The organism is Shewanella sp. DNRA4 (assembly GCF_012843185.1).
Lineage (GTDB): Bacteria > Pseudomonadota > Gammaproteobacteria > Enterobacterales > Shewanellaceae > Shewanella > Shewanella xiamenensis.
Genome location: NZ_JABAIP010000002.1, coordinates 230,685 through 288,355, shown reverse-complemented (window position 1 = coordinate 288,355; position 57,671 = coordinate 230,685). Strand labels below are relative to the sequence as shown.

General features: G+C 45.0%; 49 protein-coding genes and 1 pseudogene (2 of these 50 cut by a window edge). 28 read left to right on the top strand and 22 right to left on the bottom strand.

Translation table 11 applies throughout. The features are described 5' to 3' along the window. The 3 genes in view from HG547_RS03235 to HG547_RS03225 are tightly spaced (at most 19 nt apart) and all read right to left on the bottom strand, a layout consistent with a single transcriptional unit that may run on beyond the window. On the bottom strand, positions 1–247 hold the beginning of the coding sequence (locus HG547_RS03235) for a DMSO/selenate family reductase complex A subunit (RefSeq protein WP_169546989.1). The gene continues 2,264 nt to the left of window position 1, outside the view; 247 of the gene's 2,511 nt are visible here — the first part of the coding sequence; its start codon is at positions 245–247; its stop codon lies off the left edge, out of view. A gap of 19 nt (positions 248–266) precedes the next feature. Continuing rightward, positions 267–2,255, bottom strand: a complete 1,989-nt coding sequence (locus HG547_RS03230) for an MtrB/PioB family decaheme-associated outer membrane protein (protein WP_169546988.1) — start codon at positions 2,253–2,255, stop codon at positions 267–269. 14 nt (positions 2,256–2,269) lie between these two features. Further along, a complete protein-coding gene (locus HG547_RS03225) occupies positions 2,270–3,226 on the bottom strand; it encodes a DmsE family decaheme c-type cytochrome (RefSeq protein WP_169546987.1) in 957 nt (318 codons plus the stop codon). Between the two features lie 701 nt (positions 3,227–3,927). On the opposite strand from HG547_RS03225, the gene HG547_RS03220 reads away from it, so the two are divergent. Beyond that, the gene (locus tag HG547_RS03220; RefSeq protein ID WP_037415799.1) at positions 3,928–5,565 is read left to right on the top strand and encodes a lactate permease LctP family transporter; all 1,638 of its coding nucleotides are present in this window, start codon (positions 3,928–3,930) and stop codon (positions 5,563–5,565) included. A gap of 153 nt (positions 5,566–5,718) precedes the next feature. On the opposite strand, the gene HG547_RS03215 is transcribed toward HG547_RS03220, so the two are convergent. Further along, positions 5,719–6,156, bottom strand: coding sequence for a DUF417 family protein (locus HG547_RS03215; protein ID WP_055647320.1), 438 nt, complete (start codon positions 6,154–6,156; stop codon positions 5,719–5,721). Between the two features lie 13 nt (positions 6,157–6,169). Continuing rightward, the gene (locus HG547_RS03210) at positions 6,170–6,703 is read right to left on the bottom strand and encodes a carboxymuconolactone decarboxylase family protein (protein ID WP_169546986.1); all 534 of its coding nucleotides are present in this window, start codon (positions 6,701–6,703) and stop codon (positions 6,170–6,172) included. 104 nt (positions 6,704–6,807) lie between these two features. On the opposite strand from HG547_RS03210, the gene HG547_RS03205 reads away from it, so the two are divergent. After that, a complete protein-coding gene (locus tag HG547_RS03205) occupies positions 6,808–7,629 on the top strand; it encodes an AraC family transcriptional regulator (protein ID WP_037415791.1) in 822 nt (273 codons plus the stop codon). A gap of 87 nt (positions 7,630–7,716) precedes the next feature. Here HG547_RS03205 and HG547_RS03200 read toward each other — a convergent pair whose 3' ends face one another. The 4 genes from HG547_RS03200 to HG547_RS03185 all read right to left on the bottom strand — a co-directional run bounded on the left by HG547_RS03200 (position 7,717) and on the right by HG547_RS03185 (position 14,435). Then, entirely contained in the window at positions 7,717–9,414 is a 1,698-nt protein-coding gene (locus HG547_RS03200) for a toxin-antitoxin system YwqK family antitoxin (RefSeq protein WP_169546985.1), read from the bottom strand. A gap of 10 nt (positions 9,415–9,424) precedes the next feature. Further along, entirely contained in the window at positions 9,425–11,662 is a 2,238-nt protein-coding gene (locus tag HG547_RS03195) for a hypothetical protein (protein ID WP_169546984.1), read from the bottom strand. Positions 11,663–12,026: 364 nt separating this feature from the next. Beyond that, the gene (locus HG547_RS03190) at positions 12,027–13,067 is read right to left on the bottom strand and encodes a porin (RefSeq protein WP_321163451.1); all 1,041 of its coding nucleotides are present in this window, start codon (positions 13,065–13,067) and stop codon (positions 12,027–12,029) included. Positions 13,068–13,082: 15 nt separating this feature from the next. Beyond that, positions 13,083–14,435 (bottom strand): FMN-binding protein, encoded by a 1,353-nt coding sequence (locus tag HG547_RS03185; RefSeq protein ID WP_080612436.1) that lies wholly within the window; start codon positions 14,433–14,435, stop codon positions 13,083–13,085. A 186-nt stretch (positions 14,436–14,621) separates the two neighbouring features. Here HG547_RS03185 and HG547_RS03180 point away from each other — a divergent pair, with 186 nt between their 5' ends. From HG547_RS03180 to HG547_RS03170, 3 genes are all read left to right on the top strand, one after another. Then, positions 14,622–15,749: an FAD:protein FMN transferase gene (locus tag HG547_RS03180; RefSeq protein ID WP_169546983.1), complete on the top strand. Its 1,128-nt coding sequence runs from the start codon at positions 14,622–14,624 to the stop codon at positions 15,747–15,749. A 162-nt stretch (positions 15,750–15,911) separates the two neighbouring features. After that, a complete protein-coding gene (locus HG547_RS03175; RefSeq protein WP_169546982.1) occupies positions 15,912–17,681 on the top strand; it encodes a PhnD/SsuA/transferrin family substrate-binding protein in 1,770 nt (589 codons plus the stop codon). A gap of 10 nt (positions 17,682–17,691) precedes the next feature. After that, complete coding sequence (locus tag HG547_RS03170) at positions 17,692–18,291, top strand: response regulator (RefSeq protein ID WP_037425499.1); 600 nt, start codon at positions 17,692–17,694, stop codon at positions 18,289–18,291. 94 nt (positions 18,292–18,385) lie between these two features. Here HG547_RS03170 and HG547_RS03165 read toward each other — a convergent pair whose 3' ends face one another. Then, positions 18,386–19,168, bottom strand: a complete 783-nt coding sequence (locus HG547_RS03165; protein WP_047539632.1) for a TetR/AcrR family transcriptional regulator — start codon at positions 19,166–19,168, stop codon at positions 18,386–18,388. A gap of 337 nt (positions 19,169–19,505) precedes the next feature. On the opposite strand from HG547_RS03165, the gene HG547_RS03160 reads away from it, so the two are divergent. The 5 genes from HG547_RS03160 to HG547_RS03140 all read left to right on the top strand — a co-directional run bounded on the left by HG547_RS03160 (position 19,506) and on the right by HG547_RS03140 (position 24,679). After that, the gene (locus HG547_RS03160) at positions 19,506–21,026 is read left to right on the top strand and encodes a flavocytochrome c (RefSeq protein ID WP_088585876.1); all 1,521 of its coding nucleotides are present in this window, start codon (positions 19,506–19,508) and stop codon (positions 21,024–21,026) included. Between the two features lie 3 nt (positions 21,027–21,029). Then, a complete protein-coding gene (locus tag HG547_RS03155; protein WP_088585877.1) occupies positions 21,030–21,401 on the top strand; it encodes a cytochrome c3 family protein in 372 nt (123 codons plus the stop codon). A gap of 38 nt (positions 21,402–21,439) precedes the next feature. Then, positions 21,440–22,573, top strand: coding sequence for a membrane protein (locus HG547_RS03150; protein ID WP_037425559.1), 1,134 nt, complete (start codon positions 21,440–21,442; stop codon positions 22,571–22,573). A 109-nt stretch (positions 22,574–22,682) separates the two neighbouring features. Then, entirely contained in the window at positions 22,683–23,765 is a 1,083-nt protein-coding gene (locus tag HG547_RS03145) for a hypothetical protein (protein WP_088585878.1), read from the top strand. A gap of 170 nt (positions 23,766–23,935) precedes the next feature. Then, complete coding sequence (locus tag HG547_RS03140; protein WP_037425485.1) at positions 23,936–24,679, top strand: cupin; 744 nt, start codon at positions 23,936–23,938, stop codon at positions 24,677–24,679. Between the two features lie 451 nt (positions 24,680–25,130). Here the strand turns inward: HG547_RS03140 and HG547_RS03135 are convergent, their stop codons facing one another. The 3 genes from HG547_RS03135 to HG547_RS03125 are packed head-to-tail and all read right to left on the bottom strand — an operon-like array spanning position 25,131 to position 26,930. Beyond that, complete coding sequence (locus HG547_RS03135; protein WP_051714064.1) at positions 25,131–25,463, bottom strand: heavy metal-associated domain-containing protein; 333 nt, start codon at positions 25,461–25,463, stop codon at positions 25,131–25,133. Further along, a complete protein-coding gene (locus tag HG547_RS03130; RefSeq protein WP_047540796.1) occupies positions 25,460–25,777 on the bottom strand; it encodes a mercuric transporter MerT family protein in 318 nt (105 codons plus the stop codon). The genes HG547_RS03135 and HG547_RS03130 overlap by 4 nt, the downstream gene beginning before the upstream one ends. Before the next feature lie 16 nt (positions 25,778–25,793). Further along, positions 25,794–26,930 (bottom strand): transglutaminase domain-containing protein, encoded by a 1,137-nt coding sequence (locus HG547_RS03125; RefSeq protein ID WP_169546981.1) that lies wholly within the window; start codon positions 26,928–26,930, stop codon positions 25,794–25,796. Between the two features lie 458 nt (positions 26,931–27,388). Between HG547_RS03125 and HG547_RS03120 the strand changes: the two genes are divergently transcribed. The 6 genes from HG547_RS03120 (at position 27,389) to HG547_RS03095 (ending at position 33,585) form a co-directional block, all read left to right on the top strand. Beyond that, positions 27,389–28,465 carry a porin gene (locus HG547_RS03120; protein ID WP_169546980.1) on the top strand — a complete coding sequence of 359 codons (1,077 nt, stop codon included), beginning with the start codon at positions 27,389–27,391 and terminating at the stop codon, positions 28,463–28,465. Positions 28,466–28,474: 9 nt separating this feature from the next. Then, complete coding sequence (locus tag HG547_RS03115; protein WP_037425478.1) at positions 28,475–28,885, top strand: phosphate ABC transporter substrate-binding protein; 411 nt, start codon at positions 28,475–28,477, stop codon at positions 28,883–28,885. A gap of 44 nt (positions 28,886–28,929) precedes the next feature. Beyond that, complete coding sequence (locus HG547_RS03110) at positions 28,930–30,549, top strand: HAMP domain-containing methyl-accepting chemotaxis protein (RefSeq protein WP_037415762.1); 1,620 nt, start codon at positions 28,930–28,932, stop codon at positions 30,547–30,549. A gap of 632 nt (positions 30,550–31,181) precedes the next feature. Beyond that, positions 31,182–31,565 (top strand): RidA family protein, encoded by a 384-nt coding sequence (locus HG547_RS03105; protein WP_037416092.1) that lies wholly within the window; start codon positions 31,182–31,184, stop codon positions 31,563–31,565. Between the two features lie 22 nt (positions 31,566–31,587). Continuing rightward, on the top strand, positions 31,588–32,862 hold the full coding sequence (locus HG547_RS03100; protein ID WP_169546979.1) for an L-serine ammonia-lyase, iron-sulfur-dependent, subunit alpha: 1,275 nt from the start codon (positions 31,588–31,590) through the stop codon (positions 32,860–32,862). A gap of 42 nt (positions 32,863–32,904) precedes the next feature. Continuing rightward, entirely contained in the window at positions 32,905–33,585 is a 681-nt protein-coding gene (locus HG547_RS03095; protein WP_169546978.1) for a PAS domain-containing protein, read from the top strand. 56 nt (positions 33,586–33,641) lie between these two features. Here HG547_RS03095 and HG547_RS03090 read toward each other — a convergent pair whose 3' ends face one another. Further along, a complete protein-coding gene (locus HG547_RS03090; RefSeq protein WP_169546977.1) occupies positions 33,642–35,216 on the bottom strand; it encodes a hypothetical protein in 1,575 nt (524 codons plus the stop codon). A gap of 204 nt (positions 35,217–35,420) precedes the next feature. Continuing rightward, the gene (locus tag HG547_RS03085; RefSeq protein WP_037415751.1) at positions 35,421–36,335 is read right to left on the bottom strand and encodes a DUF368 domain-containing protein; all 915 of its coding nucleotides are present in this window, start codon (positions 36,333–36,335) and stop codon (positions 35,421–35,423) included. A 237-nt stretch (positions 36,336–36,572) separates the two neighbouring features. Here HG547_RS03085 and HG547_RS03080 point away from each other — a divergent pair, with 237 nt between their 5' ends. From HG547_RS03080 to HG547_RS03065, 4 genes are all read left to right on the top strand, one after another. Then, positions 36,573–37,064, top strand: a complete 492-nt coding sequence (locus HG547_RS03080) for a hotdog fold domain-containing protein (protein WP_037415749.1) — start codon at positions 36,573–36,575, stop codon at positions 37,062–37,064. Between the two features lie 111 nt (positions 37,065–37,175). Continuing rightward, positions 37,176–37,613 (top strand): nucleoside deaminase, encoded by a 438-nt coding sequence (locus tag HG547_RS03075; RefSeq protein WP_088585881.1) that lies wholly within the window; start codon positions 37,176–37,178, stop codon positions 37,611–37,613. Positions 37,614–38,176: 563 nt separating this feature from the next. Then, entirely contained in the window at positions 38,177–39,310 is a 1,134-nt protein-coding gene (locus HG547_RS03070; protein ID WP_248278686.1) for a DUF418 domain-containing protein, read from the top strand. Positions 39,311–39,321: 11 nt separating this feature from the next. Beyond that, positions 39,322–39,750 (top strand): DUF1294 domain-containing protein, encoded by a 429-nt coding sequence (locus HG547_RS03065; RefSeq protein ID WP_169546975.1) that lies wholly within the window; start codon positions 39,322–39,324, stop codon positions 39,748–39,750. Between the two features lie 221 nt (positions 39,751–39,971). On the opposite strand, the gene HG547_RS03060 is transcribed toward HG547_RS03065, so the two are convergent. Further along, positions 39,972–41,303, bottom strand: coding sequence for a short-chain fatty acid transporter (locus tag HG547_RS03060; RefSeq protein ID WP_169546974.1), 1,332 nt, complete (start codon positions 41,301–41,303; stop codon positions 39,972–39,974). A 221-nt stretch (positions 41,304–41,524) separates the two neighbouring features. On the opposite strand from HG547_RS03060, the gene HG547_RS03055 reads away from it, so the two are divergent. Then, positions 41,525–41,995: an FKBP-type peptidyl-prolyl cis-trans isomerase gene (locus tag HG547_RS03055; RefSeq protein WP_099457712.1), complete on the top strand. Its 471-nt coding sequence runs from the start codon at positions 41,525–41,527 to the stop codon at positions 41,993–41,995. Between the two features lie 59 nt (positions 41,996–42,054). On the opposite strand, the gene HG547_RS03050 is transcribed toward HG547_RS03055, so the two are convergent. Next, positions 42,055–42,849, bottom strand: coding sequence for an ROK family protein (locus tag HG547_RS03050; RefSeq protein WP_037415724.1), 795 nt, complete (start codon positions 42,847–42,849; stop codon positions 42,055–42,057). 361 nt (positions 42,850–43,210) lie between these two features. On the opposite strand from HG547_RS03050, the gene HG547_RS03045 reads away from it, so the two are divergent. Next, positions 43,211–45,028 carry an aminopeptidase P family protein gene (locus HG547_RS03045; RefSeq protein WP_169546973.1) on the top strand — a complete coding sequence of 606 codons (1,818 nt, stop codon included), beginning with the start codon at positions 43,211–43,213 and terminating at the stop codon, positions 45,026–45,028. 71 nt (positions 45,029–45,099) lie between these two features. Here HG547_RS03045 and HG547_RS03040 read toward each other — a convergent pair whose 3' ends face one another. Further along, positions 45,100–46,347: an HD domain-containing phosphohydrolase gene (locus HG547_RS03040; protein ID WP_169546972.1), complete on the bottom strand. Its 1,248-nt coding sequence runs from the start codon at positions 46,345–46,347 to the stop codon at positions 45,100–45,102. Positions 46,348–47,108: 761 nt separating this feature from the next. On the opposite strand from HG547_RS03040, the gene HG547_RS03035 reads away from it, so the two are divergent. From HG547_RS03035 to HG547_RS03015, 5 genes are all read left to right on the top strand, one after another. Continuing rightward, a complete protein-coding gene (locus HG547_RS03035; protein ID WP_169546971.1) occupies positions 47,109–48,671 on the top strand; it encodes a PAS domain-containing methyl-accepting chemotaxis protein in 1,563 nt (520 codons plus the stop codon). Positions 48,672–48,981: 310 nt separating this feature from the next. Further along, positions 48,982–50,283, top strand: a complete 1,302-nt coding sequence (locus HG547_RS03030; protein ID WP_169546970.1) for a DEAD/DEAH box helicase — start codon at positions 48,982–48,984, stop codon at positions 50,281–50,283. A 346-nt stretch (positions 50,284–50,629) separates the two neighbouring features. Continuing rightward, positions 50,630–51,274 (top strand): peroxiredoxin-like family protein, encoded by a 645-nt coding sequence (locus tag HG547_RS03025; protein WP_169546969.1) that lies wholly within the window; start codon positions 50,630–50,632, stop codon positions 51,272–51,274. A gap of 134 nt (positions 51,275–51,408) precedes the next feature. After that, positions 51,409–52,044, top strand: a complete 636-nt coding sequence (locus HG547_RS03020) for a DUF2913 family protein (protein WP_037425436.1) — start codon at positions 51,409–51,411, stop codon at positions 52,042–52,044. A gap of 118 nt (positions 52,045–52,162) precedes the next feature. Beyond that, positions 52,163–52,912 carry a transporter substrate-binding domain-containing protein gene (locus HG547_RS03015; protein ID WP_037415702.1) on the top strand — a complete coding sequence of 250 codons (750 nt, stop codon included), beginning with the start codon at positions 52,163–52,165 and terminating at the stop codon, positions 52,910–52,912. 109 nt (positions 52,913–53,021) lie between these two features. Here HG547_RS03015 and HG547_RS03010 read toward each other — a convergent pair whose 3' ends face one another. The 4 genes and pseudogenes from HG547_RS03010 to HG547_RS02995 all read right to left on the bottom strand — a co-directional run bounded on the left by HG547_RS03010 (position 53,022) and on the right by HG547_RS02995 (position 56,626). Beyond that, positions 53,022–53,330: a ribbon-helix-helix domain-containing protein gene (locus HG547_RS03010; RefSeq protein ID WP_037416089.1), complete on the bottom strand. Its 309-nt coding sequence runs from the start codon at positions 53,328–53,330 to the stop codon at positions 53,022–53,024. A gap of 127 nt (positions 53,331–53,457) precedes the next feature. Next, complete coding sequence (locus tag HG547_RS03005; protein ID WP_037415686.1) at positions 53,458–54,018, bottom strand: DJ-1/PfpI family protein; 561 nt, start codon at positions 54,016–54,018, stop codon at positions 53,458–53,460. 160 nt (positions 54,019–54,178) lie between these two features. Further along, positions 54,179–55,957 (bottom strand): annotated as a pseudogene (locus HG547_RS03000) (flotillin domain-containing protein). 33 nt (positions 55,958–55,990) lie between these two features. Further along, positions 55,991–56,626, bottom strand: a complete 636-nt coding sequence (locus tag HG547_RS02995) for a YqiJ family protein (protein ID WP_037425429.1) — start codon at positions 56,624–56,626, stop codon at positions 55,991–55,993. A 280-nt stretch (positions 56,627–56,906) separates the two neighbouring features. Between HG547_RS02995 and HG547_RS02990 the strand changes: the two genes are divergently transcribed. After that, a protein-coding gene (locus HG547_RS02990) for a carboxypeptidase M32 (RefSeq protein WP_169546968.1) crosses the window boundary here: on the top strand, positions 56,907–57,671 show its 5' portion. It continues 741 nt past the right edge of the window; only the first 765 of its 1,506 coding nucleotides appear in the window; its start codon is at positions 56,907–56,909; the stop codon falls past the right edge of the window.

Below are 57,671 nucleotides of genomic sequence, written 5' to 3'. Positions count from 1 at the left end.
GGTTGCCGTATTCATCGCTAGTTTCATGATCAGCTTCAATACGGGTAATGATGCCATCACGACTAAATACTTTGATGGGGCAATTTGAACCACAGTTAACCAAACAAGATGACCAAGTTTGTACTTCATCACCTACTGGCGGCTTAGGTGGCACCACATTCACATCACTAGAACCTGAATTACAGCCAGTGACCGTTGCTGCACAGCCCATGGCTGCACTCATTTTTAGAAAACTTCTGCGTTCCATTGTCTTTACCTCTTATCAATCAAGGCAGCAGGTAGCTGAAGGTGAACATCAGCAAGTGCGCGTTGTAGTTATGGTTTAAGTCGCCTAGGGTGATTAACCCAGGAATGCTATTGACTGCGGATTGGCTATAGTCGGTGTCGTAATAACGCTCATACTGATAACTTAGCTTGAGCCCCATACGCTCACTCAAGGCGTAGCGCCCATAGAGCTCGACACTGTGGTTATAGGAGTAGTAATCACCGTATGGCTGGATCTCGTTATAGGTGATTAAGGTATCGCTTGCGGAGTTGGAGAATTGATAATTCCCACCAAGTGTCAGCCTGTCATCGAATAAACCACTATAGGTAAATCCCGCACCTAAATTGATAAATTCATCAGCAACATCGTTATACCAGTCTGGTGAGGAAAACGATTGGCTACCGGCGATGGCGGAGTCTATCCATTGTTGGCTTGCAGAGGCATAGAGGTGCAATTGCTCAGAGAGTTGCATCCCCAATTGCAGGTCATAACCATAATCGGTCGATTCTGTTAGGCCTATAATGGTTTTAGCGTAATCATCCTTGGCATAATATCCATTTAAATCAATAGTCAACCACGAAAGTGGTACATAATTCACCTTCAGATCAACCGCCTGACGCTCACGGTCTGCGAGATAAAACTTACGCAATAGTGGATTTTCTTCAATCGAGGTATTTTCGACAGCGTTGTAGACCGAGCCGCTGCGGTTCTCGTAACGTCCACCAAAATCAATCACAGTGTTTGCCAAGGATCTGATATTCAGCTTGGCCCAAAATGCGTCATCATGGGTTTGTTCCCGCTCAAGGTAACTGCGTTCTACCTCTTTACGGTCGTAGCCTCCCATGAGGCGATACTCACTGTTAAAACGGTAACTGCTGTGGAGTTTGTATGTCAGCCTTTCGATGTCCATGGGGACATTTTGCTTAAATGCACCACTGACATTATCAAACTCTAATTGCGCAAACTCCCATACCGAACTTTTATTATCGCGTTCGCTATAGTCAACCTGACCGTTAACACGCCATCGCGGGCTTAACATATTGCTAAAGCCGATCCGCGCATCTAAGGTATCAACCTGACCATCCCAGCTCTGTAACGGATTACCACTGACTTGGATTAAATCGCCATCTTGAAGCATCCGTCCAGCGGCGACACGGCCATTGACGTTGCCACGTCCAAGCATGTATTGCCCAGATAACGAGACTTGATGGGCATCATTATCAGGCGTAGCAGCATAAACATCGGGCAAATAAGGTAAGCTTAAGTTATTAATATTATTTCGGTAAAAACTGCCATGGTAAGCCAGTTCGCTTAACCAATTTTCACCCGAAATATTAAGGCCCGCATTGAGGTTTTCAGTGTTAGCATCAACAGGCAGTGCAAAGTTAACAGGGCGAGGAGTTACTAAACTACTGCGACGATTACCCGTTTTTTGTTCGTGGTCGTAGTTAATAAACGCCTGCATGACGCCATATTGCGCGGCTAATCCCAAGCCCACCTTTTCGCGTTCCAGCTGTAAATCGACATCTCGAGTCGCAGTGTCTGGCAAAAGTAGGCCATTGTTGTGCCACAACTGCGTTTGCGCTCGGCTGTCGTATCGAGTTAATAATTGATAATCAAGGTTCAGGGCATACTGTCCAGACCGACCCGCATCAAGGTGGGCATAGCTGTTCTCTAGTCCCAATTGATATGCTTGAACATTAGCTTCATAACCCGCATTGCGATAACCTACGTCCGCATCCATAGCCGCGCGCAATCCATCGCTGGCATCGCCAAAGGCATTCCCCGCATGAATATCATCATTCTCGGCCCAGCCTGCACTTAACTGCAGCTCAGCTTGATAACGCTTCTCTCCTATGCAGCTTTTACACTGATAAGCATCCAACTTTAGCCCTTGCAGATTAGCTTTGTGCACAGAAAAGTCTGCAGCACTCACACCACTGGTAGCAGCAAGCAATCCCAAGGTAATGATATTAAGTTTAAAAGACATGGCAGACTCCTTAATCAACGGGCAAAATTGCTGCCGCTAGGGTGGTTGGAGCCATGGATTTGGCTATGACAATTGAGGCATCCCATACCAGCACCAAACGCGTCAGAACCTGGTTGAGTGACCACCCGACTAGCATGTCCATCATCGGCATGACATTGTTGGCATAGTTGAGGGACGCGTTGCTTGACGAGCGCGTCATTCACACTGCCGTGGGGGTTATGGCAAGTGGAGCAGTTTTCGGTCACAGGAGCATGTTCCCACAGGAAAGGACCGCGTTTTTCCGCATGGCAGCTATAGCAAGTGTCATTAACTGAGGTCTTTTTTAAGGCACTCTCATTAAATGAACCGTGGGGGTTATGACAATCGATGCAGGTCATGTCATTCCACTTTAATGGATGAGATGAACGCTTATTCATATCGGATTTCTGCCGAGTATGACAAGAAGTGCACACTTGGCTCACCTGTTGCTTTTGCAGTACCGGATCTTTAGCTGCATGGACTTTATGGCAATCCGCACAGGCTATTTCTTCCATGTTATGTAAGCTGCTATGCCAGCCACTTTGCTCAGTTTTTTGATGGCAACCTAAACAAACGGTATTTTGGCTCGGTGCTGACAATGGACTGTCAGAACCAAAGCTAATCATTGGCTCCTTGCCTCCTTGATTGTGCTGTCCGAGTGGCCCATGGCATGCCTCGCATTGCAATCCTGCCATTGGGGATTTGCTATTATTGATATCGCCATGCACCCCATCAAAAATAGCCATAACGGTGTTATTTTTACGATGGCACATTAAACAAGTATCTGCGCCTTTAGCGGAATATTTACCTTCAGCAAACTTATCTGTGAGTATTTTTTCTATTTGCTCTCCCAGTTTGGGACTTGATGAAATTTCTTGAGCTTTAACAGATGGAGATAATATAAGGAACAAGCTCGCTCCCATTATCAGAGTTTTAATTTTACGCCATCTCATATTTAATGCCTTATGGTTAACATGACTTAGCAGTGGAAAATCCACTTTTATAGTAACCACAAAGAAACCAAGGTTAACGATTGTTAATAATAAACATCCAATAAGCCAGCCCACATCTAAAAACCACTAAAAACCTGCCTTAGATCACTAAAAAAAACAAAAGAAAATCATTCTCAAAAATCATCCAATACATTGAAAGTAATAAAATTAAAAAAATAAAACCAGAAGAAGAAACTGAAATGGTTAATTTATTGTATTAAAGTTGTTTTGATTAAATCCAAACATTCACTAAGACTAATTATATTTTGATCACATTTCAACAATCCTAGATTTCTAATATAGAGAAGAAGTTGAAATTAATTAATCACTAAAATAAATTAATTTAAAATTAATGATAACCAGATATATGAATTAATTAATATAACGTTATCACCGGCTAAAATTCAGTTACTCTAATAAAGATAAAACTCTTTCAACATAATAAATAAAAACTAATTTAGCTAAATAGCATTAACGCACTAAATTTATGCACTCACTCGCCAGCCATCTGACTAAAACCCTATGCTTCCACATATAGCGTGACCAAAGTCACTTATCGCAACAAGAAACATTACATCTACATCACCAAACATTAGTATCTGTGACGTTGCGTATGCAATACCGTTTATTAACATACTATAACTACATGGACCTACCTCCCTATGACTTGGACCCAAACATATACGCCACTTGGTAGCTTGTGGCTAACTGCAATAGTCGCCTTACTACCTATTGTATTTTTCTTTTTAGCTTTGACGGTGTTAAAACTCAAAGGTTATATTGCCGGAGCTTTAACTTTATTGATTGCCCTAGCGGTTGCAATAATTACTTATAAAATGCCTGTCACTATGGCGGTTGCATCTGCGATATATGGTTTTAGTTATGGTCTCTGGCCTATAGCTTGGATCATTATTACCGCGGTATTTTTATATAAAATCACCGTTAAAACAGGTCAATTCGAGATTATACGTTCCTCTGTCATTTCAGTGACAGAAGATCAACGCTTACAAATGCTATTGGTTGGTTTCTCATTTGGAGCCTTCCTTGAGGGAGCGGCGGGTTTTGGTGCTCCCGTGGCTATTACTGCGGCATTATTAGTCGGGCTTGGATTCAATCCGTTGTACGCAGCAGGACTTTGCTTAATCGCGAATACAGCGCCTGTAGCCTTTGGCGCGATGGGAATTCCTATCATTGTCGCAGGTCAGGTTTCATCACTTGATCCATTCCATATTGGACAACTCGCCGGCCGTCAACTGCCAATATTATCGATAATAGTGCCATTCTGGCTTATTGCGATGATGGACGGTATTAGGGGAATTCGTCAAACATGGCCCGCTACATTAGTGGCAGGCGTTTCATTTGCAGTTACACAATTTTTTACCTCAAACTTTATCGGTCCTGAATTACCCGATATTACTTCTGCTTTAGTCAGCCTAGTTTGTTTGACATTATTTTTAAAAGTATGGCAACCAAAAGAAATTTTCACTTTTTCAGGAATGAAGCAAAGAGCTATTACGCCAAAATCTACGTTTTCTAATAGTCAGATATTTAAAGCTTGGTCTCCATTTATTATTCTTACCGCGATTGTAACCCTGTGGAGTTTAAAAGATGTACAACTCGCACTAAGTTTTGCCACTATCAGTATCGAAGTGCCTTACTTGCATAATTTAGTGATAAAAACAGCCCCGATTGTGACTAAAGAAACCCCCTATGCTGCAATATATAAACTCAATATATTAAGCGCTGTAGGAACCGCCATTCTATTAGCCGCAATAATTTCAATTTTTATTCTTAAAATGTCAGTAAGTAATGCACTTAAATCATTTAAAGAAACATTAATTGAATTAAAATTCCCGATATTATCCATAGGCTTAGTATTAGCATTCGCTTTTGTAGCAAACTACTCAGGTCTATCTTCAACCTTAGCGTTAGTACTGGCAGGCACTGGAGTGGCTTTCCCGTTCTTTTCACCATTCTTAGGTTGGTTAGGGGTATTTTTAACCGGTTCAGACACCTCATCAAATGCTCTTTTTGGTGCGCTGCAAGCCAACACTGCAAACCAAATTGGTGTAACACCGGAGTTATTAGTCGCCGCAAATACGACTGGTGGGGTAACAGGAAAAATGATTTCGCCACAATCTATTGCGGTTGCCTGTGCTGCTACAGGGTTAGCAGGTAAAGAATCTGATCTTTTCCGCTTTACTCTAAAGCACAGTCTATTTTTCTGTACTTTTATTGGTTTACTCACAGTGATCCAAGCATACATAATACCTTGGACACTCGTGTTTTTTACTAAGTAAACTTTTCCTATCAAAAATATCAAAATGCCGAGTGAATTATCACTCGGCATTTTTTATATTTACGATAAAAATAGTTGGCTGTGCTTATATCAATGACTTTATTTAAATGGACGATATGCACTGCACATATATTTACGTTGTCATGCTAATAGCTCAAGATGCCCGAATGAGTTGCGCCTTATTTTGATTAAGGTAAGACCAAACCACACCCAGAAATACCAGATCCTTGAGAATAAAGAACTCGGTAACGGGTACACCATCAACCAACTTCCATACCGAGGGTAAGGTCAACAGGAAGCTCAGCGTCATGATAAAAGTGATGAGTGCACTCAAACTCACCCAGTAACCAACACGTGGGCGCCAAATCCCTATCACCAGCCCTATTGCTGTGACTATCTCAACCACACCAATTAAGTTAGATACTCCCTGTTCAGATAAAATGCTATAGAGCCAGTTCATCAAAGGATGACTTGCAACGAGAGGACGAATTGCTGCCGCTTCGGTTGGCGTAAACTTAAATATGCCAATCCAGAGGAGTGTCAATACCACACCGCCAAGAGCAAGCAAAAAACCTTTATCATATTGTTTCATAAATGCTCCTTGGCTAAGGACGCAAAGGAACTATTGGGAAATCAATTTCTGTTGCGGCCAAATGATTTCCATAGTTGGTCAGGGTGTTGACTACAACTTGGCCTAGTACTTCGAGCATTAATTCATCATCAACACCAGCATGACGAACATTAGCAAGTTGTTCATCGGTGAGCACTCCACGTTGATGAACTAACGCGGTCGCCAGTTGCAGCAAAGCATTATCGAGAGGAGACTCTGCATTTCCTTGGCGCGCAGACTTTATCGCGTCAACTGATAGGCCGGCCTTACTCGCTAACAATGTATGTGCAGATAGGCAATATTGGCACTCATTACTTTGGCCAATTGCCAACGCGAGTAATTCACGCTGAGTCGTCGTTAACCGCCCCTTACCTAGTGCTTCAGCAAAAGCCAAAAATCCATTAAATAACACTGGCGAGTGAGCTAACGTGGCATATAGGTTAGGTACCATACCAAGGTTACGCTGCATTGCGGCAAAGCTTGGTGCAACAGTTGAAGAAGGTTGAGAAACAGGTTTAATACGGCTCATAGTCGTGCTCCAATTTAATTGTGTAAGTTACGGTTGATAGCTTACAGCCCACAATGATACGATTTATCGCAAATAGTCCTTAATTAAACGCCTATCGTCTCAAAATGGATCCTCTCTCAATTCTATTGGCTCATACAGCGCCACGTGCTTCGATGTTTTTCGCTGGTAACTTATGCCAAACCTCGCTTAGCCAAGATTATCCTGAAGGGGGACATCTACACTTGCTTAACGCGGGTGCGATGACGCTTTATCAGGAATTTGATGAACCACGATTGTTAACAGAACCTTGCCTAATCCTTTTTCCTCGGGGGCTTAAACACAGCATGGAACCCGTTGATGCTGAAGGATGTGATCTCGTCTGTGCGAGCGTTTCATTTGGACAAGGAAACCAATCCCCAATACAAATGGCACTCCCCAATGTATTAGTGCTACCGCTGAGTGAACAGCCAGAATTAAAACCGCTAGTCACCCTACTTTTTTCAGAGGCATTTGCGAATCAATATGGCCAAGCCCCCATTATCACTCGCTTGTTGGAGACAGTATTTATCTTATTGTTGCGTTACATCGTTGATAATGGCCACACTCAACAAGGCATATTGGCTGGATTATCTGATCCACGACTAGCGCGTGCGATTGGCGTGATGCATAAGCGTTATGAGGAAAAATGGACAGTAGCAACACTCGCGAAAGAAGCGGGCATGTCTCGCTCACGTTTTGCGGCTCATTTTCAACTGTTGACGGGATTATCGCCACTTGAGTATCTGACTCAGTGGCGAATGATGATGGCATGCCAACAATTATTGGCTGGGGAACCTATTGCTCAGGTTGCACTGAGTGGTGGATACAGTGGCAGTGCAACCTTTGCACGCGCATTCGAACGAGAATTTGGAATGCCACCAGGACGCTGGCTTAAAGCACATCGTTAGCGCTGATGTGCATTAACTCATCCTTGAGCTAATACGTTAAGTTCACCTCAAATCGCCCAAGATGTGTTCTGGGCGATTACCGTTCTGCTATTGACCGACATCAACCCCTTTTTGATAGTGATACACGGATGAGGCTTCACCATTGAAGTAATACACTAATTGACCGTGTAATTGATTATCAACGTACTCCTCGCTTCGATCCAAGCTGCCATCTTCGTTAAAGCTGTAGCTTTTACCTTGCAAGCGGCCTTTATCATCATATTGCATCAGCCCTAATAAATGGCCATTTGCCGAAAACGCTTGCCAGCGACCAACTTCGTGGCCCGCACGGTACTGCCCATGCCAGAGCTTAACCTGGTTATAGCTACTGTCATCAACCAGCCATTTACCTTCACGTTGACCGTTCACATACTGGCCTTGAGCCTGCAATTGTTTATCAAAGCCACGCTGTAAATACGCACCATGTAACTGTTCGTTTTGATAAAACGCTTGCAGCATTAGCGTACCATCAGCGGCGATTTCGGTTTGTTCACCGTTAAGCTGGCCTTGTTGATTAAACTGCTCATTACGGGTCATATCAGCGTTTTTGGTCACCCACTTACCGACCTTTACACCGAAATGATATTGCCCGGTGACAAATCCACCGTCTAAGGCATTATCTTCGCGATATGCACCGTGCATTTTACCTTTGCTGTAGTTAATCCGTCGGACATAACCATTCCAGCCATCCCCAATATACAAACCGTCATGCAGTCCCTTGAGTTGTTCTTCCCGTTCAATCAACTCACCGGTTGCACTAAAACGCTGACGCAGACTCCAGTCCTTTACAGTATCACGCTGATATTGAGCGGTTAATGCTCCAGTTGCATCGAAGCGTTTTTCAGTAGTTACCTGGCCTTTGGCAAGATACTGGGTGTCAGTTTGGCTTGTTACTTTGCCTGCATCATCGTAGCTAATATTTTGAATTTCGCGGCCATCCTTATCATACAATTGTTGCGTTGCTAACCGCCCTTGTGGATCAAAACGCTGCTGTATCCCTACTTGCTTATCATGCTGATAATGTTTAACTTCCTGTAACACATCTGCCGCTTGGTACACCAACACTTCGCCATGTATTTTGCCGTTAAGATAAAACTCTTTGGTGAATAACCAACCTTCCTTTGTCCAATACAGTCGCTCACCTTCTCTTTTTCCCGCCACCATATTCACGGTTTGCTCCGGCTGTCCATTGTTATGGAAGCTTTCATAAAGCCCTTCCATACCGTTAGCGCCATAGGTTACCCGTGTTTGCAGCTGGCCATTGTCAAAATAACTTTGCGCTAATCCAGATTCCACACCATTCACATAATGTTGATGGTCGCGTAATTGACCATTGGTATGGTAACTTTTCTGCTCTCCATGTAACTGGCCGTTCAGGTAGTGGTACTCTCCCGAGAGTTTTCCATCTTCCCAGTAATGCAAATGTGTTCCCTGATAACGCCCTTGTGCATCACTACTGCCCTTGCGAGACAGTTGACCGTCGGGGTAGAAGAACTCGAAATCACCAACGATATAACTCTCCGCTAAATTGGGACTGTTAACGCGGCCCTTAAAAACCGGTTTATCCGTCTCCAGATAAAATAGCTGCACTGACCACTCGCCATTTTGCGCTGTTGCAGCTTGCTGCTGATAATAGATGGCTTCACCCGGCACATCGCTAAGGCGCCATTGTTCGTCGAGTAAGATCCGCTCCGCAGACGAATTAAATGACATCAAGAGCACTGATAATAGTAATAAAACTCTCATATTCGGCTCCTTAAGGTAATGCTGGGAAGGTGGTAACCCACTGCTTATTCACTGGGTCGCCGCTGATGGTCAGATATTCTATCGCGGCAGCTCGCCCTGCCAGCAAAAACCAGCGCTCCTCACGTAATACTTGCAGCAATGGGCGCTGATAAAAATCACTGCCATCACCTTGAATAGCTGGAGCTAACGCTACATTCTGCGCATTTAAAAAACGATAACGGCGCATAAAGTCGGCCACCGTTTGAGTCGTATCCAAATTGGGCAGTTGGGTGATATCAATCAGCCAACCTTGTTTAGGTTGATAGGCAAGCGCTTGCCATTGAGGAGTACCAGTGCAGGCTAAAGTGCTGGCCACACGGATACCATAAAAGTTGCGACGGATGCCATCGGCACTCGTCAGTTGATACTGTATGGACTTATCGAGCTGTTCCACTAAGCTGTTTTCAGATTTGATAGATGTCCATTGCAACGTGTGACCATCGACTTGTGGCGCATCCACCACGCTTAAACGACACACCGCGGCCTGCTCGGAGGTTAACTGTAAACCAACGCCGTATTTGGCCAGCATTTGTGGTTCGAGTAATGCGGGATCATCGGGAATAGAGGGTTGCGGTTGCTCATCGTAACGCGCATACATATCGTCACGGTAAAGCGTTGTCTCATACACTGGGGGATAGTTGATATTTTGCGTGTAATCGTTCATCGGAATAAAACGAACATTTTTAGTCAATTCGCGACTATCCGCAGCAGTATTAACATAAATGGTGAGCGTCGGCGGCTCAGCAGGAAAGCTAAACAGGGTGGTGGATTGATATTGCTCCGATGAGACTAACGCCAACATATTCAGCTCAGCAGGGGTTAACCAATCCGGCCCTGTCGTAGTAGGGGGTTGGTACTTCAGCATAGCGCCTTCACCCCCGTCAAATCGGCCAGTCAACCAAGATGTATTGGTCGCATCCTGCGATGTCAGCAGATAAGTGAAGGGTTTATCGGCAACGGGGGTCAGCTCTAGTTGTAAATCTTGATACTGCAAGGTCACCGTTTTGCTTGGATCTGGCGTCAAGGTCAGTTTGACCAGTTTCGCCCCTTGATAATGGGCTTTAGCACGAAACTCCGCTACCAGATCAAACAGTGTCGAGGGCTCGTTCCAGCCGATAAGCAAATGTTGCTCAAGGGAACGATAAAAACCATCCTTTTCAGGGTAACTGTAACCACCGACCTTAAATAGTTGTATTGGCAGCACGCTGCCATCGGCACTGTGGGCGGTGATATCGGTTAAGTGAAAATCACCAGAGGCTTTTAAACCTGAAACATCATGCTGATAGGCAAGGCTTAGTTGGTCATCACTTAAGTCAAAGTAACCTGCATCAAACGCAAATACCACCTCTTCCGCTAAGGTTTTATTCGCATCTTCTAGCACTAATTCAGGTTGTTTTGGGTACTCTGTTGGCGGGAAATCATAATCAAAATCCACTCGTTGCGACAGGTCACCCAGCTTTCGCTCACTGGGCACCATTATCACATTGCTGCGCATCACACCTTTAAAGCCATAACGCTCAAATGGCGCTTCAGCGACTAAAGCCATCTGCACTAGCCAACCTCGCTCACGCTCTAGCATCAGTTGGCCGTAAATGTTGGCTTGGGCACCGTCACTTTGTACTTGAGCCAGTACATGTGTCTCTGTGACTTTTAACACGGTAAGCTTGGCATTAGCATGGCCTTGATAGGCTGGAAGCGCAACGATAGCGCCCTCTTTAGCGGGTATACTGTTAAGAAAGACCGATGAACTAAATAGCTTTTTAAGCTCCTGCTCCAGTTCAAGCCCCCGCTCAGCCAACTGCGCTTGCCATACAGGCTTGTTGAGTGCGCTAAATGCTTTAACGCTGCCATCGTCTAAATTTAATGTAAATTCAAAACCCTGTGAAAAAATAGCGTGCATTTCAGGGTTCCGTTCAGCCCGTTCACCGCTGCTCACGCCACTCCCTTGACCATCACGCATTTTCATATAATCGACATGCACTTCAAACCGACTATTTGTGCCCGTATCGAGAACCTTATAACGCAATAATTGATGGGATGTGGTATTCACTGTTTCGGTACGACTATCCGTATCGACTGTAATCTTGGTGGAGCTATACACTTGATATGCACGCTCTTCACCTTTTTTAGGATTAAACTCCACATCAGCATCCCCAAAAGAGCAGGCCGATAATAGAAAACAGCTCACTACGCTAACCAAATACTTCATGGTTATTCCTTGTAACTAAATAATTAAACGCCGCATTATGCCCGTTCATGGAACATAAAGAAAATTATTAGGTTATTTTTTACTTATATAGTAGTCATTAGCATAGTATTTTTTCTATGCAGGCTTAACGGCTATTTAGCGTGTCGCTTAATGCTATATCTTTCGAGGGCTGAAGAAGGAGGGAATATTAAATAATTAGAAAAGCACCGAACTCAAAATATCACTAAATAGTGGTTTAAAGCAAAAAATACTGCCAGCGCAACAAAGTAAACACTATGTTGCGAAAATAACAACTAAGCTAAACAATTATCACCTTGCTAAATACAGTACATAACTTAGCAAGGTGACAAACTATTGATAAATTTTAGAAGTCGTAACGCATACCAAGGCTAATAATGGTGTCGTCAAAATCATCATATTGCTTCACATCAAACTGACCGATTTCGGTGTGTAGCCGTGTTGACTTACTTAATTTATATTCAGCACCAATCGCCCACTGAGAGATTTCTGGCACCTCATCAATTAGGGTGTTTTTACTGGCATAAACACGATTCGCGATTAATCCGGTACCGGAGTTATCAAATCCATATTGGGCCTTTAATGATAATTGGCCTAATTGATATTTGGCACTAACGATAACACCATCACCTTCACGCTGTTGCCAATCGGTTTTATCGGTATTCACCAATTTTGAATGTTGTAGCATTGTCGCAAACTGCCACTTATCCCACTTATATTGGACAACGCCACGGTAAGCTTCAATATCTTCCACACCATCACTGTAGGCAACTGCAGCGTACACATCGCCCGTTTTAAAGAACTTATCACCATAGGTAACCGCTAACTGGTAATTACCATTATCACGGCGGTTATCATTATTAGTGTAATGATTGTCCTCCAATAAATAGCTCACACCTAATTGCAACTTATTCCAATGGGCGGATTTGTATTCAAAGGAGTCCCCCCAACGCTTATCACCGGCAAATAAACGGTCATGTTTTAAGGAGTAATTGTCCATTGCATCAGACATCCCCTTAGCCATTTTAAATACCGGATCAATCCGTCCAACCGCTAAGGCACCATAAGTGCTGTGCTTCACACCAATAAATGTTGGACGTGCTGAGAATGGTTTATCGCCACTATCTTGGCTCTCACCATTTACGCCAACCTCAATTTGGTAAAACAGTGAGGTGCTGTCGGTTAATTGGCTAGCGCCTTTAATACCGATGCGCGTAAAGTTATTTTCTAATACGGTGCCGCTTTTATTTTTATGCGTCGCACTGCCGCTATCGGAATTGGTTACCGAATAATCGATACGACCATAAAACTTATGTTCATCGGCCACGGCCTGTGTAGCACATAGCGCCAAGGTAAGCATCGAAATAGCAAATGATTTATTCATCATGTTAAGTATCCAATATTACTGAGCAGGTAAGGCATGTTCATTAATCACGCCATCGGCACGCATTTGCTTGTACAACACATCAGCGAGTCGCAGATAGTTGTCCCAGGCATCTGAACGCTTAGTAAAGCCGGTTTGGGCGTAACTACCGGTATCACCTGCTGCTGGTAAATCATTAATATTGAACAGCGAACCACCCTCTTTCAGATGCGAAGATAAGGCATCAATCATCACGTTAAATCCGATACGCGCGGGTTCAACATAATTAATCGAGTCATATTTGGATTGGCGATAAAATGCTTTCAATGAGGCGTCTTGGATATCTTTCTTCTCGTCAGCAAAGATTTCATCGTAATGGGCATGGGTAATTTTGTGGCTATTTTTATCAACCACTAACCGCAACATCGCGGTAACGCCTGTCCAGCGACCTTTTTCATCGAGCAATTTTTCGGCTTGCTGATAAAAAAGCGCATCACTCGCTCCTGCTTGAATCCGACTATGGATCTTAGCGGTCAAGGGGATCATCGATTGCTGAATGCTGTTTGAGGCGCCAGCAACAATATCAATACCTTTATATTTTAATCGGTTAGGCTCGCTGAGCTGGTTGCCTAACTTAGGATCGTAGTGAGGATTTAACTCAAAGGTAAGTTGGTCTTTTTCCATCATTAACTTTTCCATGGTTAATGCGGATTGTACCCATGCGGTACCTTTCTTTTTGCCCATAGAAAAATTGTATTCAGACATACGCTTAGGCACATTTTGGTAAAGGCGGGTGTAGTAATTCGGACGCCCACTCTCATTAAACTCGGCCAGGATCACATCCTGAAGGTTGTTTGAATCCACTACCACCAACATGCTACCCATATGCCCTTGACGGAAACGGGCTTCTTCAAAGTAGTAATCACCTTTCACTAAGCCTAAACGCGGTTGGATAGACCATTTCAGTTTAAAATCATCATCCCCTGTTTGACTGCGAGCACCCACGCTTTGATATTCAGGCTTACTGCCATCTACACGAGGTAAATCATTGATTGCTTTTAAAATACCATTGGATGAGTAGGTTGCGCCTGAGATGGCATCAATCCCCTCATGACCATTACGGCTCACAATCTCGGGTAGCAAACGCTCAGCATTAAGGTACAGTGACTCGGTTTCTTTATGTGACAGAGTTTTTACCTGAGTGATATTCCCCTGCTCAACCTTAACTTCAAGGGTGATGTCGCTCTTTTTACCCTTACCACTGACATGATGGACGCCATCAATATATTTCCCCTGCGGTGCAGTATTAGCACAACCTGCTAAGGCAAATGTTGCGAATGCAACCGCACTAACCAGCAAACTTTTTTTGAAATGTAATTCAGTTTTCATCATATAACGCTCTTCAACTAATGAACTTGCCGCCAGCATAGACCTCGGAAAGAATTCGACAATTGCGGATAACCGCAATATGCCAACCTCAATTCAAAATAGTTGAGTTAGCTAACACTTTGCTGATTGATTACTGTCATCAACTGAAATTCATGCTACTAATTTAATCGTCATCAAGATGGGGGATGTATGAAATATTTATTATCTTTTACTGTATTAATTTATCTCTTTTTTACGCCAACAATGGCAAATGCGACTTTTTCACCATTCGACTGCAATACCAATGCAACATTTAATTATGAGCACGGAAAAGGCAGTATGAATACGTTAAAATATTTTGGCACTTCCATTACCATTGATATTTATGAGGCAGACAAAAACAAAGCCTACTCAGCATTATGCCATGCACTTAATGTAGTGCAGGAATATCATTATTTAGCATCAAATTTTAGCACTTACCCTGGCTACACCAATATCCAGACTATCAATAACAATCCTGAAAAATTACACCATATCGATGTAAAACTCACCGAATTATTAGCAACGAGTATTGAATGGCATGGCATTACCCAAGGCAGATTTAACGTTGCTTTAGCCCCCGTGTTAGAAGTTTGGCGAAGCTATCGAAAACGTTGCCAACAGGGCGGCACATGCGAACTACCCAGTGATATCGAGTTAGCCAACGCAGCAAAAAACATTGATATAAAACAGATAAAACTCGATGTGAACAATAATACCATTCAAATGAAATCAGGAATGAAGCTGGATTTAGGCGGTATAGCCAAAGGTTGGATGGTTGAAAAAGTGTATGACCAATTAAGAGCCGATAGTATTACTGCCTTTATGATTAATGCCGGTGGAAATATTCGCCATTTTGGCACCCACCCAGATGGCCGCCAATTTATTACAGCAATCGAAAATCCATTAATCCGCAAATATCAACTAGAAAATAAAGATAATATCGAGATTAATAGCGGTGATATTTACCATGAAATCATTCAAGGTGAAGATATAACCATTGTATCGAGTGGGAATTATCTCAATTATTACACTGTGAATGGTCAAGAGTATCATCACATTATTGATCCAACGACACTCTATCCGAAAAATGAAGGTATCTCAGTATCGGTTATTATGAAGAATAAACCCATTCTTGCGGATGTGATTTCAACCAGTTTGTTTTTATTACCGATGCCTGAAGCGCAAGCCTTAATAAAGCGTATTGGCGATATTGAAGCGGTATGGTTTCTGGATGAACAAGGCACCAAAATCGCCACCCCACAATTTGAACAATATCGCGCTAAACTCACCCCTTAGGCTAATGTGTGAAGCGGCTCAATACATCAGCAATCACTAATAGGCATAATATAGCCACTATTTTTGGCCATCAGCTCAGCATAGCGCAGCCTATTTTACAGCGATGCTGTAACGTCGTGTTGTGTTAACCACTAAATGAAATCGCCCAGCCAGGTTTAAATCATGTATCAATTATTCTCTCGATTAATGTTTATCCTGGCCCTTTTTATCGGCTTTAAGCTACCTGCCATTGCCGCCGATAGCCTTACAAATGATCCGGTGCGAATAGGCATAATGGCGTTTAATGAACCCGATGAAGTCATGGCCAATTGGCAGCCTACCGCTGATTGGCTGAGCCAGCAGTTGCATCGTCCGGTACAACTCATGCCATTAACGCCAACCCAATTAGATGAAGCACTCGCTAAGCAACGTATCGACTTTTTAATTGGCAATGCCCTCACCACGGTCGCATTTAAAAAAAACTATGGTACCAGTCACTTACTCACCCTAGTCCATAACCGAGTGCATTCACCCGAACAGAGCATCGGCTCTGCCATCGTCACGCGAATTGACAACAACCTGAGCCAATGGGCACAACTTAAAGATGAAAAGTTAGTATCAAGCGACCCACAAGCCTTTGGCGGATTTCAAATTTTTGCAGCGACTATGGCAACCAAAGGCATCAATGCCTACCGCGATATTCCCCAGCTGCGCTTTATTGGTTTTCCACAGCAAAAACTATTGCAAATGCTGTTATCGGGTGAGGCTGATGTTGCGATATTACCTAGCTGCGTATTGGAAAATGCACAAGAGCGAGGACTCATTCCAGCAAATAAATTAAAAGTGGTCCTTAAGCAACCGCATCCTGATTTTGCCTGCGAAGTGTCCACCCAGTTGTATCCCGGCTACGCCTTAACCAAATTAGGCCATACGGATCATAAACTTGCTACCAAAGTGGTCACCAGCCTGTTGCAAATATCCCCAGAGAGCCAAGCGGCGGTGCAAGGAAGATATCAATATTGGTCGGCTCCCGTGGACGATAGCCCGGTATTTGAACTGTTAAAACAATTAGAGCAATGGCCATTTGTCACTAACTGGCAGCGATTACTGCACAATGCCTTACCTTGGGGTGCAAGCTTCATTTTTGCCTTGCTACTCGGCTATATTCACCACTTAAGGGTTAAACGTTTAGTGGTCAAACGCACCCAAGCCTTATCTGCCGAAATAGCCCATCATCAGCACACCCAAAAAATCTTACTCGAGCAACAACAACAGTTTTATCGCGCCCAACGGGTACTGCTGACGGGCGAAATGGCTTCAGGCATTGCCCACGAGCTTAAACAACCCTTGGCCGGTATTCGCTATCTCACCCAAGGCTGTTTATATCGGCTAGATAGCACCCAAACCGAACTTGCTACCGCGCTCAATAAGGTCATCAACCAAGTCGATAGAGCCCAAACCACGATCCATCGTCTGCGCACATTTTGCCAACAAACCAGTGATTACCAGTCCTGTGATTTACGCGCCGTGATAGAAGAAACCTTGACCTTGATGCAACCTGAATTTCAGCGGCTCAAACTCAGCCCTAAAGTCAACTTACAAACCTTACCCGTATTTGCCGATGCCAGTTTGCTCCAGCAAGTGCTGGTGAATTTATTACGCAATGCCCTAGATGCCATGGAAAACAGCCCCCATAAGTCATTGATTATCGACACAGGTACCACAAGCGAAAGCGTCTATATTCATATCACTGACTCGGGTTGCGGCCTGAGTGATAACGCCCTCGAACGCTTATTCTTTCCCTTTGAAACATCAAAACCCCAAGGGCTTGGCCTAGGCATGGTTATCTGCAAACGCATTATTGAGGAACACAAAGGCAAAATTGAAGCACAGCACGCCGCGCCGGGGTTAACGGTAAAAGTCACCCTGCCACTCAACCAGCCATCAGCTTAAGAGAGCTCAAATGACACCACTTTACCTTGTAGATGATGATCAAGATGTACTGGATTCGTTAAGCTGGATGCTTGAAGGGATGGGGCTTAACTGCAAAGGCTTTAACGCTGCGGATACGTTTTTAAAAAGCGTTGATATCAAGCAACCCGCCGTACTTTTGCTCGACATCAAAATGCCAGGTATGGACGGCGTGGCACTGCTAAGCCATTTAAATCAAGTGCAAAGTGTAATCAGCGTCATCATGCTCACCGGTCACGGCACCATTGCCATGGCCGTAGACTGCATCCAACAGGGCGCACTCAACTTTCTTGAAAAACCGGTTGATGGTGAGAAGCTATTTCAGCTTTTAACCCAAGCCCAACAACATACTGAGCAAAAATGGCATCAACAAAATTTGCAATCAGACATTGCCAATCGACTCGCCACCCTCAGCCAGCGTGAAACGCAGGTGATGGAAGGCATACTGGCAGGGAAAATGAACAAAGTCATCGCGGCGGAGCTAGATATCGCGCAGCGAACCATTGAGTTGCATAGGCAAAAAGTCATGCAAAAAATGCAGGTGAGTAACGCCGCCGAACTTGCTTGGTTGCTAGCCAATCATAAATTTTGAAATTAAGCTTATGATTTAATGAGCCTAATTCTTAGTCGCAGTGAGACAAAGCTCGCTCACTGCGAGTGGAATAAAACCCGAATTGCAGGACGCCCTAACCACACTGACGAGTACAGGGAGATAATGCCTTGGTGTCGGTATTTGATAGCGCGCTACAGGCTGCGCAGGTCATATGGTCACGATAATGTTGGTCAAAAAACTTGATGGTTCTGGCCTCTAACGAATCAAACAGCGCAAAGGTTAACGGCGTTTTCCAATCGTATCGCGCCATCAGGTTTGCCAAATGTCGATAACAGGTTTCACGGCGATCAGATAAGAACTCAGGCGCAATCAATTGACTTTCAAATTGTGTCAGAGCTCCCGTTAGATAAAAGGTAATTCCTTGAACTAATTCTTTTATTTGTAATGGAGTGGCGACTAATTCACCATTCTCAACCGCTAAATGTAATGAGTCTGTAAACCACCCCCAAAAAGCATTAATACGTTTTTTAAAACGTTCAACTTTTTCATCACTCGCCAATTTCCAAACCATGGTATTTACCGACACCGAACGCAGCGTAAAAAAGCTACTACTACGCTTAATGGTTTCAAAGGTAAATAATATCGGTAAAAGCACTTTCTCTTGTGCAGTTAACTCTGGATTCTTATGGATAAATATCGGTAAGTGATTTGATGTTGCACTTCTTAAAAATAAACAAACCAACACATCTTCTTTACGTTCAAAAAACTTATATAAAGTACCTGTAGAACATCCAACCTCATGTGCCAGCTGGGAAAACTTAAATGATACAATACCTTGTGATTCAATCAGCCTTTCAGCCGCATCCAATATTTGATTACAACGTAAAATAGAGAGTGAATCAGATGGACATTTCATTCATTTATTCCAACATACGTAAAAAGTACATTATGTGTTGCTAACAAATAATATTTATAGACAGTAAATAGTTAATCGGGATAAAGGTCACATCCAAACCTCTTAAATACCAACCTTTGTGAGTTACCTCAAACTTACATTTTATCAACAGCATACTTTCATAGATTAAATTATCTTCATCTCGTTCGTTATTAAAGCAATCTACTTCAAAGAAAAGATATTCACGAGATAACTCACGAATAAAATTGTCACTGAAAAAAAGTCGTGACTCACTTCTCCTTAGGCGCGGTTCATAACCTCTATCTTGCTGATAACTGACATAGAGGGTTAACAAAAAATGCATGATAGAAGAAGTTTTTTAAAGCTAGGTGCAGGCGCAGCGGTCGGTGGTATCGCAGCGGCACTACCAAGTGCAGCATCAGCCACTGAATGCGCCTCAAACATTAAATGGGATGAAACTCGCGATGTGATTGTCGTAGGTTCGGGTTTTGCGGGTCTGTCATCCGCACTAAATGCTAAGCGTCAAGGTCTAGGCTCGATACTGGTATTAGAAAAAATGCAGGTGATCGGGGGCAACTCTGCGATCAACGGTGGCTGGTTAGCTATCCCTAAAAACCCAATTCAATTAGCTCAAGGGATCAACGATGACTCGCCCGAAGAGCTGGTGAAGGATCAAATCATTTCTGGCCGCGGTATGCAAAATACCGACATGCTGCGACAAATTGCCAATCGCGCCCTCGATGCCTACCAATTGTGTATCGACACTGGCGTCAAATTCCGCGAAGGCTTTAACCAACAAGTGGGTGGCCACAATAAAGCACGTGCTATCCGCACTCAGCACGGTGTCGGTGGCGATATCACCACTAAACTGTACGAAGCAGGTAAAAAAGAAGGCGTTGAATACCGTTTACAACACTATGTTGAAGACTTCATCATGGATGGCCAAGAGATTGTTGGCTTGAAAGTGCGTCAAAATTATCGCTTTCCGGATCTCAAAACCGGTAAAACGATCTACATCAAAGCCAATAAGGCCGTTATCCTTGCCCACGGTGGTTTCTCACGTAACTTAGTACTACGTGAACTGGTCGACCCTGCATTAGATAAAACCTTAGATTGTACCAATGCACTCGGCGCAACTGGCGAAGTCACGCTAACGGCTATGGCCCACGGTGCTTTTCCGGTTCATATGAGCTTTATTCAAACAGGTCACTGGGGCTCGCCCGATGAAGGCGGCTTTGGCTGGTCAAATGCTCTGCTCTCGATTGGTTTCCATAAAGGAATTTCAGTCAATGTGTTAGACGGTAAGCGTTTTATGAATGAACGCGCCGATAGAAAAACCTGCTCCGATGCCATTATGAAAAACCGTCATCCAGATGGCTCACCCGCCTATCCCGTGGTGTTTTTTAACCATGACGATCATGTTGGTGCAGAAGAAGTGACCCGCGCAGTGCGTGACCAAATCGCTTGGAAAGTAGATAGCCTTGAGCAATTAGCTAAGCAATTCAATATTCCAGTTGCACAGCTCAAACAAACCGTTGCCGAGTACAACAAGCAAGTGCCCCAGCGCATCGACCCTTTATTTGGCCGCATGATGGATACGGCAGTTGAGCTTAAACCGCCGTTTATTGTGTCGCGTATTTGGCCAAAAGTGCACTACTGCATGGGCGGCTTAAAAACCGATTTAGGTGCGCGAGTCATACACAGCCAGTCACTGACCTCCATCAAAAAGCTCTATGCCGTCGGCGAAGCGACAGGCGGAACTCACGGTGGAACCCGTTTAAGTTCAACAGCTTGTCTAGAGTGCTTAACGATGGGAATTATCGTTGCTGAAACCATCAAATCTGACATGCAGGCCTAAATCATGATGAAAACATTACTACTCACACTCGTTGTTGCAACTCTGTTCACTGGCGCAGCCAATGCCGGAGACCTCGTCAAGATGAAAGGCAGCACCCAAGGCAGAACCAACCACGAATTTATCTACCAAGATGGTTGTAAAGGGTGTCACCAAGGTTCGGGTAAACAAAATGCCACCGATGCGGCCTGCGTTGAATGTCATGGCGAAATTACCAGTATTGCGGTGGATGAGTCCAAGCTTGCCATCCCTGAAGCCCATCCACACAAATCACTGCACTACAACGAAGGCGCCAGCTGCTTAGCCTGTCACAGCGAGCATGAGAAAAAGGCTCCAGTGTGCGCTGAGTGTCACCGCACTTGGTTCAAAGAAATGTAATTTAATTTTTATAATACAAAAACTTAAGAAAGGTAATGATGATGAAAAAATCCACCCGGTTTATGTTGTCCATGGTGGCAACCGCTATCGCACTATCTCAAACTAACGCCTTTGCCGCAGAGCAAGAAGATGGCATCAATGTTGGCGGCGCCGTGCGCGTTAACTATGGCTATCGCGATTATGATGAAAAATCGAAGGATAAAGGCGGCGACTTTAACTTCGACATGGCCGCGATTAAATTTGATGGTAAAAAAGGCGATTTCGGTTTAGCGGCGGAATACCGTTTTACCTCAGGCACTAACTACATCAAGTATGGTTATGGCTACTACAACATTGATCCAGACTGGCAACTGCAATTTGGTATCAACAAAGTGCCCTTTGGTAACCGCGAGTTTATCTCTAACAGTTGGTGGTTTGGTCTGCCTTACTATTTAGGCTTTGAAGATGACCATGACATCGGCTTAAAAGCGACCTATGAGAAAAACGGCTGGCACACGGATTTAGCGTTTTATAAAAATGCCGAATACGGCCCAACCGAAAACAAGCGTTATTCAACTGACTTGTATACCGGCACCATCAATGGCACTGAATACAACAACGAAGAAACCAACCAACTCAACGTGCGCCAAACCTACACCGCCGAATACGAAGGTGGCGCAACCACTTTTGGTGGCTCAGTACAGGTCGGCCAAATCTACAACAGCAAAACCGGTAATAATGGCGACCGCTATGCCGTCGCACTGCATGTAGACAGCAGCTACAACGGCTGGAACCTACAAATGCAAGCCATGCAGTATGAATACAATGCTGCAGATGCTATCGACGACAACAAAATTGGCGTATCGGTGGTGAGCTGGCAGTACGAAATCGCCTCAAAAGGCCAAGCCTATAACATCAACATTGCCAAAACGGTTAACACAGATTGGGGCAGCATTAAGTTTTATAACGACTTTGGTTTAATGACGCCTGATGTTGATGACGATAGCTACGACAACAGCATGCAAAACGTCACCGGTATGGCGATTTCTGCTGGCCCAACTTACACCATGATTGACTTTGTCATGGGTAAAAACATGACCTTCTCGACCGCCAATAACGACCACGTTGGCCTACCAGAAGTCGGTAACGATTGGGATAAACGTATCAACATCAACTTTGGTTACTACTTCTAATATTTGCGCAGTTTAGGACGTCCCTCCTCCCTGCCGTTTTAGACTGCTATACCTTTTTTTGCCCTATTCGTTAGGGCTTTTTTTATGCTTTTTTCTTATAGAGTGAACGATGAAACTACAATATTTACCTACACTTGCTGTTTATTTTATCTGTTCATCCTCACTGTATGCCGCCGATGTGCAATTAGGCGGCTTTATTAAGGCCAACACTCGCTTTGTTGAAGGAAATCTAGCCTTTCAAGACAGTTGGACAGGTGGAGGCAAAGTTGTTGAGCACAGCAAACGCACCCAATTTGGCGCCCAAGAAAGCCGCTTTAATTTGACACTCAACACCGATGAGGCCAAAGCCTTTGCCGAAATCGATTTTGTTGGCTCCAGCCAAGGAAATCCGATTATCTCCAACTCCTACAGTCCACGGCTTAGGCATGCCTATATCAGTTATCAAGGCATCACCGCCGGGCAAACCTGGTCAACCTTAGTCAATACCAGTACCTTTGCCGAAACAGCCGATTTAGGCGGGCCATTAGTTGGACAAGCCATGGTAAGACAAGCACTTATCCGCTATAGCACCGAACAATGGCAATTCGCCCTCGAAAATCCCTACACCTACGGCACCCAAGCCCAAACGGATGGGCTAACCAGCATTACAGCAGCCAAACCTGACTGGATTGATACCAGCCATGACTACATCCCAGATATGATTGCCCGCTACAACCAATCCGGCGAGTGGGGCAATGTGTCTCTCTCAGGCTTAGTGCGTTATTTAGATCCAGCGGGCACTTCGCAATGGGCTGGCGGGCTCTCCCTTGCTGCCAAACTCTTTACCTTTGGCCAAGATGATCTGCGCCTACAATTGCACTACGGCCACCTAGGTCGTTATGTCGGCACCGACGCTGCGCGCGATATTATTGAAGGAGAATTAGAAACCTCGACATCAGCCATGTTTGCCTACAGGCACTTTTGGACTGACTACACCCGCTCGACACTCTTTTTTGGACACACAAGCACTGAGAGAGAACAAACGGATCGCAGCCACGTTGGTGTGAATCTGTTTACCAATTTAACCCAAGCACTCACCCTAGGTATTGAAGTGGGCCGCTATCAAATTGAGGATAACAACAGCTCAGCCCATCCCTATGCGCAGCAGGGAATGGCCAACTATGCCCAGCTCAGCATGCAATTGCAGCTGTAAAGCGGCTCAGACGGTAAGATTATTCGCGAGTAGAGTCACGAATAAGTTTGCCACTCAAAATATGCCGTGATCCAATTCACCTTTACCATCAACCAATCACTTTATTGTTAGTCACGTAACAAAATAACCAACACAATATCGCCATTAAGCGATGTAAAAATAGGATTGGAATGATGAAATTAAAAATGCTTTTCGGATTAGCCGCACTAACGTCTACAGCGGTTATGGCTCAAGGCCCACAATGTAACCATGCGCAACTGCCCTATCAACAAATGACGCCAGTGCCGTACGACAGCACGCCCTATGTGCCGCAAAACACCATGCCAGAGCAGTGCAGCAACCCAGAAATCGAAGCCTACATTGCCGATTGGGAAGCAGGCAAAATCGACTTTAACACCATCAAACCCAATGACAGCATTGCTGCAGACCAACGTTTTTGTAAAACCTTGGATGACCACGGTAACGTACTCGAAGCCAAAAACTGCGATCCTAAAAACTCACCAGTGGGTTATATCTGGAAAGAACTCTCAGACAGCCCAATGGTTATCGGTATCACCAATGGTTTGAAATCCGACCATGAGCCACATTTCCATGGTCAACCAGAGTGTTACTACGTGGTCAACGGCACCAGTAAAACACTGGCAAACAATAAATTTGAAACCTTAGCAAAAGGTCAGTACTTCTATATTCCTGGTGCCCATATTCACAACACCCCAATCCTCAATAAAGAAGGTTTAGGTGTGTTTTACTGGTATCCAAACAACGCCCACTTTGATGGATTTAAATACTACTGGCGTAAAGATGTGAAAAACCTACGCGTGGCCGAAGAAGCCTTCGACCGTGTAGATGCCATCCGCAAACGCGACTTAGATTTAGGCCCATACGGCACCAACGAAGCCTTCTTCAAAAAATGATTTAAAAAACCGAAGTAAAACGCTTCAAAAAAAGGGGTTAACACTCAACTGTTAACCCCTTGCCATTCCCCGCTAGCACGATAGTTAACATCTGCAATCCCTAATAAAACTCGTCAACCCAAGCTGTGCGCCTTAATATAAAGCCGCTTAAATGACTTAACTTATTAGGAAATACGCAAAATGGACTTAATATTAACTGTAGCAAGAGCAATCTGAATCGTTTTAAAAAAACCACAACACCACCAGATAAAGCAAGATACGGGTGATAACCAATATTTGCTCCGCGTTGTTAGAAAAACAGCGCCGAATCAATATGAGTTGCACGCCCAAAATCCAGCCTATCAAACGATGTTAGCCACTGACTCAATGAAAACCTTTGCGCGCTTAAAAGCCGTTCTGGAAAGCCAAGATTAGCCTGCTCTAACGACTCACTCGAACGGCTAAAAGTTTCTCAACTCTGCTTTTCAACCTTGTTGATGCTGCCTTTGTATCCAGTGGCATCAACAGCTTTTAGCAGATTGTCGAGGTTATAATCCTCAGCGACTGTCACTACCGCTTGCTCAGTTTTCAAATTGGCTTTGGCCTTAATCACGCCATCGGTTTTGCGCAGGGCTTGATTGACGACGGTAACGCATAATGGGCAAGTCATGCCTTTAACATCGAGTGTGACCAACAGATTGTCTGCCCAAGTGGAGGGCGTAAATCCTAATGATGTGATGGCTAATAGGGTCGATAGTGTGGTTAATCGTGTGGTAAATTCTGTGATACGTGATCGTGGCTTCATTCAAACACCTCAAGCAACCAAGGTAAAACAAAGGGATACAGCTGAAAGGCCAACACAATCGGCACGCTAAGCCAGTAAATGAGCAACATTTGTCCTCGGCTAAACTTGCCGGTACAAAGCGGCTTTTTAGCAAAGTACAAACGCCAAAACCCAAACAAGATAAGCCCGGTTGACAGGATCAACATAGGCACTTGTAACCAACCTAAACTCGATAACCCCGACAGCCCCGCGGCAGAGACGCCAAACACTAAATAGATTAAGGGCGCAATACAACAAAGGCTGGAGGCGATCGCCGCAATCACTGCGGCGGTCATGGTGGCTAACAGCTGTTTAACGCTGTTCGCTTGACTGGTAGTCATAGGCAAATACTTTTGGCTCATAGTAATTGACAGGGTCGCCATCCACTTCAGCGTAAGGGTAACCAAAATTGTTGAGTGGAGTCTGCTCTGCGGCTGGGAATAAGTCAAAGTCACGGCCATAGTTAAAGCCTACCCAATTCATTTCCCAGTTACCAAATAGGTAGTCGTTCACCGCTTGCACAGCAGGGTCGTTATGTTCTTTATTCTCGGTGAGGCGCATTTTAGTCACATCCGCAGGATCGGCGGGTAACCAGCCATAACCAGCAAGGTAGAACATAGCACGGCAATGTTGGCCACCAGTGACATCGGCAACCCCTTTTTCATCAGCACTGCCAAAGGCTTTTTTAGAGTATTTCCCCATCTTGATCGCTTGGCCTAAACGAATACCAAACATCTCACGGGCAGGCACACCCACTGCGCGCATCAGCGCCACAAACACTGAGTTGATATCAGTACATTTTCCACCGAGTTTGCCACTTTCAAGAATCGCTGCCACATCACCATTACCGCAACCTATCACACTGTTATCACGGTACATATTGGCACTCACCCAGTTATAAATGAGTTGTGCTTGTTTGAGTGGTTCGGTCTCTTTACCCACAATCTTATCGGCGGTCTGCTTCACGATACCGTCCACTGGCATATGCTTGGTTGGCTTAAGGTAGATGGCCACTTCAGCAGGATACTCAGGTTTTACTGGCGCGCGATAATGGCTTAACTCGCCGCTTTTAAGGGGTTCCCAATCTTGGGTTTCTATCACTAATTCTAATGTTAAGGTCATTTTACCTTTAGCATCGGGCCAAGTGGCAAACAGAGTTTTGGCGCCATAATGGTTATTAGCACTGATATAAGCATCTTGATAAGTGCCGCTAAAGTTAAGTTTTTCAACCTGTTGAAAGGCCGTGTTTTCGGGTAGCGGCACCCATAACTTCACCACACCGGATGACCCTTCTGGCGCGACTAATTGATAGGTATTGGTTAAGGTAAAACGGCGACGGCCGCAGGCTTTATCGACCATTGAACCTTGGGTCGACGCCGCCAACACTGGCATCACGGTTCCCGCTGCCGAGAGAATTGCTGCACCTTTCAAAAAATCACGCCTTTGCATTAGACATTCCTTATATTGATAAGTATTAGAAAAAAGGAGACCACTAAAGTACTTGATAGCGATTATAGAAAGTCCCATCTGCACCTCAATAGTGTCGTGGATGGGAATGGGATCGATGTACCAAAAACCCCTTAAAGAGCACATAAATGCAAGAACAGTTAAGATAAGTGGGACATTTTGTCGCAAAGGTATTGAGTTTAGCGGTCGGTCAATTCAGTACTCTTAAAAACGTTGTCACACATTACTTATACATGTTTGGCTCGACAGCCTCTTAACTGATGCATGGTCAAAATGACTAAACACCAAATAAATCAAAATAAAAGTAAAAAAGCCCTGAAGCTCTGTCGGAAAATGAAACTTAGACGTAATTGTTGCAAAATTGTTCCAAAAATAATGGTAAAAAACCACATTCATTCTAGGCTTAAAAATGCACATACCTTACAAAAGTAGGTTTATCTATGAAACATAAACTGTTATTCAGTCTCTGTTCTCTCTTACTTGCCACCAGTGCCCAAGCCGAAGTGAATATTTCAGGTTTTGCCTCAGTGGTTGCGGGTAGAGTAATAGATGGCACTGGCGTTGCAAAGTTTGACCTTGGTCCAACCTTCCTAGCTGATTATCCACTCGTGGGCGCATACGATGAAGATATCAGCTTTAAACCCGACACACTTTTTGGTATTCAATTTTCAGCCGATTTACTTGAAGGATTATCCGCCACTGCACAGGTGGTTTCCCGAGGTGCCGATGACTTTTCAGCCGATTTTGAGTGGGCCTATTTATCCTACGAATTAAATGAACACTGGACGGTACAAGGCGGTAAAAAAAGACTGCCACTCTATTATTACAGTGACTTTTTCGACGTGGGATATGCTTATCCTTGGATCCGTCCACCAGCAGATAACTACACATGGCAAGTCTTTAACTACACGGGTGTTAGCGCGTTATATAACTATTTAATGGGTGAATGGACTATGTCAGGACAGGTCTATTACGGCAGTGAAGATAGTGACCCCAATAAATTACTTTCTGATTTCTTCTTCCTAGAGAACACCCGTGAAGTTTGGAAAGATATTGGCGGCATCGTAGTACAATTTAACCGTGATTGGTTAGATATTCGTTTAACCCATATGCAATATACCAATGAACGTTATATTGGTGGCGTACAACAAGAATGGAACGGCAATAAACAAAGAACAGGCAAATTTTACGGCCTATCTGTAAATATTGACTATAACAATTTCTTATTTTTATCTGAGCTGAATCGCTTAGATCTCGATGGTAGTAATCTAGATACTTATCTGGTCACATTGGGATACCGCATTAATTCAGTTATGCCTTTCGTCTCGTATTCTGACTTTGATGATGGTGAAGGTGGGGAAGTTCATCACACTACATCTGCGGGAATTCGCTGGGATTTCCATCCCTCAGCAGCCTTTAAAATTCAATACGATGATGTAAAAGATGAAGGCGGCCCAGGCATGAAGGTCGCGGGAGACTCGCAATCCATCAGCCTCGGCGTTGACTTGGTATTTTAGGAGAGAGACATGAAAAAATTACTTTGCTCAATCCTACTTAGCTTAGTATCAATGCCCATTTGGGCAGGCGTGGTGGTAATTGTTCATCCGAGCAATGGCGATACTATTGATCAAAAAGCGATAGAAAACATTTATCTAGGAAAAACAAAAACCTTTCCTAACGGTGCCTCCGCTGTTCCAGTGAATTTGGACAGTGCCGTACCATTAAGGGAAACCTTTGACTCAAAAGTCTTAGGTAAATCATCGAGTCAACTCAAATCCTATTGGTCACAAAAAGTATTTACCGGTAAAGGAACACCGCCCAAAGAAGTCACTAGTGGGGCAGAAATGATTAAACTTGTTTCTTCAAACCCCAATATTATTGGCTATATTGATAGTAGTGAGGCCAATGATTCGGTCAAAGTGGTTGCCGAATTTTAAGTTGGTGTGCCGGAGTATACTCCGGCACCTTTTGGGGGCTGATAATGAATTTTTTTAACAACGTTTCTATTTTTAAAAAAGTTGGCGCAATTTTTATTTTAGCTGTCGTTATATTCACATTAAATTTAAGCATTAGTGTTATTTCAATTAATAAAAATCGCGCAACGCTTAATTATATGGAGCAACAAGTTTATCAAAGAGTAGAGTTAGCCAATCAAAACGTATTTTTCGTGCAACGACTCGATGAACTTTATACCCAATCGGTTTCCTTTGCAGATGAAGATTTATTGACCAACGCGGAAAATATGTACGAGTCAGTTCGTAAGAATCTACAACAGCTTGATAGCGTTGATCCCTCGCAGGCAAATCAGTTAAACGGCTTATCTAATAAACTCACCCGCTACAATGACATGACGCTAAAGCTAGCTAAAGGCATGCTGGCTGGGACTATCGATATGGCAAATATTGGCCAAATCAGCCAAGAAAAGTCCCAAGCCTTTGAAGCGGTTCTCAATGAGGTACAAGCCTACAAACAGAGTAAAATCATTGAGTTTAAACAAGCGATCAAAGAAGCCGCAGACAGATCGGAGCAAAGCTTGTGGCTAACGGTGTCCTCTGGTATTGCATTACTTATCGTGATGTTTATTGTAACCATTGCAATTGCTCGCTCGATTAGCTCCGCCGCCCATAGCGTTGCCCGCTCGCTTGAAGAACTCGCTGATGGCAAAGGGGATTTAAATCATCAACTCACTGTTTCTGGCACTGATGAGTTAGGCCAAGTCTCCAGCAACTTCAATCGATTTCTAAGATTACTTGCCGATTCCATCCTCCAAGTAGTGAACGTAACAGACCCGCTGTTAGAGAGTTCACATTCGTTAAAACAGCGTATGGAAGATGCGACTAAAGCGACTCAGCAACAGAGTCAAGATGCGAGTACAGTGCAAGTTTCAATGGAGGATATGCGTCATTCCGTGATTGAAATATCGCAAAATGCTCGACAAGCCGCCAGTGCCGCCCAAGTTGCCGAAAAAGAAGCCATGCAAGGCATGAATGTGGTGCAACGAACCATAGATATCTCCCAAGATCTCAACAAAGGAATCCAAGTTGCTTCAAATTCTATCAATGAGTTAGCTAGAGATACTGAAAATGTCACCTCGATTTTAAATGTGATTACCTCGATTGCAGAACAAACCAATCTGTTAGCGCTAAACGCCGCGATTGAGGCCGCACGTGCGGGTGAACAAGGCCGAGGTTTCGCGGTCGTCGCCGATGAGGTGCGCGCCCTAGCCTCTAAAACCGCCGATGCAACCACTGAAATCCGTCAAGTATTACAAAATCTTAAAACCGCCGCGGTTTCTTCCGTCAATACCATGAATGCCGCCTTAACCAAATCCTCAGAAAATGAAACCAACGCGAAAAATACTGGCCTCGCCTTAAAATCAATCCAAGAGCAAATCGTCAGTATTAATGGAATGAACACGAATATTGCTTCTGCAACCGAAGAACAAGCTTCTGTCGCCTCTCTCGTTGTAAATAATGTGGTTAGTATGAATGCTTCCTTTGACGAAACCTTACAGATTTTGTCACAGGTGCGAAATGTGTCAGAAGGCTTAGTCGATTTTGCCGATGAACTGAAGAATGCGACTTCGCAGTTTAAGCTTTAGCTTGATTCACACACCTTCAAACAATTTTGAGGGTGTGCTCATTTCTCGGGCGTATGGGATGTTTCGAGATTAAATGTTGTTTGTTATGGCAAGATCGTGCTCGTGAAACAAGGAATAACGCCTAGTTATTCTACTTCAATGTCGAGCAGCTCTTATGACAAAAAGTAAGAGTAAGCGTTTGCCTGAATACCCCAAGCTCAGATAAATAAATGTATATCAAACAGCTTATTGCAATGATAACTACGTTCAATGGACTTGCAATAAGCTCACGATTACCGCGTAAACTCACCTTGTAGTGGTCAACTAAATTTGGCAACAGTTTTAGAATCTAGCCAAAATCTTCGCTCGGATTCATTTGGGCTTAATCCTATTAATCCTATTAATCCTATTAACCAGAGTTAAAGCTAACAAGGGTATTACCGAGTCATAAAACCGCTATCTAATGCAAATTCATTTGAGTCAAAGCCAAGTTGAGTGTTTCCAACAGTAGTCACCACAGAACATAACAATCTGATATAGCTAAATAAAAAACACAAAAACTTTCTATGGATACAAAAATATTTGCAATAACGATTGCTCTATCACCAAAAAATGCAAATAATGTTGCAAATTTAGACTTTGGTGATTCAATCATGAAAAGCATTATTCACGCAGAACACGCGCCTCTGGCCATTGGCCCTTATTCCCACGGCACTCGCTATAACAACCTTATTTTTACCTCAGGACAACTGCCAGTATGCAAAGACAAAGGTGGCGTGGTTGATGGCGGCATCAGCGAGCAATCGGTGCAATGCCTTGAGAATCTAAAATACGTGCTCGAAGCTGGCGGCGGCAGCATTGAAACCGTACTTAAAACCACTTGTTACTTAAGCGAAATCAGTGATTTTGCCGCTTTTAACGACGTTTATAAAACCTATTTTAAAACCGACTGCCCAGCGCGCAGCTGTTTTGCGGTGAAGGATCTCCCACTGGGTGTCAAAGTGGAAATCGAAGCCATCGCCCACGTTAACGATTAAGCATCTGTAAGGTTGTAGCCCGATGAAACCCCAATGGCAGCAGTATATTCACATCATCAACCAAGTTGTTAAACCTGCTTTAGGCTGCACAGAGCCGATTGCCGCAGCTTACGCGGCGGCGGTTGCACGCACATTGTTGACTGGTGATCCAGATGCAATTGCAGTGCAGGTCTCTGATAATCTGTATAAAAACTCAATGGGCGTCTATGTGCCAGGCACAGGCAAAATTGGTCTTGCGATCGCTGCCGCCACTGGCGCACTTGCAGGGAATGCCGACGCAGGATTGGAAGTACTAGCCAGTGTCACGCCAGAGCAAGTGGCGCAAGCACAAACTCTTATTGATGCGGGTAAAGTAAAAGTCGAGCGTACCGAGACCGATGAATTTATCTATTGTTGTGTGACCTTAACCGCGGGTGAACAAGAGGCCATGGTGAAAATCTGTGGCGGCCATACTTTAATAGCCGAAAAGCGCCTAAATGGTGAGTTAGTGTTCACAGCGGATAACACTCAAGCTAAGGCAACGGGATCTATCTGCGACGGCGTTGATATCAATATTGAATCGATTTACCGTTTTGCCCAAGAAGTTCCCTTCGAAGAAATCCAATTTATCCTTAAAGCCTCTGAGTTAAATAGCAAATTATCCGATGAAGGTATGTCCAAACCCTATGGGTTAGAAGTCGGCCGCACCATGAAAAACGGTATTGCCGCGGGGATTATTGGCGAAGACCTACTCAATAAAATTGTGATGCTAACTGCGGCAGCTTCCGATGCGCGTATGGGCGGCGCTAACCTGCCCGCCATGAGCAATTTAGGCAGTGGTAACCAAGGGATTGCGGCCACGATTCCGGTAGTGATCACCGCTCAGTGTTATAAAGTCAGTGAAGAAAAACTGGCGCGCGCCTTAATTATGAGCCACTTAGGGGCGATTTATATTAAGTCACACTACCCGCCATTATCGGCATTTTGTGGCAATACGGTCACCAGCGCCGCCGCCTCTATGGCGATGGTGTATTTAGCAGGCGGCAGTTTCGAGCAATCCTGCTTTGCGATTCAAAACGTTATCAGCGACAGCTCGGGTATGGTCTGTGATGGTGCGAAAGCCTCCTGCGCTATGAAGGTCAGTACCTCATCGAGTGCGGCGGTGCGCTCCTTCTTAATGGCGCTCAACAGCCAAAACGTTTCTGGGCAAGGCATCATTGCCAAAGATGTAGAAACAACCATTAAGAACATTGGCAGAATGGTCCTTAACGGCATGTCCTCTACGGATGTCACTATTATCAACATCATGTCGGAATAACGCACTTATCCGCGATAAGCGCTTGATGAAGAGGCTAAAAGAGTGAAACTGCAAGATTTAACCCAAAGCGATCTGGATATACTCAAGTCGATCGAAAATATCGTCGATGGGATTGCCTCCATGTATGGCGAGCATACAGAGGTAGTGCTGCACAGCTTAGATGCTAAGCATCCTTCGGTGGTCAAAATTGCCAATGGTCATATAACCGGGCGAGAAGTTGGCGCGCCGATTACCAATCTTGCGATACAAAAACTAAAATCGGGACAAGATATTTCTAACGCTTACCTGACAAAATGTGCCAACGGCAAAACACTCAGATCAACCACCACCATTATCCGCAATAGCAAAGATCAACCGATTGGATTGCTCTGTATCAACACGGATATGGATGCCCCATTGCAATCAGTCCTGCGCACTATGATGCCAGAGCAACTGTTTAGCAGTGAGCAGACCCATTCACCCGAAGTATTCGCACGCAATATTGATGAGGCGCTACATAGTGCGATTGACAGTGTGAATCATGAAGTTCGTGCTAACGCGGCGATTTCACCTTCGCAAAAAAGTCGTGAAATCGTCAATCAACTCTATGAATTAGGGATTTTTGAACTCAAAGACAGCGCCCAAGTAGCCGCCACTCGATTGGGGATTTCAGTGCATTCCATTTACCGCTATTTGCGTGAAATCAAAGCCAATCAAGCTGAAAACGACAAAGCCTCAGCCTAAAATAAAGGGCTAAGATCTAATAACCTTAGCCCTTGCGTTTTAGTATTTTGCACTCGTTATTGCGAGGCTTGTCCGCTCAAGCCCATCATATTCCATGCCTGTACAGTGCCATCGGCCATTAAAGCAATGGCATCAAACAAATTGCTTCGAATCTCACGCATTTGACTCAAATCAACGGCTTGCTTATCTAACGTCATCGCAGGCTCTTCACCCATCCATACAGCAATGGAACCATCTTGGCGTTTAACCGTAAACCCAAAGCCTGTCGGGAAAATATCCGATGCTTGAGTGATTTGAGTTTTAGGTCCAGAGTGACCATCAACCACAGTGCCATCCTGTTTTAAAAAGGCAAACTCCCGCTCATAGGTCACCACCTTGTCCACCTGCGGGATTTCTTGATAACGTGGTTGATGCTGTCCCAAGTCCCAACCTTCCCAAGCAACGGCCGTATTATCCCGACGTAGCGCGACAAATCCCTCATCAAAGGGATAAACCTTATCAATGTTTTGCAACTTTTCCTGTATGACTGACGTATCGGCACCATTGAATTTACTGCCCCATACGTACAGTTGACGACTGATGGTTAGAGCGGCAAACGCACCACGATTTGCATAAATATCAATTACTTTATTGGCGCGACTTGTGGTAGATAAACGCGCTGGAAACGCGGCATGATACTCAGTCAATTCGCCCTCACCCCACGAATATACGCTGCCATCAGCCAGCAGTGCCGCGAACCCATGATCGGTGTTAACAACTTTCACGGCAGGCACTAATTGGCTAAGTTTGGCTAATTGCTCACGGCCTTTTTGCTCATCGCTGGGCCCGCCCCAAGACACTAATTTCCCTGTCGCTGTCCTCGCGGTAAAGGCATTATCATTAGCATAGAGCAAATCGACATGGGTAAGTTCAGAGGCCACGTGACGACTATCGCCGCCATAATCGGCGCCCCCCCAAGTGACTACAGTTCCATCTTGCTTTAAGGCAGCAAAGGCACCTTTGTTAATCAACACTGTGTCAATATTGGTCATAGCAGGCGCGGCATATTGCCCTGAGATCAGTTCGGCAGGCGTTGAATCCAAGTTAGACCAACTCACTACACTGCCATCTTGTTTGATGGCCGCATACAGCACCTCTCCCAACACAAAAGAACGAACACCTGTCAGCACTTGCTTCATCGCCATTCCCCAAGGAATAAGCTTTCCGTCATGGGTTAAGGCCGCAAAACCACAGCTATCCTCTGCCGCATATAGGTGTTTTACATTGACCAGAGGCTCGGCGGCATTATTGATATCGCCGCCACAGTCAGGCTCGCCCCATGCCACCACAGTGCCATCTTGCTTGAGCGCCGCAAATGCACTGAGATTACTGTAGATTTGACTCACTTGGGCTAACTGAGCGGGCATCGGGATTTTGGGCGAATCGTCAACCAGCTCAAGGTTGTTCGGGGTGGAAGTGACAACATTATTCACGGCGGTTGATGGCCGATGAGCTAAGATCGTGTCAGAAATTTGCTGCTTTAATTCAGGTGATATTTCAGAATCTTGTTTATCAATGAGTAAGTTAACTACATGACCTAAAGCAAAAATTGCTAGCGCCACACCAACCCAGGGAACCTGTTTTTTTTCCACAACTATATCCTTATCGTAACGACAAACTCTCACTGAGTTTAAACGGATGCACAACATCGATGGCTGAGCACTCACTATAATTGGGCGATTGTAACTAAAGAACGAGCAAAATGACATTGCCCTAAAGTCGAGATATTCCATCGCCCTTAAAACAGAAAAGCAGCGATATTCGCTGCTTTTATTCAACATCATCCACAGAATTAGCTAATCCCGTTTACCAACCTTTTCTAAGCCCCACACTAAAGCAATCGCCGCTAACATGCACACAATAGCAAACAAGAGTTGTGAGGGCTGGCCAGTCACTTGCTCAAAATTAAGTGGCGAAATATTTTGTTCCAGCAAAGGCACTTGCTCGCCATGGGAGTTGGTCTGCCAGGTTAAGGTTTGTTTCCAAGGCCAAATTTTGCCTAAGGTACCAAGCATCAATCCGGTTAAAAACACGATAGTAGCATCATGGTATTTACGTAGCAGCGCCGACAATAAATGGCTAAATGTCAGTAACCCCATTACGGCCCCCACAGCAAAACACGCTAGAATATCCAGTTGAATATTTTTCGCCGCTGCGAGTACTACAGGATATAAACCAAGCAATAATAAGATAAAACTGCCCGAAATCCCGGGTAACACCATGGCACAAATCGCAATCGCACCGCCAAAGAAGATATTTAAGTAACTGGCTTCCACCGACACAGGATTAAGCACAGTAATTGCCCAAGCAGCTAACACGCCGAGCACGAATAAACCTAAGCGTGCCAGCGTAAAGCCGCTCACCTGCTTGAGCATATGCACCACAGAAATAATGATTAAGCCAAAGAAGAATGACCAAATCGGAATGGGATGCGCCACCAGCAACCACGAAATCAGCTTAGCGAAGCTAAAAATACTGGTCAGGATCCCCGCCAATAAACTCACTAAAAATCCGCCATTGATGTGTATAAAAGCGCCTTTTAGCCCCTGCGACTTAATCACCCCCCAAAGGGATGGATTGATGCGCTTAACGCTTTCAAGCAAGGTATCAAGAATGCCAGTAATGAAGGCGATGGTGCCGCCCGAAACCCCTGGCACCACATCGGCGGCGCCCATGGCCATGCCCTTAAAATAGGTCAGCAAATATTTCAATGTAAGTCCTTGTTGCTAAATCAATATGTGGTGTCATTGATGACAAATTTGTCGTGATTATACGGTGTTAGCCTAAAAACAGCGAAATGAAGTTTACTTAATTCAGCCGACTGGCAATTATTGTTACCTCAATGTTACACTCATCCGACCAGAAAAAGATAACCGCGCCACTAAGACCTAACATAATCATTGGCCAAAGATTATCCCCCTTAGTTTGCACTCCGATGAAGGATAAACATGAGTACTCACGAAGAAACCCGTACCAAACCTAACAAGGTGCTTGCGCTTTACCACAAGACCCAAGGTTTACCCTTTGGCCAAAAAATCTTCTCAATGATGGTGTCACGTATGGCGCCTTATTTTGGCACCATCAAACCACTGATCACTGAATTACGCCTTAACTACTGTTCATGTTTAATAAAAAAACGTCATGCTGTTCATAACCATATAAAAACGGTGCACGTGATTGCGATTTGTAATGGCCTAGAAATGGCAATGGGCGTGATGGCCGAAGCCTCGATACCCGCCCATTTACGCTGGATCCCTAAGGGCATGAGTGTGGATTACACCGCCAAAGCGGGCAGCGATATTTTGTGTGTGGCTGAAGTCACGCCAGAGCAATGGGCCCCCGGCGATATGCTGGTGCCCGTAACCGCCTACGACACTCAAGGAGTCGTGGTCGTGAAGGGGCATATCAAATTATGGATTTCAGAAAAGCCGCAAAAATAAGTTAACGCCACCGAGCCAAGGTTAATCGTCAAGCAAGATAACAAGTTAAGTTGTCTTGCCCAAACCTTACGGACTGCTATGCTAAGCAAAACAATCTAACAGGGGGACAACATGGATGAATTTTTACAGGCCGCCATTGATGAAGCCAAACAAGGATTAGCCGAAGGCGGTATCCCCATTGGCTCAGTATTAGTGATTGACGGTAAAATTGTCGCCCGCGGGCATAATAAACGTGTGCAGCAAGGCAGCGCCGTGTTACACGCTGAGATGGATTGCCTCGAAAACGCTGGCAGATTGACCGCCGCCGATTATCAAAAGGCCACGCTTTATTCAACCCTCTCCCCCTGCGATATGTGCAGTGGCGCAATTTTACTCTACGGCATCCCTAAGGTAGTGGTCGGTGAAAATGTCACTTTTCAAGGGCCGGAAGCCTATGTACAGTCCCGCGGAGTCGACGTGACAGTGGTAGATAATCACGAGTGCAAGCAGTTAATGCGCGATTTTATCGCCGCCAAGCCACAGCTATGGAACGAAGATATTGGTGAATAGCCAATAGCTTTTTAAGCCTATTATCAGTACGGATCACACTTGAAAATTACCATATCCCCTAAATACCAATGGTCAGACTTTAAACATACCAAACAAATAGAAAGACTAATTTGGAGCACTTTAAAAGTTACTGATATCGGCGGCTCTTGGGATTATCACAATTTTATGTCTGACAGCTCTTTCTGGTGTAATGGTAAATATTCTTTGACATTGCAATATATGGACGAAAAAAAGTTGCAGAGTATTGTGGTAACAAATCCGGAGCCCAAAAACGTAGAGCTAAATTTGCTAGTTGAAATTTTCCTAAAAAAATATGGACTCATTATTAAGTACTACGAATAAGTTTGTGAAGTTCGCCCTAATAGTTGGATAGAATACGTAAACAACGCTCACCCTAAGTATTCTTTCGAATGGTCGATTGTTAGGCTAACACTTGTATTATCAACTCGAATAATCCGAGGCTGACTCGGTTCATTTTCCCCAATAGCAAAAGGATGCCTGCTATCAAACCTATCACTCAAGCAGCCAAGGCCCCTTGGGGAAATCCCGTCGATGCGACTCACATGCCCCATCAACCAATCCCAATTGGACGTAATGCCAACCTCGATGCCATACGAGGGTTAGCGGTATTGGGGATATTTTTTATGAATATCTATTTTATGGGGATCAGCTTTTATGGCTATGCGCCCCATCAAATCCCATTGCTCTCGGACCAAGTGCTCGAAGCCTTTAGCAATTTCTTTATTGAAGGGCGCTTTATCAGCTTGTTTTCCATCTTATTTGGTGTCGGGCTTTATATTCAATATCAACGAGTTAGCGATAAAGGTTTAGCGGCCTATCCGCTGCTGCGCTCACGCTTGAAATGGTTGATTGTCTTTGGCCTGATCCACGGCATCATTATCTGGCCAGGTGATATTTTACTGACCTATGGGGTCAGCGGCTTTTTAGCACTCTGCTACCGAGATGCCAGCATCGCCGAGTTAAAACGTAAGGCCAATATTTTTATCTTCAGCTCGTTAGTGGTTATCTGCTTAATCAGCATCATGGGCAGTGACGAACTCTTTACCCGCGAATCGCCCTTATTCGCCGAGCAATACAGCGCTTGGACATCGAGTTATAGCAATCAACTGTTCCTGCATGTCATGCAGGTCGGTTACATGGCGCTGGTTATTCCCTTTACACTAATGTGGTTCACGGGTGGCCTGATGCTGCTCGGTATGGCGCTCTATCGCCAAGGTAGCTTCGAGCAGGGGTTTGAGCGTAACACCTTAATCAAGCTGGTTTTAGCCAGCTTAGCGCTATCCGCCCTAGATACCCTGCTAGGATTAACTCAAAACCCAATACTGGTAATGTTTTCAGACATTCTAGTCATGCTGAGTGCTATCCCGATGGCGCTGATTTATATCCATATAGTGGTTTATATCTGCCAAAACCGCTCGACCGTGCTAAAGCCACTGCAAAATGTCGGCAAACTCGCCTTTAGCCTTTATATTCTGCAATCTATCGTTGGCGTATTTATCTTTCGCCACTTTGCCCCTGAGTTACTGTTAACCCTCAATAGAGGCGGTTATATGGCAATAGCCTTGGGTTATTCGCTACTGCAATTGCTGCTTGCGAGTGTATATTTACGCTACTTTAAGCAAGGGCCGCTCGAAAAACTCTGGCGCCACCTCGCCTTTAAATCCATTCGTCCCTAGCACCAGAACAAATGAACAACAAAAAAACGACTCACACCCGCTCGTCCCGCGCCTCAAAGCCGGGAGTGATTCACAGCAAGGCGAGTTCGATGCCATTGTTATTAGCACTGGCCTTTCTCGCCATGTTAATTGGCGCGGCTTGGTGGCATATGCTGCCAGTCGCGATTGCTGGTTTATATCTGGCGCTGAGTTTATGCACTTTTATCACCTACGCCGTTGATAAATCAGCCGCTAAAAGAGGTAAATGGCGCACCAAAGAAAGTACTTTGCACCTCATGTCGCTGATGGGCGGCTGGCCCGGTGCACTGTTTGCCCAGCACCTTCTACGCCATAAATCAGTAAAAACGGCCTTTCGTAAACTGTTTTGGCTAACGGTAGTAACCAACTTGGCCTTGCTGGGTTATGGGCTCCAAACCGGAGTGATGGATAGATTGATTTAAAGCGCGCATATCCAATCAACCTGAAATCCCCAATCAACCTGAAGATACGAATATCAGAGTGCCTACAAGTTGTAGAGCCCTTAGGGACGCCAATTCAAGGCTCATACATAACAAAATGTCGGCCACATTTGGAATTGACACAATACGGAAGTCGCAATGAAAAAATTAGCCCCGTTAACCGTTAATTCTTTTAACGGGGAAATTTTGAGCTATATCAGTACTTAAAACCAGCTTAGGGCAATACTGATAATGACCCCTGTGATAATCAACTGCATTAAACAGAATCCCATAATATCCCGCGCCTTTAATCCGGCGATGGCCAGCACAGGTAGAGCCCAGAAAGGCTGAATAAGATTGGTCCATGCATCACCCCAAGCCACCGCCATAGCAACACGTGCCACATCGGCGCCCAAGGCTTCGGCAGCTGGCAACATAATCGGCGCCTGCACCGCCCATTGTCCGCCGCCCGAAGGCACAAAAATGTTCACTATGCCTGCGCTGATAAAGCTCCAAAATGGCAGGCTTTCTGCGCTGGCAATGGCTACAAATCCTTCGGAGATACTTTGGGCTAAACCCGATTGCATCATCACCGCCATAATGCCTGCGTAGAAGGGGAACTGAATCACAATGCCCGCACCGCCTTTAATCGCTTCGTTAAGACTCAGCAATAAACTGCGTGGCGTTTGATGCAGCACTATGGCGAGGAATAAAAATAAAAAGTTAACTAAATTAAGGTTTAAGCTGCCGCCTTGCACTGCAAAGTAATAGCCTAAGTACACCAGCCCTGCGCAACCCACACTCCAGCCCAGTAAACGGCTATTTTCTAATGTATCTGCGGGACGAGTAATAGCGTTTGACGCATGTGCTGTGTTGCTCTCTTCACTACTCACATTTTCAAGCGCCTTAGGGTCGATATAGATGCTGTCTTTTTCTTCTGGCAACATAAAACGGTTTACCAGTGGCATCACCACAAACAAAATCAGTACTAACAGCAAGTTAAAACTGGCAAAAATGGTCTCACTGGTAGAGATAATGCCAATTTGTGATTCTGAGAAATGCCCCGCAGTGGCAATGGTTAACGGAATAGACCCCGCCAAGCCGCCGTGCCAAACCACAAAACCAGAGTAAGCACTGGCAACCAATAAACGGTAATCTACTCTCACTTTACGGGCTAACGCTTTAGCAAATAACGCGCCGACCACCAAACCAAAGCCCCAGTTAATCCAACTGGCAGCCAGAGAAACCAGCGTCACTAAGATAATCGCCTGCGGCGCAGACTTAGCCAAGCCGGCGATGGCATCGAGCAATTTTTTTATCGGTGGTGAGCTGGCGAGCATAAATCCCGCCACCAGCACTAACAGCATCTGCATTGAAAAACTCAGTAGTGCCCAAAAGCCATCGCCCCAGTAACTGATGACGTCCATAGGTGTTTTTTGCTCGGCGACCACGGCCGAAATCATCACGACTAGCGTGAGGAGTAAGACAAAAATATAGGGATCGGGTAAATAACGGTCGACAAGCTTGACCAACGGTTTTGCGGCTTTGGTTAACATAGGACTATCCTTGTTTATTCTTCTTATCTGTTTTTATTGAGTTTTTATAGAGTCTAATGCCACAGGTTAAGCGATATCTAAAGCTGGATAAAGCCTTCGGATGCTTTTAAAGCGTGAGAAAATGTAACGCGAATCATCCACGGCTACGCGCACGAACATCGCTAGCCTCTCACGCTAAAAAACTGATAACATAGCCAAAATTGACTAAGGTGTTCCTTAAAATGAAAATGTTACTTGCCGTTGTTGTGATTGCTGGGGTGATTTTTTACTTCTTTACCTCAATGAATAACCAAAAAGCGGCCCAAGAAAATATCCGTTTAGGTAATGAATTTTTAGCACAAAATAAAACCAAAGAAGGTGTGAAAACCACCGCCTCAGGTTTGCAATATCAGGTGTTAAATCAAGGCTCAGGCACTGTTCATCCCAAGGCGAGCGATACCGTGACCGTGCATTACCATGGCACTTTGATCGACGGTACCGTATTTGATAGCTCGGTCGAGCGCGGTGAGCCCATTGCCTTCCCGTTGGATCGGGTGATTAAAGGTTGGACCGAAGGCGTGCAACTGATGGTCGAAGGCGATAAGTATCGCTTCTTTATTCCAAGTGAGCTTGCCTACGGCAATCGTAGCACAGGCAAAATTGGCGGTGGTTCGGTACTGATTTTTGATGTTGAACTGTTGAAGATAAATTAATTTCTGCATTAAAAACAAAGCCCCGCATTGCAGGGCTTTGTTTTTTCTATCTCCGTTTTTTACGAATCAGCCTTATCCGAAAAATCCCTTGCCAAGATCACTGATAAACCACGGCAAACCAAGGTTTCCATATCATCGACGCGATTAATCTTCATTTCGGCTAATGGCGCACTCAAGGCCATGCGTCTTAAACTATCCAGACATCCTTTATAGTAAGGTGCGCTGTTCATCATGCCGCCCGCTAACCAGATCCGATTAGGATTAAACAGATTTACCGCCCACGCGAGTCCCATACCAAGATAAGTACCTGCACGGTATACATCATCGGCAGTAGAAATCTTACGACTACGGATAGAATCACCACTGGCAAGCTGCTCTAAAGTGAACTCCCCCGATTCTGTCATCACTCGGCAATGCCCTAACTCACCAGCGACGCCAGTTGCACCGGTGTACGCTTTGCCGTTAAAGGCAATCGACATACCGATACCGGTGCCACACATGACTAACAACTCACAGGCATATTTTTCATCACAGGTTGCCTGCATGCCCGCATCGATATCATTGCAGATAAACTTAAGCTGACCTTGGGTTTTCAAGGTATCAAAACTCAACCCATTTAAACCGGGCAAGGATTTACAAGATACCAAACGATTCTGTTGTACAAGCCCTGGAACAGCGATCGCTAAATGGTAATGCTGTAAATCATAATCCCGTTCCAACGCCGCGATTTGATTATTTAAGTCTTCAATTTTAAAGCCTTCACCCGTGGGGATTTTATATTGTTCTGTATGCCCCTTGAGTTGAAGTTCGAACAGGGCTTTGCTACCGCCCACGTCTATTGTTAATGTTTGCATCGCCAACTCCACTGATACATGTGCTCCCCTCTGACCCCGAGCGGAGATGGCGAATGTTAGCATAATGGGTCAATATTAGCGATTGAATAAAACTTAAGTAGCTAATTTGTAAGAATTAGTCATGATTCCAGAGTGATTCAGATAACAATTCAATTTGATTATTAGCGAGAGATCACAGCCATTTTCATCACAAAATGTTGCCTAAAAAACAAAATTGTATACAAAATCCTTTATTCCATACCTTGCAACTTCGTTGCTGAGCTTGCGATAATCGCTGTCAATTTGCATCCTTTTCGCCAGCATTACCCATGATAATTTGGCAGCCTACCTTTGTAGCCCATGCCATCAATTTGGAGCCCCTATGTCGTTACCTTCGTCGTCACAACCATTGCAATCAAATAAGATTGCCAACCGTCTTGCCGCCATTCGTAGCGAGCTAGCAAACGCCAACCTAGACGCCTTTATTATTCCGCGCGCCGATGAGTATTTAGGCGAATATGTGCCAGAGCACAATGAGCGTCTTTATTGGGCGACGGATTTTACCGGTTCAGCCGGCATGGCCATTGTCCTAAAAGACAAAGCCGCCATTTTTACCGATGGTCGTTATACGGTACAAGTGCGTTTACAGGTCGATGCAAACCTCTTTAGCTATGAAAGTCTGACAGACACTCCGCAAATCGAATGGTTATGCGACACGTTACCCGCAGATTCACGTGTCGGATTTGATGCCCGTTTACACACCTTAGCCTGGTTTGAAAACGCCAAAGCGACGTTAGCGAAAGCCCAAATCGAACTGGTTGCCGTCGAACAGAATCCGATTGATAAGCACTGGCAAAATCGACCTGCACCGTCGAGCGCAGCTATCACCTTATTTAGTAATGAAAGTGCGGGTAAGACCAGCCTGCAAAAACGGACCGAGATTGGCGCACTAGTCAAAAAAGCCGGCGCCGATGTTGCGCTGATTGCCGCTTTAGATTCTTTCTGCTGGCTGCTCAATATCCGTGGCAACGACGTGCCGCGTCTGCCTGTCGTGCTCGGCTGCGCGCTACTTCACGCCAATGGTGATATGCAGCTGTTTACCGATTTGAGCAAACTCCCAAAAGGCATTGAGGAACACGTTCGAACGGGTGTGAGCTTTAACAGTGAAGCCGCCCTTGCCGATACCTTGGCAAGTTTGCAGGGCGTGAAACTGCTGGCCGATCCCAACTCTGCTAACGCTTGGGCGCAAAATCTTGCCCGCGATGCTGGCGCCAAATTGATTGCCGGTATCGACCCAGTCTCTCTGCCTAAAGCCCAAAAAAATGCCGCCGAATTAGCAGGTATGCGCGCCAGCCACATCCGTGATGGTGTCGCTGTCAGTCGTTTTCTTGCATGGCTCGATGCTGAAGTCGCGGCTAATCGTCTGCACGATGAAGCCACTCTTGCCGACAAGTTAGAGAGTTTCCGCCTCGAAGATCCCAAGTATCGCGAGCCAAGCTTCGACACCATCTCCGCCGCTGGCGCCAATGCGGCCATGTGTCACTATAACCATAACAATGGCACGCCTGCGATGATGACGATGAACAGCATCTACTTAGTGGATTCTGGCGCTCAATATCTGGACGGCACCACAGACGTCACCCGCACCATAGCCATTGGCGAAGTGAGTGATGAACAGAAAAAGATGGTGACACTGGTACTTAAAGGCCATATCGCCTTAGATCAAGCCCGCTACCCTAAAGGCACGACAGGCCAACAACTCGATGCTTTTGCCCGCCAATATCTGTGGCAACATGGCTTTGATTACGACCACGGCACAGGCCATGGCGTCGGTCATTTCCTGAGTGTGCATGAAGGCCCACAGCGCATCGGTAAAAATCTTAATGCTATCGCCTTAATGCCTGGCATGGTGTTATCAAATGAGCCAGGTTATTACCGCGCCGACAGTTTTGGCATTCGCCTCGAAAACCTAGTGGTAGTGCAGCATTGCGAAGCCTTAAAGGGTGCCGAGCGTGAAATGTATGAATTCGATGCCCTAACGCTGATCCCCATGGATGCCCGCCTTATCGATAAGCGCCTGTTAACCCAAGGCGAAATTGACTGGTTTAATGCTTACCATCAGAAAGTGTTTAATACTTTATCGCCATTAATGTCAGGCAGTGAGCTTGAGTGGCTGACAAAAGCAACACAAGCTATCTAACCCCCACAGGTAAATCTCATTAAATAAGCCCAAGACGATTGTCTTGGGCTTATTGTTTTCGCCTAATAAAATCACACCATCTTAGGCTGCGCTACAGTCGACTGGGGATCATCCAGCAACGAAGCTTTTGAAAGCACCTCAAACTCGGTATGAATTTGCATAAAACAATCGACTAACACAGGATCAAAATGTTTGGCTCGGCCCTCAAGAATCATGGCTTTGGCATCTTCATGAGTAAAAGGACGCTTATAGCAGCGTGGCGATGTTAACGCATCATAAACATCGACTAGAGCGACAATTCTTGCGGATAAGGGAATATTTTCTTCTTTTAATCCAAGTGGATAACCACTACCATCCCATTTTTCGTGGTGTCCAGAGGCAATATCTCTACCCATTTTGATAAAGGTGCATTGGGGAGCATACTCTAACAAACTGGCCAGAACCTGCCCCCCAATAACAGGATGCGCCTTAATTTGTTCAAACTCATCTGGAGTTAACCGGCCTGGTTTTAGCAAAATCGCATCGGCAATGCCAACTTTGCCTATGTCATGCAAAATTGCCGATAAGCTAATATCTTGGATAAAGTCTTCATCTAATTCTGGAGGCGAATTGTCAGCCAACATTCGCTGGGTAGCGAGCATTTTTGAGTATTGCCGCATTCTCAACAAATGCGCTCCGGTTTCATTATCTCGATATTCAGCAAGCTTAGCTAAACCCAGTACAGTCGCTTGCCGAGAAGCCAGAGTAGAATCGAGGGAGGAGGTTAACTTGCCTAAGAGATAAGCAATAGTCAGGGTTACCATCGCATTGGTTACGAGGAAATTGATTGAAACAACAACCCAAATGCCAGTGCTATATCCTTGAGTGACGGGCCAAATCAGCCACTCATAATGATACGCCACCCCAATCAAAATTAAGCTCACACCATTTAAAACTTGGGCGTATATGCTCGCCTTAGTGCCTAAAAAAATGTTACTCAGCGGAGGGAAAATAAATAGCCAGAAAAATCCAGCGCCTGACGGCCCTATCGCAATAAGAAATCCAACACCAATGGCATAGGCAAGCAAACATCCTAAACTAAATCTAAGCCGATCAGAAAAATGAGGATAAAAAAGCAATAAGACTAATAAGAAATATGCAAAGGTATCAAAAATCGCCATGCCCCATAAATCGGCAGCAATACAAAGATAAACACTGGTGAAATACACAGGCACACACAGGATCGCAAGAAACCCAAATAACCGTTTAAAAATCACTCGGCGCCAATGAGTTAAACCTGATGTATAACGAGCAAAGTCACTCGGCAGTGCTCTTGCCATAAAAATCCCTTTGCAATCAAGTACTACCTTTGGATGATTTAAAGCCTAAGTTCACAATTTATCGACCTAGGTCTCGCAATTTTATTTAACAAGATAATGACTTGCACAAAACCAATTAAATGCGGACTAAAACCCATAATGCTTAAAAATGTGTTCACATTACGACTGCCTGCTGACATTTATGAAATTAAATTTGGCTCCTTCTGCCAAGCTAGCGCTCGCCGAAATAAGGAATGAAGTGTCATTCTTTTATTCAAATAACGAACGGTTCTTAAGACTGAGTAAGCGTAAATGCTTGCCATAAAACCCATTTAGGCAGCATTTATTTATCTTAGCGCCCTTTTATGCAAAAGCACTGCATCTACGGACTTTACCTTGCACAAATGCCATTAAATTCGCCCAAATAATCCTTAAACATCAACACGCCTAACAAGTTTAGTCAAAGACGCCAAGAATGGTTGCCATATATTGAGGATTCTCCCGAATAACTTCATCTCACATGAAGGTGAATATGACATAAATTTGGCTACAAGACAGGATAAACACTCGTTTAAATAGCAATAAAAAACTAATATTTTTAAAAAGTTATAAAAAGAAAAATACATTACTTTTCTTATGGGTAATGCTAAAAACTACTCTCCAATATCCACACAAAAATGATACCATTATCACATAATTAGCCGGCACCAATGAGAGTCGGCGCAAGCTTTACCATTACATTTACCCTAATTCATAGTATCGGCCCTGCATGGACACACTAAATGAGCCAGAGTAACCCTATCCGCAGTAAAATTACCCACAGCAATGCACAGGAAATCCGCCTAACACCTCAAGACGAATTAATTTCCACAACCAATACTCGCGGGATTATTACCTATGTTAACCAACGCTTTGCAGAAGTCTCAGGTTACAGTGCTGACGAATTAATTGGACATCCCCACAACAAAGTACGCCACCCCGATATGCCCAGTGCCGCCTTTAAAGAGATGTGGGAAAAGCTAAAATCGGGCCAATCTTGGCGTGGTATAGTTAAAAATCGCTGTAAAAATGGCGATTTTTATTGGGTCGATGCCTTTGTGTCTCCTATCTTTGAGAATGGCACTATCGTTGGTTACCAGTCGGTGCGTCTGCAGCCACAGACGGCCTATGTATCTAAAGCCACAGCGATTTACCGCCGGTTATTACACAACAAACCTATCCCCAAGCCACTGAGTTTGATGCAAAAACGTGCTGTATCAGCCGTTGTCGCCTCGACAGGATTATTGATTGCGGGTTACTTTTGGGGTTGGGGAGTGATTATTGCAGGCGCGATTTTAATGGGCCTTAACTTAGCCATCTTCTACGATGAGGCCTTTCGTATTCCGGCCAAGTTGATTGATATGCAAACAAAATACGACTCGATTAGTCGCTACATCTACTCGGGAGCTGACACCTCATCGATTCTCGATTTTCAATTAATCTTATTACAAGCCAAGATGAATGGCGTACTCGGCCGCACTCAAGATCAAGCCAATCAATTGCATGCGATAGCCGATCAACTGGTTGTCACCACAGAACAAACCTATGCCAGCCTAGATCAAGAGAAAAACCAGCTCGAACAACTGGCAAGTGCAATGGAAGAAATGAGTTCGACCATTACCGAAGTCGCTCAAAACACCCAACGAACCTCCACCAGCATTAATACCGCCTATGAGCTCTGCCTAAAGAGCAGCGCGAATATGAAGGCCAATACCCAAAAGGTCGAACTGCTGGCTAAATCCGTCGCCGATGCCGCGAATAATGCTCATCAGCTTAATAAAGAAGCTGAACGGGTTGCCAGTGCCATGGGTGAGATTGATTCGATTGCCGAGCAAACTAACCTGCTCGCCCTCAATGCCGCCATTGAAGCTGCTAGGGCGGGTGAGCAAGGACGCGGCTTTGCGGTAGTGGCCGATGAAGTGCGCGCCCTGTCGAGCCGCACTCAATTATCAACCAACAGTATTTCCCAGAGTGTCGAGAAAATGTTCAGCATGTTAAATGCATGGGCAAAGGAAATGGAGCAAAGCCGCCAACATGCTGAGCTGTGCGCTAATGACATTCAAAGCTCTGCCGAAAACGTTAACACTATTTACCAAGAAGTCAGCGAGATCCACACCTTTGCTCAGCAAAATGCGGTGGCCGCCGATCAGCAGCGCCAAGTGGTGCATGAAATCACCAACAATATTCATTTCATCACCCAAAGTAGCAGTGAAAACCTCGCGGCAACGCATCAGATTGGCGATGCCGCCAATCACTTAAAACACAGTGCTGAAAAAGCACTTGGCCTACGCCGAGCCTTTGGCTAATCCCACGGCCGTGCCATTGCCTACAAACAATGGCGCGGTATCCTCTATCCACACCACGCCTTAAGTTAATCCGCTGATTATCAGCAAAACAGCAGCAATATCGTTATAAACCGCCAAAGGGTTAAAAAGTACAGGTTTTAACCGAAAATTTTGCTATACTCCGCGCCCGCCATTTTTCTGACCGCTAAGCGTTAGAAAGGCACAAACAAGTGCGTTAACGTTCGCCTGTGGCAGAATACTTTGCGGTAAAAGTGTCTGTAATAGGGTGAGGCGCTTAAATGATTGAATGAGTGAATGACAGGAATCCAAAATGAGATTTGAATCTTTTAGTTTTTGCCCCGAGATTTTACGCGCTATCTCAGATTGCGGTTATCAAAAAATGACACCTATTCAGCAGCAAGCGATCCCCGCCATCCGCCGCGGCCAAGATGTGCTCGCCAGCGCGCAAACTGGCACGGGTAAAACCGCCGCCTTCGCTCTGCCGATACTGCAGAAAATGGTTGAAAACCCAAGTGAAACCTTAAAATCTAATACCCGGGTACTCATCCTTACTCCAACACGCGAACTGGCCGCCCAAGTAGCGGAAAACGTTGAAGCCTACAGCAAGTATTTAAATTTCAGCGTATTAACGATTTACGGCGGCGTAAAAGTTGAGACTCAAGCCCAAAAGTTAAAACGCGGCGCCGATATTATTGTCGCGACCCCAGGCCGTTTACTCGAGCACCTCACCGCCTGTAACTTAAGTCTGTCTAGCGTTGACTTTTTAGTGCTCGATGAAGCCGATCGCATGCTGGATATGGGCTTTAGTGCCGACATCCAAAAAATCCTCCAAGCGGTCAATAAGAAGCGTCAAAACCTACTGTTTTCGGCCACCTTCTCCAGCGCAGTGAAAAAACTGGCCAACGAGATGATGGTCAAACCCCAAGTGATCAGCGCCGATAAACAAAACACCACCGCCGATACTGTAAGCCAAGTGGTATATCCGGTAGAGCAGCGTCGTAAACGCGAGCTGTTATCTGAGTTGATTGGTAAAAAGAACTGGCAACAAGTGTTAGTCTTTACCGCGACCCGCGATGCGGCGGATACTCTGGTTAAAGAATTAAACTTAGACGGTATTCCCTCTGAAGTGGTACACGGTGAAAAGGCCCAAGGTAGCCGTCGCCGTGCGCTGCGTGAATTTGTGTCCGGTAAAGTACGTGTGCTAGTGGCAACCGAAGTGGCCGCCCGCGGTTTAGATATTCCCAGCCTTGAGTATGTGGTCAACTTCGACTTACCTTTCCTTGCCGAAGACTATGTTCACCGTATCGGCCGTACTGGCCGAGCAGGTAAATCAGGGGTTGCGGTTTCATTTGTGAGCCGTGAAGAAGAGCGCACCCTCGCGGATATTGAAAAGCTAATCGGCCAAAAAATTCGCCGCATTACCGTACCAGGATATGAGGTCGGTAGCCGTGAGTTGTTGTTAAAACAGCTGCAAACCCGTCGCAGTTTTGCCAAAAAACAACAGCGACTCGACAACGTCAGCGAGCAGATCATCGCCGAAAAAAGCATGCAGGGCCGCCGCGTGAAAATGAAAGTTGGTCAAGCCCCAAGCAAAGGCAAAAAACTCAAATAATTCAAATAATGTTGTGTTGATAAATATCTTAACGCGCTAATTTAACACACGAATAATAATGTTAAAGCGTCCTTAAACGGACGCTTTTTTATTACCATTTAAAACCTATCTGACTCAGAGTGATTTTCGGGCATCTTGTTCTTATTGCAATATCCGAGTGATAGCACTGATTAACAAACCCAATAAATAACGACAAATACTGCAATAAATTTCGCATCTCGCCGTTCTTATTTCTACGTTTACTACCCATGCTCAGTCCACCCAAGCACACAGGCTAACAACGGTTTACCGTTAACAGCAGAATATTTAATTGAAACAAAAACTAATGACAAGGAGATATGCTCTAATGCAGTCCACACTACAGCGCTTTTTACTGACCATCAGCCTACTGCTCGGCAGTTTTAGCACGCTCGCTCAACCTATCGCCAAAGATGAATATTCGGTTAGCCCACTACTCAATGGCGAGCAAATCCCCGCAATCACTTTGCAAGACATGAATGGCCAAAATGTTGATTTAGCCAAATTAACGGCACAAAAACTAACGATTTTCTTCTTTTACCGTGGCGGCTGGTGCCCGTTTTGCAACAACCAAATGGGACAATTAAAAGCGATCGAGCCAAAACTCATTGAAATGGGTTTTCAATTAGTGGGTATATCACCCGATACGCCAGCACTGTTAAAAGCCTCTGCGGCGAAAAATGAGCTGAAATACTTATTACTTTCAGATGAAAAAATGCTTGCATCGCAAGCCTTTGGGCTTGCCTTTTATACCAGCAAGCAAGTTACTGAGACTTACCTGAGCCGCTTAAAACTGGATAATCCACTTTGGACAACGCCCGAAGGCGATAAAAGATTAGTCCTGCCAGTACCGGCAATTTATATTGCTGATACTCAAGGATTAATCCATTTCCAATATGTGAATCCCAACTACAAGGTGAGACCTGCGCCTAAGTTGATTCTGACGGCGGCTAGCCTCGTCGGTGCGCCATAATAATCCATATCCCACCCAAGCAGCCGCTAAGAATCGTTATCGATTTAGCGACTGCTTTGCTAAACTAGCTCCGCCGCAATAAATATCGCCCCAATTTAATCAGATCAATCCCTTTAGCCCGCGGCGGAGCCACAATGAATTCTCAAACCTATAATCAAGCCATACTCGAACTCGCACTGGCGGGGCTTACCGATTTAACCACTTCAGCTCAAGCCAAAAAAGCCCAACGCACACCCGCACAGGAAAGCCATTTTTTATGCAACTGGATGGTTGAGGCCCTGAAGGAAAAACGCTTTTCAAAATTGGTTGCCGAGGATCTGACCACGTGGATCCGTATGGCTCGCAGCCAAGGTGCTGGCGCCGAACTTAAGCGGTTATTGGAAAGAATTGTTCATCAATATCAGAGCGTTGAAAACTCGCACGTGGAGTTAGGTACGGCGTTAAACGCTATGATTGCCGAGTTGACTGAGCGCGAGTGGTTAGTGTTTACCGATACAGAAATTAATACGAAACTGAAGCTAGACGGCGATGGCCAATCGAGCTTAGTCATTGATGTAAAAGAATTTACCCAGCATATTCAAGATAATCAGCTCATCAAACCCATCAACTTATATGTCCGTGCCGATGAGCAACAGTTGACTCAAATCGCCCTCTCCCATGGTTTGTTGATAAGCCAGGGCAATAAGAAAACGAGTCTTATCAAACACCATAAGACCTATCGAATTTATCCTCACAATCAGCAACCTGCATTGTGCCAACTGTTGGCTTAACGGCTGAAAACTGCTTGAATAGGTAAACTGCGCCACAGATAACCATTTTTTCACAACGAAAGAATACAATGTAGCGTAGTAACCACTAAGCTCGATCAACCAAGGAGTGAAGGACTCGATGGGTAAAGGAAGTATTCTCTATCGTTGCCTCGTTAAAGGCGTTTTATTACTGATTTTGTTTGCCCCTCAGTCCTATGCAGAACAACTCAAGTACAACATTACTGGCTCATATTCTTGGTATCCGTATTTTATTGCCAATCAACCCGATGCTCCGGGAATAATTTCTGAATTAATTCCGCAGATTTTATCCTTAGCGAATATTGAGGGAGAAAATCTGTCCTTGCCGCCCAAACGGACGAACAACGCCCTTGAAACGGGTCAATTAGATTTTGATGTGGTTAGCCCCAGTTGGTTTGAAAACCAAGATTTTGGTCCCTTATTCGTGAAATCCGATCCCATCATGCCTATCACTGAGTACGTAGTGACCAGACCCGAAAATGTTGAATCCTTTAAAGAAATCACTGGAATTAAAGGCAAGCAAATCGGTACCGTCAGGGGATATTTGTACCATGACGACAAGGAGTTTATCCGTGTCGATTTTACCTCTGAACAAGAGTTGATTAAGGCATTAGATAAACACCGCATCACGGCCATTATCTCGGGTAACTATCCCGCCTTATATTGGTCAAACAAGCTTAAGATCCCCGTTGGATTAGCCGCGGTGCATTCTGATGGCGTACTGGTGCTAAGGCTACGGAAAGAGCATGCTGCTCTACTACCTGCGCTCAATCACGCAATAGCGCAGCTAAAAGCCAATGGAAAAGTAGAGCAGATTATCAACAAATATACCCAAGCCTTCGCAAGCTAAATCGATAAAAGCTCATGTTTCCAAGTACTCACAAGAAAATGGCTCTGCAATAACGCGGCAAGTATGCAGCAACTTTAGTCTTTTCAAATCGCAAAGATGCAATGGATATTCAAGAGGATTTCGCGTTTAGTGCAACCTTAGGTTTTAACACCAAACGCTGCCCCTGATTAAGATGGGTTGTGCAGGCGACCCGCAATAAAGAAGCAAAGTTAGCCACTTCTCCGTGGCGAGTTAACACCTCTCGGTAAATACGGGTTAAAAATACCGCGACACTCAGCTCGGCATCTTCGGCAATCTCTTCAATAATCTGCCAAAAAATCGCTTCTAGCCGAACGCTCGTCACCACACCATCGATGCGAATGGAGCGGGTTTTGAGTTCAAACAGTTCGGGTTCGGCACCGGAATAGATTTCACACACAATATTACTCCCCAAGCAGCTATTGCGCTTTGCTCCAGCCATTGCGCCTTGCTTAAGTCCCCAGCGAATACTCAACTTAAGCCTCTACCCGAACTGTTATGCCATAAATTACACAGGATGAATATCGTTAATTCAATAACTTGTTAAACTGCGCCAACCATGCAGGATGCGCAGGCCATGCGGGCGCGGTAACTAATTTGCCATCGGTAATTGCCGCAGTGACTTCAATATCACAATATTCAGCGCCAGCTTGTTTCACCTCGGGCGCGCAAGCGGGATAGGCTGACACTTTTTTACCGCGAACCACATTGGCCGCCGTGAGTAACTGCGCGCCATGGCAAATAGCCGCAATCGGTTTATCTTGGGCGGCAAATTCTGCCACGAGGGCAATCACCGCAGGGTTTAGGCGTAAATACTCTGGCGCCCTACCACCTGGAAGCAACAGCGCATCAAAATCACTCGCGTTCGAACCAGCAAAATTGCCATTTAAGGCAAATAAGTGTCCTGGTTTTTCGGTATAGGTTTGGTCGCCTTCAAAGTCATGAATTGCCGTTTTAATGGTTTGCCCCGCCACTTTATCGGGACAAACAACCGTGACACTGTGACCCACCATTTGCAGGGCTTGGAACGGTACCATTAACTCGTAATCTTCAACAAAATCACCGGCGATAATCAAAATATTGGCCATGAGAAACTCCTTTTATTCGATAAGGGAAAACGCAACAGCGGATTTCACTCTACTCCGACCATTAAATTTAGGGTAATAGTGGAATACTACAAATCGATACAGCCGTTTCAGGCATAAAAAAGCGCCCGTAGGCGCTTTAGTCTTTGGTGATTGACCACTCTTAATTATTTATCTTTGGTTCAATCATGGCCTGTTGCTGACTATAACCATTCAGCCCAGTGTTGGCCGATTTCACCACATTTAAGGCCTCGGTCGTCAGTGCATTATTGCCATTGAGCAGATCGTTCAAAGTGCCAGAATCCGCTTGGACTAAGCCTAATTCACGTAGCATGGCATCGACAACTGGCGCATTGGCGCGATAGTTTAAGGCTGCGCTAGTCACTTGTTCAGCGATACCACCTTGGTTGATGGCGGAACTATCACCACCCGTAGCAAATTGATGACCAGCACCATAACCTTGAAGAATTTTAATACCTTCGATGTTTTCCAATGGTTTAACCGCTTGAGCAACAATTTCTGGCAAGGCTTTTAAGATCGCAAGGGATTTTTGCAGCGCAATCTGCTCATCACGCAGCACGTTTTCGGCTTCGTACAGAGCTTGTTTACCAGCCGCTTCAACGGCATAGACTTTTTCATCCGCCTCGGCTTGCAGTTTTTTCGCATCGGCACTGGCACGCGCTTCAATCAAAATCGCACTCGATCTGTCTTCCGCGGCACGTTTCTCGGCTTCAGCTTGCACTGTCACACCAACAGCATCGCGCTCCGCTTCCTTACGGGCATCAATCACTTCAATTTCTTTGCGACGATTGGCTTCCGCCACTTGGCGCGCTGTGATAACCGCTTCCTCTTTCTCCACTTTCAGCTTTTCCGCTTCTGCTGCGCGGGCACGGGCGGCCGACTCTTCTTCCGATTTAGCGGCTACCGCGATGTGTTTTTCCTGCTCGGCGACTTCGATATCACGTTGCTGTTGAATACGCGCCTGTTCGATAGATTTACGTTTTTCAATCTCGCGGGTTTCAATATCTTTGGTCTTTTCAATTTCCGCGGTTTCGATAGCACGTTCTTTGGCAATTTCGGCTTCACGTTCTTCACGCGCCTTGTTTTCTTTTTGCTTAATAATTTCAGCTTTTTGCTCTGCGCGCTAAAATTCAAGTGACTGTTGCTGGATAAGACGTGCTTCTTCTTCCGACTTTTCAATCTCCAGCGATTCTTTTTCAGCCTCTAAGTTACGCTGCTCAATCTTAATGCGGTTTTCCTGCTGAATATCGTTGGTTTCTTTACGCTTTTCTTCAATGATTTTAGCTAGACGCGCGCGACCTTCTGCGTCGAATGCGTTGTTTTCATTGAAAAACTGCAAGTCGGTTTGGTCAAATCCCGTCAAGGAAACGGATTCAAGTTCTAAACCGTTTTTCTCTAAATCGTTCGCAACGTTGTTCTGCACCCGTTGTACAAAATCGGCTCGCTGCTCATGCATCTCAGTCATGGTCATTTCAGCCGCAACGGCACGCAACACGTCAACAAACTTAGATTCCATCAGCTTTTTCAGCTCTTCCACCCGCGTAGTACGGGTACCTAAGGTTTGTGCCGCCATCGAAATGCCATCAGCATTGGGTGCCACCCGCAAATAAAAGTCTGCTTTAACATCAACCCGCATACGATCTTTGGTGATCAGTGCATCTTTTTGAGTTTTCTCCACTTCAATACGCAGGGTATTCATGTTCACTGCAATGGTTTCATGCAGCACGGGCAAGACGATTGCGCCGCCGTCTTTAATGATTTTTTCACCACCAAAACCAGTACGCACAAAAGCCATTTCCTTCGTTGCCCGTTTGTATAACTTGGCGAAAATCAGACCAATCACAATCAGGCCAATCAATACCATTGCGGCAACCAACAACACAAAATTGCTCGAACTGGTGACTTCGTTTAACACATCCATTTGCTTTCCTTATTCGTTAATAGCTTTGGAAAATTAATTATCAAAGCGAGTCGCAGACCAGACTCTTCCCTCTCTTTTAAGCAGCACCACTTGAGTACCACTAGCAAACTCGATACCTGAAGTTTCAGGCTCGACTAATACATAATGTTTTTGTTGATGTTTATCGCGAACAACCGCTTCCGATGGCATGCCTTTAATGGCGCAGCCTAAGGTGATAGTGCCGACATAACCGCTTAAGTCATCAAGGGAGATGGCGGTAGATTCATTTTTGGGGAGCAAATCGGCCAGTACTCGGCCAAGATAACGACAAGACAATGCACTGCCAACTACGGCGATAGGTAAGGTAAATAGTTGCGGCAGCAAGGTAGCCGAGACCATTAAGCTAATGTAATTAACGAGATAGCCTGCAATGGCAAAACTGGTTAGTGCCAGCACAAACCAGATAAGTAGCGGCAAACGATTGAGACAAAGCCAGCCAGCAATCCCTGTGAGTCCGCTACCACCAATATCAGCATCATACTCAACATCAGCAGGCACCCACTGGTCTAAGGCGCTCATCATACTTAATCCTATGACGAGTGATAAGGCTTCAAAAACACCAAGGACAAGCACACAGGCGAAGGCAATAGTGTAAGGTAGGTTAGGCTGTTCAACTAAAAACGCCCACATAGTCATCTCCTTGAACGATACAGCAGTCCATTTACTTCACTGTAATTATCAACTTACGAGTGACAGCATAGCAAGGCAAGCTTAGTTTCCAAACAAAAATTTATCCTAAAGTAGATTTGAATAACTCCCCATTACGCCATAATGGCGTGAGCCGTTATGGTCAATAATGTTCACGTCCTCCCTTTAGGGGTCTAGTGTGCTTTTGACTGCATGATATTATCATGTTGTTATTGTTATTTTTCGTGCTAATAGATAACGACCGCACCTTAAGATTGAGTCTATGGATACCGCTATGAACACCAAACAACCTACGCCAAGTTACGATAAACTTACGGCGCATTTCCAGAAAATTTCACATTTTGAACATTTTAGTGCGCTAGGTGATTGGGATCAGGCAGCAATGATGCCCTTGGGCGGCGGCAGTGAGCGTGGCGATGCGATGGCAGAGCTGGCATTACATATCCATAGCCTTAAAACGGCGCCAGAGCTTGGTGATAACCTAGCACAAGCCTCACAAGAGGCGCTGAGTCCAGAGCAACAGGCCAATCTGAGGGAAATGCAATATCAGTATCAACAGGCGACCTTAGTGCCCGGCGAGCTGGTACAGGCCAAAACAAAAATGGCCTACCAGTGTGAAAATGCCTGGCGTGAGCAACGTAAAAACAATGATTGGCAAGGTTTTAAACCGAATCTAAAAGCGGTGATTTCCCTCGCGAGGGAAGAAGCCTTAATTCGCGCACAGGCCCTTAACATCTCTCCCTACGATGCCCTGCTCGATAAATTTGAGCCCGGCATGAGCACGGCAAAGCTCGAACAAACCTTTGGCGAGTTAAAAACTTGGTTACCCTCTCTTATTCAAGATGTGCTGGCAAAACAAGCCAGTGAACCCAAGCTTACCCTTAATGGCCCCTTCGAAATCAAGGCCCAGCAAGCCCTTGGCCAAGCCGTGATGGCCTATTTAGGGTTTGATTTTAACCATGGCAGGCTCGATATCAGCAGCCACCCATTTTGTGGTGGAGTGCCCAGCGATGTGCGCATCACGACG

Coding starts and splice junctions, on each gene's coding strand:
- HG547_RS03230 (WP_169546988.1), bottom strand. CDS start 2,255: ATGTCTTTTAAACTTAATATCATTACCTTGGGATTGCTTGCTGCTACC.
- HG547_RS03225 (WP_169546987.1), bottom strand. CDS start 3,226: ATGAGATGGCGTAAAATTAAAACTCTGATAATGGGAGCGAGCTTGTTC.
- HG547_RS03220 (WP_037415799.1), top strand. CDS start 3,928: ATGACTTGGACCCAAACATATACGCCACTTGGTAGCTTGTGGCTAACT.
- HG547_RS03215 (WP_055647320.1), bottom strand. CDS start 6,156: ATGAAACAATATGATAAAGGTTTTTTGCTTGCTCTTGGCGGTGTGGTA.
- HG547_RS03210 (WP_169546986.1), bottom strand. CDS start 6,703: ATGAGCCGTATTAAACCTGTTTCTCAACCTTCTTCAACTGTTGCACCA.
- HG547_RS03205 (WP_037415791.1), top strand. CDS start 6,808: ATGGATCCTCTCTCAATTCTATTGGCTCATACAGCGCCACGTGCTTCG.
- HG547_RS03200 (WP_169546985.1), bottom strand. CDS start 9,414: ATGAGAGTTTTATTACTATTATCAGTGCTCTTGATGTCATTTAATTCG.
- HG547_RS03195 (WP_169546984.1), bottom strand. CDS start 11,662: ATGAAGTATTTGGTTAGCGTAGTGAGCTGTTTTCTATTATCGGCCTGC.
- HG547_RS03190 (WP_321163451.1), bottom strand. CDS start 13,067: ATGATGAATAAATCATTTGCTATTTCGATGCTTACCTTGGCGCTATGT.
- HG547_RS03185 (WP_080612436.1), bottom strand. CDS start 14,435: ATGATGAAAACTGAATTACATTTCAAAAAAAGTTTGCTGGTTAGTGCG.
- HG547_RS03180 (WP_169546983.1), top strand. CDS start 14,622: ATGAAATATTTATTATCTTTTACTGTATTAATTTATCTCTTTTTTACG.
- HG547_RS03175 (WP_169546982.1), top strand. CDS start 15,912: ATGTATCAATTATTCTCTCGATTAATGTTTATCCTGGCCCTTTTTATC.
- HG547_RS03170 (WP_037425499.1), top strand. CDS start 17,692: ATGACACCACTTTACCTTGTAGATGATGATCAAGATGTACTGGATTCG.
- HG547_RS03165 (WP_047539632.1), bottom strand. CDS start 19,168: ATGAAATGTCCATCTGATTCACTCTCTATTTTACGTTGTAATCAAATA.
- HG547_RS03160 (WP_088585876.1), top strand. CDS start 19,506: ATGCATGATAGAAGAAGTTTTTTAAAGCTAGGTGCAGGCGCAGCGGTC.
- HG547_RS03155 (WP_088585877.1), top strand. CDS start 21,030: ATGATGAAAACATTACTACTCACACTCGTTGTTGCAACTCTGTTCACT.
- HG547_RS03150 (WP_037425559.1), top strand. CDS start 21,440: ATGATGAAAAAATCCACCCGGTTTATGTTGTCCATGGTGGCAACCGCT.
- HG547_RS03145 (WP_088585878.1), top strand. CDS start 22,683: ATGAAACTACAATATTTACCTACACTTGCTGTTTATTTTATCTGTTCA.
- HG547_RS03140 (WP_037425485.1), top strand. CDS start 23,936: ATGATGAAATTAAAAATGCTTTTCGGATTAGCCGCACTAACGTCTACA.
- HG547_RS03135 (WP_051714064.1), bottom strand. CDS start 25,463: ATGAAGCCACGATCACGTATCACAGAATTTACCACACGATTAACCACA.
- HG547_RS03130 (WP_047540796.1), bottom strand. CDS start 25,777: ATGACCGCCGCAGTGATTGCGGCGATCGCCTCCAGCCTTTGTTGTATT.
- HG547_RS03125 (WP_169546981.1), bottom strand. CDS start 26,930: ATGCAAAGGCGTGATTTTTTGAAAGGTGCAGCAATTCTCTCGGCAGCG.
- HG547_RS03120 (WP_169546980.1), top strand. CDS start 27,389: ATGAAACATAAACTGTTATTCAGTCTCTGTTCTCTCTTACTTGCCACC.
- HG547_RS03115 (WP_037425478.1), top strand. CDS start 28,475: ATGAAAAAATTACTTTGCTCAATCCTACTTAGCTTAGTATCAATGCCC.
- HG547_RS03110 (WP_037415762.1), top strand. CDS start 28,930: ATGAATTTTTTTAACAACGTTTCTATTTTTAAAAAAGTTGGCGCAATT.
- HG547_RS03105 (WP_037416092.1), top strand. CDS start 31,182: ATGAAAAGCATTATTCACGCAGAACACGCGCCTCTGGCCATTGGCCCT.
- HG547_RS03100 (WP_169546979.1), top strand. CDS start 31,588: ATGAAACCCCAATGGCAGCAGTATATTCACATCATCAACCAAGTTGTT.
- HG547_RS03080 (WP_037415749.1), top strand. CDS start 36,573: ATGAGTACTCACGAAGAAACCCGTACCAAACCTAACAAGGTGCTTGCG.
- HG547_RS03075 (WP_088585881.1), top strand. CDS start 37,176: ATGGATGAATTTTTACAGGCCGCCATTGATGAAGCCAAACAAGGATTA.
- HG547_RS03070 (WP_248278686.1), top strand. CDS start 38,177: ATGCCCCATCAACCAATCCCAATTGGACGTAATGCCAACCTCGATGCC.
- HG547_RS03065 (WP_169546975.1), top strand. CDS start 39,322: ATGAACAACAAAAAAACGACTCACACCCGCTCGTCCCGCGCCTCAAAG.
- HG547_RS03060 (WP_169546974.1), bottom strand. CDS start 41,303: ATGTTAACCAAAGCCGCAAAACCGTTGGTCAAGCTTGTCGACCGTTAT.
- HG547_RS03055 (WP_099457712.1), top strand. CDS start 41,525: ATGAAAATGTTACTTGCCGTTGTTGTGATTGCTGGGGTGATTTTTTAC.
- HG547_RS03050 (WP_037415724.1), bottom strand. CDS start 42,849: ATGCAAACATTAACAATAGACGTGGGCGGTAGCAAAGCCCTGTTCGAA.
- HG547_RS03045 (WP_169546973.1), top strand. CDS start 43,211: ATGTCGTTACCTTCGTCGTCACAACCATTGCAATCAAATAAGATTGCC.
- HG547_RS03040 (WP_169546972.1), bottom strand. CDS start 46,347: ATGGCAAGAGCACTGCCGAGTGACTTTGCTCGTTATACATCAGGTTTA.
- HG547_RS03035 (WP_169546971.1), top strand. CDS start 47,109: ATGAGCCAGAGTAACCCTATCCGCAGTAAAATTACCCACAGCAATGCA.
- HG547_RS03030 (WP_169546970.1), top strand. CDS start 48,982: ATGAGATTTGAATCTTTTAGTTTTTGCCCCGAGATTTTACGCGCTATC.
- HG547_RS03025 (WP_169546969.1), top strand. CDS start 50,630: ATGCAGTCCACACTACAGCGCTTTTTACTGACCATCAGCCTACTGCTC.
- HG547_RS03020 (WP_037425436.1), top strand. CDS start 51,409: ATGAATTCTCAAACCTATAATCAAGCCATACTCGAACTCGCACTGGCG.
- HG547_RS03015 (WP_037415702.1), top strand. CDS start 52,163: ATGGGTAAAGGAAGTATTCTCTATCGTTGCCTCGTTAAAGGCGTTTTA.
- HG547_RS03005 (WP_037415686.1), bottom strand. CDS start 54,018: ATGGCCAATATTTTGATTATCGCCGGTGATTTTGTTGAAGATTACGAG.
- HG547_RS02995 (WP_037425429.1), bottom strand. CDS start 56,626: ATGTGGGCGTTTTTAGTTGAACAGCCTAACCTACCTTACACTATTGCC.